This is a genomic window from Psychrobacillus sp. FSL K6-2843, assembly GCF_038626375.1.
Classification (GTDB): domain Bacteria; phylum Bacillota; class Bacilli; order Bacillales_A; family Planococcaceae; genus Psychrobacillus; species Psychrobacillus faecigallinarum.
Window position 1 is genome coordinate 1153433 of record NZ_CP152021.1, and the last position, 57671, is coordinate 1211103.

Genomic DNA, 57671 nt, shown 5'->3' on the forward strand with positions numbered 1-57671 from the left:
GAAAACTTTCAAATTTATTTTTAGGAAGCATCAATAGCTGAGTGGTCTCTAATGTATGGGCAGAAAAACTATGATGCGCATTATCTGCAAAAACACCAGATTCTCCTATACAGTTGTCTGGACCTACAATTCTCAGAGTCAGTAGTTTGCCGCCTTCTGTATCTTTATTTATAGCAATAGATCCGCTAATCACATGATAAATCTCTTCTGCTAGCTCACCTTCAACATAAACGGAGCGATCTTTTTCCAATTTTATAATAGAGCCATATTGTTTAAATAATAAGCCTATATTCGGGGATACTAAACTATTATCCACCCCATCACCGCCTTTACTAATACCTTTAAATAATAGCATAATTTCATAAAAATTAAGCTAATTTCTTTACAAAATATGCTAATAAGCTATATAGTTATATTAGTCAATAAAGGTCAAACTTTTGTGAAACGGAGCTGTTAATATGCAAATGAACCAACAAGATCAAAAAAGTCCTTTAGAAACGTACGGTCGTAATTTAGTAAACGCTGTAAAGGACGGAAAGATGGATCCAGTGATCGGTAGAGATCAGGAAATAAGAAATGTAATACGAATTTTATCAAGAAAAACAAAAAATAATCCTGTTCTCATCGGCGAGCCAGGAGTGGGGAAAACAGCTATAGTCGAAGGACTTGCCCAACGTATTGTAAAAAAAGACGTTCCTGAAGGATTAAAGGATAAAGAGATTTTTGAATTGGATATGAGCTCATTAATTGCAGGTGCAAAATATCGTGGTGAATTTGAGGAACGCCTTCAAGCGGTTTTAAAACAGATTAAAGAAAGTGAAGGTAAAATTATTTTATTTATTGATGAAATTCACACTATTGTTGGAGCGGGCAAAACGGATGGAGCAATGGACGCCGGGAATATGCTGAAGCCAATGCTTGCTCGAGGGGAGCTTCATTGTATTGGAGCTACTACTTTAGATGAATATCGTATGTATATTGAAAAAGATCCAGCATTAGAGCGTCGTTTTCAGCAAGTATTAGTGAGAGAACCTTCTGTGGAGGATACTGTTTCTATTCTGCGTGGATTAAAGGAAAGATTTGAATTACATCATGGTGTTCGCATTCATGACCGGGCAATCGTGGCGGCTTCACAGCTTTCAAACCGCTATATTACGGAACGCTTTCTACCAGACAAAGCGATTGACTTAATAGATGAAGCTTGTGCAATGATTCGAACAGAAATAGATTCTATGCCTCAGGAGCTGGACGAAGTAACGAGAAGAATGATGCAACTACAAATTGAAGAACAAGCTTTGATGAAGGAAAAGGATGCAGCAAGCAAAAAAAGATTAGAACAACTCCGTAATGAATTAGAAGAGTTAGAGAAATCTTCAGCTGATATGCGTCAAAAATGGGAAACAGAAAAGGAATCAATTCAAGTAGTCCAACAAAAAAGAGAAAAGCTAGACCGTTACCGCCGAGAACTTGAGGAAGCTGAAAATAATTACGACTTAAATAAAGCTGCAGAGCTACGTCATGGAAAAATACCACCTTTAGAAAAAGAGTTGCAAGTTTATGAGGATGAAATAAATAGCGATTATGATTCACGCTTACTACGTGAAGAGGTGACCGCCGATGAAATAGCACATATTATTTCTAGGTGGACCGGGATACCTGTTACTAAGCTTGTTGAAGGAGAAAGAGAAAAACTACTTCGATTAAAAGAGACTTTAGGAGAACGTGTAGTTGGCCAGGAGCAAGCAGTTCAATTAGTGACAGAGGCTGTTTGGCGAGCACGAGCAGGCATAAAGGATCCTAACAAACCTATAGGCTCATTTCTATTTTTAGGACCGACAGGAGTAGGTAAAACAGAGCTAGCTAAATCTTTGGCAGCTAACCTGTTTGACTCTGAAGAGCATTTCATTCGAATAGACATGTCTGAATACATGGAAAAGCATAGCGTTTCCCGATTGGTTGGGGCACCTCCAGGATATATCGGATATGAGGAGGGTGGTCAGCTAACAGAGGCTGTTCGAAGAAACCCATACTCTGTAGTATTATTGGACGAAATCGAGAAGGCTCATCCGGACGTAGCGAATATTTTATTGCAGCTAATGGATGACGGTCGAATTACGGATAGCCAAGGTCGCATTGTCAACTTTACAAACACTGTAGTAATTTTGACATCTAATATAGGCTCCCAATACTTATCTAACACTACTGGAGAAGTGTCTGAAACAGACGAGGAACTTGTCATGTCAGTACTTCGTGCACACTTCAAGCCAGAATTGTTAAATCGGATGGATGATATTATTATGTTCCATTCATTAACGACTCATCATTTTGAAATGATTGCAAAAAAGTATGTAAAACAATTGCAAGAACGTTTATTAGAACAGGAAGTTACTTTGAAGGTCGAGGAAAATGTCTATGCATGGATAGTTGAGGAAGGAACGGATGCAGCTTATGGTGCAAGACCATTAAGAAGATTTATACAACGACATCTTGAAACTGCTGTTGCAAAAATGCTAATTGGGGGAAATGTGGTTCCTGGTAGTAACATTGTGGCAGTAGTGGAAGATGGTCAGCTAGTAGTTAAATAAACAGTCACTATATACATTAAAAAAACTCCCTTTATAAAGGGAGTTTTTTTAATGGTGTTCAGCAGCTACAGGCTCGTCCGGAATAACTTTAGTAATTAGGATAATTATGATGGCTGCTGGAATAGTCATATATAAACCATGATAAAAGTTAAAATCAACGCCATTAACAGAGCTTACTACATAATTTAACATGGTAACCAAGATAAATGACCAGATAACTGTCATAATATAATGCATAAAATTTTCACCTCAAAAATGAATTTATCTATAAGTATCATAACACATGGCGGTTCTATACAAAAGAATTATTCTTACAATCGAACAACTATGTTGAAAAATGTTCATATATTCGTTATTATTAATACCAGGTACTAATAATAGATTATAAGAAAAGAGGAATTCCATGAATGCAGGAATTATAGGGTTAGGAACTTATGCACCTGAGAAAGTCTTAACGAATCAAGATCTTGAAAAAAGAATGGATACTTCAGATGAATGGATCAAAACAATGACTGGTATAGAGGAGCGAAGAATAGCTGCTCCAGAAGAAGAAAGTTCACATATGGCTGTAAAGGCTGCTCAAGAAGCAATAGAGGATGCAGGGATTTCTCCAGAACAAATAGGGCTTATTTTGGTAGCGACAGTTACTCCAGATCGTCCTTTTCCTAGTGTAGCTACAATGATTCAGGAGCAATTAGGAGCAACGAATGCTGCTGCAATGGATATATCTGCAGCATGTGCAGGATTTATGTATGGGATAGTTACAGCCAAGCAATTTATAGAGTCCAAAACTTATTCTCATATTTTAGTAGTGGGAGTAGAGAAACTTTCTAAAATTACAAACTGGGAAGACCGCAACACTGCAGTACTTTTTGGAGACGGGGCTGGTGCTGTAGTAATTGGAGAAGTATCTGAAGGCAGAGGTATTTTATCATTTGAGCTTGGAGCGAATGGTAGTGGAGGTAAATATTTATTGCAGGATGGACCTTACATTACAATGAATGGTAGAGAGGTATTTAAATTCGCAGTACGACAAATGGGTGAGTCTGCACTTAATGTTATAGAGAAGGCTGGCCTTCAAAAGGGAGACATAGATTTGTTAATCCCACATCAAGCGAATATTCGTATTATGGAAGCATCGAGAGAAAGACTAGAATTACCAAAAGAGAAAATGGCTAAAACTATTCATAAATATGGTAATACTTCATCGTCCTCTATACCATTGGCTTTAAAAGAAGAAGTAAAAAGTGGAAAAGTAAAAGATGATGATGTTATCGTGATGGTAGGTTTTGGTGGCGGTTTAACTTGGGGAGCAATAGCTCTAAAATGGGGAAAATAAACTAAAATTAGAGGGGACGAAAATATATGAAAAAACGCAGGGTTGTAGTAACAGGACTTGGAGCTGTTACACCGCTAGGTAATGATGTGGAAACTACTTGGGCTGGCATTAAAGCAGGTAAATCAGGGGTTGGAATGCTGACAAGACTTGACGCATCATTGTTTCCAGCAAAGGTTGCTGCAGAAGTAAAAGACTTTGATATAGAAAAGTACATTGAAAAGAAAGATGCACGTAAAATGGATCGCTTTACTCATTACGCTTTAGCTGCTTCGATTATGGCAGTGGAGGATGCGAATTTGACTATTACCGAGGAGCTCGGTCTACGAACAGGAGTATGGATTGGTTCAGGTATCGGTGGAATGGAGACATACGAAAATCAGTTCCGAGTATTTTTAGAAAAAGGAACTAGACGAGTTAGCCCGTTCTTTGTACCAATGATGATTCCAGATATGGCTGCTGGTCAGGTATCTATTCACTTTGGAGCGAAGGCTATTAACTCATGTACAGTAACAGCCTGTGCATCAGGTACTAACTCTATCGGTGATGCTTTTAAAGTAATCGAGCGAGGCGACGCGGATGTCATGATTACTGGGGGAGCAGAGTCCCCTATTACTCATATGTCGGTAGCTGGCTTCTGTTCTAATACTGCACTTTCTTTAAATACAGACCCTCAAACTGCATCTAAACCATTTGATGCTAATAGAGATGGATTTGTCATTGGCGAAGGTGCAGGAATAATAATACTCGAGGAGTATGAACATGCAGTAGCTCGTGGAGCAAAAATATATGCAGAAATTATTGGTTATGGATCTACTGGAGATGCGCATCATATAACTGCTCCAGCCCCAGAAGGAGAAGGAGCAGCTAGAGCAATGAAGCAAGCTTTAGATGACGCGGGAGTTTCTCCTGAACAAATTAATTATATTAATGCACATGGAACAAGCACACCTTACAATGATCAGTTTGAAACAATGGCAGTAAAAACAGTTTTTGGTGAACATGCATATAACTTGGCAATGAGTTCAACAAAGTCCATGACAGGTCACTTGTTAGGAGCTGCAGGAGGAGTAGAAGCTATTTTCAGCGTACTGGCTCTTCACGAAGGCATCTTGCCACCTACAACTAATCTAGAAACACCAGATCCTTTGTGTGATTTGGATTATGTACCAAACGTTGCAAGAAAAGAAGATATTGACTACGCATTGAGCAATTCCTTAGGGTTTGGCGGTCATAATGCTAGTATATTATTTAAAAAAATGAAATAAGTATAGAAATGCATGTTACCTAATCAAGGGTTTCATAGTATAGACAAAAGGATTGGAAATCAATTGGATTTCCAATCCTTTTATTTTGGTTCGTTTTAATCTCTTGGATGGTCCACGCATTAAACGTATGCCGAAGACAAATTGAAAAAATGTTATCGTAATTCCTACAGTACCTTCCATTAACCAACATTATGCGATTGGATTGGAATTCTTGAAGATTCCTGCAGAAATATGTCGAAGACAATTTCCAATTTCTTCAGATGGTTTAATGTCTGAATCCTTGTTTATAAACAAGGATTTTTTTAGTTTAATGGAATAAATAGTAATAAATTGATGATAATGATTTAAAAATGATATTAATTTAAAAAATAAAAATACATATTTTCCAAAAATTATATATATTAAATCCTTATCACTTCTAAATTTTTAATAAAATCTATTTGTTTTTAATATACTAGATTAAATAATTATATAAAAAATATTATTGCACTCGTAATCATACTGTAATAGACTTTACAAATAAAGAATCAAATAAACAGAAAAGTTCAAAAAGTCAATTAAATGAAATGAGAAATAAAATAGTATTGATTGTGAAAGGAGAATTACTTTGAACAATTCAAAACAGCTATTAACCATTAACGATTTACATACAGGATTTAGAATCAAAGATACATATTATGATGCCGTTGATGGAGTTTCAATTTCTTTAAAGAAAAATGAAATCCTTGCGATAGTGGGGGAATCAGGTTGTGGTAAATCTACTTTAGCTACATCCATTGTTGGGCTACATGATCACAACAAAACTAGAGTAGAAGGAGAAATTATATATAACGGTGTCAACTTAGCCAAACTGAATGATGAAAAGTTTAATGCTGTACGAGGGGAAGAAATAGGGATGATCTTTCAAGATCCTTTATCAGCACTCAATCCTTTAATGAGGGTTGGCGAACAAATTGAAGAGAGTCTAGTCTACCACACGAAGCTAAGTAAAGCGCAAAGAAGTGCAAGAGTAATAGAATTACTAAATCAGGTGGGAATAACTAATCCTCAAAGAACAGTAAAACAATTTCCACACCAGCTTTCTGGAGGGATGAGACAAAGGGTAATCATAGCAATAGCAATTGCATGTAAACCTAAGGTAATCATAGCCGATGAGCCAACAACCGCTTTAGATGTAACAATTCAAGCGCAAATTCTCGATTTACTTATGGATCTTCAAAGGGAGACAGGGGCAGGAATAATTCTTATTACTCATGACTTAGGAGTTGTTGCAGAAGTTGCTGATAGAGTGGCCGTTATGTATGCGGGGCAAATAATCGAGGAAGCACCAGTAGCGGAACTATTTTCAAATCCCTTACATCCTTATACTCGTTCATTATTTAATTCAATTCCACAAATAAATAGTGAGACTGAAAAACTGGAAGTGATTAAAGGCATGGTACCTACTCTCATGAACCTTCCTAGAGAAGGATGTAGATTTTCAGGACGCATACCTTGGATCTCAGAAAATGCTCATGAAAAGCAACCAGCCCTTCATGAGGTTTCCCCAGGACACTTGGTAAGATGTACTTGTTGGCAACACTTCCATTTTGAAGGTGAAGAGGGAGGCTATGCTCAATGAGCTTTATGCAAATTAATGACCTTCATGTACATTATCCAATACGAGGAGGATTTTTCAACACAATTATAGATCGAGTACATGCTGTCGATGGGATAAATATGGAGATTGAAAAAGGAAAAACATATGGCCTTGTAGGAGAATCAGGGTGTGGAAAATCCACTACTGGTAAGTCGATAATAGGTCTTGAGAAAATAACTTCAGGAAGTATTATTTATGAGGGGAAAGATGTAACAAATAAACAACGAAATAAATCTTCTTCTTACAACCGTGATATTCAAATGATATTTCAAGATGTTCACTCTAGTTTGAATCCTCGAAAAAGAGTAAGGGATATTATTGCGGAACCAATTCGTAATTTCTTAAATCTAACTCCAGAAGAAGAGAATAGAAGGATCAATGAATTGCTGGCAATTGTAGGAATGAGTGAAGATGCAAAGCTTAAATATCCTCATGAATTCTCAGGAGGACAAAAGCAAAGAATAGGGATTGCTCGAGCAATCGCATGTGATCCAAAGCTAATTATTTGTGATGAGCCTGTTTCAGCTCTTGACCTATCCGTGCAGGCCCAAGTCTTAAATTTTTTAAAGGAAATTCAGCAAGAATATGGCTTAAGTTACCTTTTTATATCGCATGACCTTGGGGTTGTTAAACATATGTGTGACCATATTTCCATCATGTATAAAGGAAGATTTGTTGAATCAGGTACACGAAATGATATTTATACTAATCCACAGCATATATATACTAAACGCTTGTTGTCATCAATTCCTGATATCAATCCTATAGGAAGAGAAGATCGAAAAGTGCAAAGGATGCAGGTGGAATCTGATTATATGACCAACCATAAAATCTATTATGACGAAACTGGAAAAGTGTTTGATTTGATGAAGCTGTCTGATTCCCATTATGTAGCAATGAATGCTAATACGAAGGGAGGCAGTTAATATGTGGAAAACGATTGTTCGCCGAGTATTGATAATGATTCCACAACTAATTGCTTTAAGTTTATTAATTTTCATTATGGCGAAATTTATGCCAGGGGATCCTTTCACTGGAATGATTAGTCCTGAAACTGACCCTAACAGATTAGACGAGTTGAGAGAACTAGCAGGTTTAAATGACCCCTGGTATGAGCAATATGCCCGATGGATGGTTAATGCAGTCCAAGGAGATTTTGGCAAAAGTTATACTTACAAGGTTCAAGTTTCAGCTCTAATAGGTGAGAGAGCAATGAATACCTTTTGGTTATCTTTATTGAGCGTAGTGCTACTTTACCTTTTGGCAATACCGCTAGGAGTTTTAGCAGGACGTTTTCAAGACACTTTCTTAGATAAAACGATTGTCTTATATAGTTTTATTACTTATGCAATTCCTACATTTGTATTGTCTCTATTATTTTTGTTCTTTTTTGGTTATAAATTACATTGGTTTCCAACCATAGGAAGCGTGGATATTAAATATGATGCTGGAACATTTGGGTATCTATGGAGCAAAATCTATCATATGATGCTCCCTGCTCTCACTTATGCCATATTGGCAACTACTACTGTTATTCAGTTTTTACGTTCGGAAATTATTGATTCTAAATCGATGGATTATGTTAGAACCGCAAGAAGTAAAGGAATACCAATAAGAAAAGTGTACTCTAGGCATATTTTTAGAAACTCTTTATTACCAATTGCTGCATTTTTAGGATTCACGATTACGGGACTACTAGGAGGCTCTATCTTTATAGAGACTATTTTTGGATATCCAGGAATGGGACAGTTGTTTATTTCATCTATACTATCTCGTGATTATAGTGTAATTACTGCACTTGTTATGTTATATGGCTTCTTAACATTATTAGGTAGTCTACTGTCCGATATTATCATGAGTATTGTTGACCCAAGAATTAGGATAGAGTAGGAGATTACATGTTAAGGAGAGGTGAATAATATGGGAAAACAATTGAACGTAAAAAAAGAGGCAACCTTGAATGCTCCACCTACCGGATTTCAAGTTATATTAAGGGAATTTAAAAAAGATAAACTTGCAATGTTTTCTCTTATATCATTAGTCATCATTATAGTTGGTGTATTCATATGGGCATATACGATTGATAAGGAAGCTATTATGAGAGTAAGTTTAAGAGATAAATATGCACCACCAGGTGATAAGTTCTTTTTAGGGGCAGATCAAGGTGGGAAAGATATTTTGGGACAACTGATCATAGGAGCAAAAAACTCCATAGGAATTGCAATAGCTATTACATTGATAACGGGATTTGTAGGGATAGTAGTCGGCTTGGTTTGTGGATACTTTGGAGGATGGATAGATAATATCTTTATGAGAATTATAGATTTCTTTATCACTATACCATCTTTAATGTTAATAATTGTGTTTGTAACAATTGTACCAAAATATACAATGACAACGTTTGTAATAATAATGAGTATTTTCATGTGGACCTCCACAGCAAGACTCGTGAGGAGCAAGGCACTAACAGAAAGTAGAAGGGATTATGTAAATGCTTCGAAGACAATGGGTACGCCTGGAATTATCATAATATTCAAAGAAATTATGCCTAATATCAGTTCTATATTAATAGTTGAGTTGACTCTTAACTTTGCAGGTAACGTAGGAATCGAGACTGGGCTGAGTTATCTTGGGTTTGGTTTACCTCCAGCAACTCCTAGTTTGGGTACACTGGTTGCTTACGCAAATAACCCGCTCGTTTTACAGGAGAAATGGTGGGTATGGCTTCCAGCATCACTTTTCATCTTATTAATGATGTTAGGAATAAACTACGTTGGGCAAGCATTACGACGTTCGGCAGATGCAAGACAACGTCTGGGATAACACCATCAGATAACTAATAATTGGTATTAGACGTAACATGTTTAATATAGAAAAAAGAGACTAAAAAGGAGGAATATGAATGACTAAGAAGCTTTGGACATTATTAGTAGTATTGATAGCTTTTATGTTGGTCCTTGGAGCGTGTAATAATAAGGAAGAAACAACTCCAGCTCCAGCTGAAACTTCCGATTCTGGGAAAAAAGATGATGGAGAGAAGGATGAGAAAGAGGAAGCGGAGAAAGAGACAGCCACTGAAGAAAATGATTCTCCATTCCCAATCTCTATGGAAACAGAAGGAAACGCAATTTCTGGAGGTACCTTAAAAGTTGCGTTAGTTAAGGATAGCCCATTCCAAGGGGTATTCGCTTATTCGCTTTATGAAGATGCCTATGATGCAGAAATTTTACAATATGCATCTAATTCTATCTTTGAAATAGATGGAGACTTCTTGATTAGTGATAAAGGAATTGCTAGCCTAGAAGTAGATCAAGAAAACAAAAAAGCAACTATTAAAATCCGTGAGGGTATAAAATGGTCTGACGGAGAACCTCTTAAAGTGGAAGATTTAATTCAACCATATTTAATTATTGGTCATCCAGATTATACTGGTGTACGTTATGATGCAGATTTTCAAAATATAGTTGGCGCAATTGAGTATCATGATGGTAAAGCAGATACTATTTCCGGGTTAAAGAAAATTGATGAAACAACTTTAGAAATTTCACTAATTCAAGTCTCACCGGCAATATTTAGTGGAGGAGATGGACTGTGGACTTATGCAGAGCCAAGCCATATTGTTAAAGATTTACCAGTGGCTACTCTAATTGAATCTGATCCAGTTCGAAAAAATCCAGTCACACTTGGTGCGTTCGTGATAGAAAAAATTGTCCCTGGTGAATCAGTACAATTAGTAGCAAATGAAAATCACTGGAGAGGTAAACCAAAATTAGACGGCGTATTAGTAAAAGTAGTACCACCAACTTCTATTTCAGTTGCTATGCAATCTGGAGAGTATGATATCGCTTCAAATTTCAGTGCAGCAAAAATTGAAGAAATTAAAAACTTTGATAATCTTGAAATTTTAGGACGACAAGAATTGTATTACCAATACCTAGCGTTTAAAGTAGGTAAATGGGATTCTACAAAAGGGGAAGTAGTAACAGACATCGAAAACGCTAAAATGGGAGATCAAAAATTACGTCAAGCAATGGGATATGCTTTAGATGTAGAACAAGTTGCTGAAGTATATTATAATAACCTCCGTGAACGTGCGAACTCTATGTTACCCCCAGTATTTAAATCATTCTATGATAAATCTTTACAAGGTTACACTTATGATCCAGATAAAGCGAATGCATTATTAGATGAAGCTGGTTATAAAGATGTTAACAATGATGGTCTTCGCGAAGATCCAGAAGGTAAACCATTTGAAATTAAGTATGCTACAGCTGCTGGTGATGATATAGCGGAAGATATCACTCAATTCTTCTTGCAAAATTGGAAAGATGTTGGCTTAAATGTTAAGTTAACTACTGGACGCACAATTGAATTTAATGCATTCTATGACATGGTAGAAGCAGATGATCCTGAAATTGACATGTATACGGCAGCATTTGGAACAGGATCTGACCCATCACCATCGGGCTTATATTCAAAGAAAGCAAAGTTTAACTATAGTCGTTACACATCTGACTTCTTAGAGGATACATTAGCTAACATAAACTCACCAAAAGCTTTTGACTCAGCATATCGCGCTGAGCAATTTAGAGCATTCCAAGAGCATATGGAAGAAATGGCAGTTGTAATTCCACTAACTTACAGATTTGAGATCATTCCAGTTAACAAACGACTTAAAAACTATAATATTGATTACTCAGAAGGCACTTACTTACATGAACTTGAACTAACTGCTGAAGAGCCAATTAAATCTGCTAAATAATATTGATAAAAAAACCGCTCCTAGACGAAAGTTTAGGAGCGGTTTTTCATATGTTTTAAGAAGGATGTGATACTAATGAGACTACTAATATTCTTAATAAGCTATGGAATAGCAATTATCAGCTGCTCCCACCTAGTGTTATATTTAAACTTTCTATCTTTAGGCTATTCTTGGAGTTCTGTTTTACTATATATGCTTAACTCTAAGGACTTTATCATCTTTTGTATATCAATATTGGGATTAACGATTAGCGTCTTCTACCGAGACCCATTGCGGCTTCCATCTTAGCAAGTGTATCATTTGCCAATTGGTTAGCCTTTTCTGCTCCGCGATCTAGAATGGAATCTAATTCTGATGAATTTAGTAATTCCTCATATCTTTGTTGAATAGGAGCAAAATGATTAATAATTGCTTCAGCAACAGATGCTTTAAAATCTCCGTAGCCTTTTCCTTCGTAGTTTGCAACGAGCGTAGGAATCGGTGTACCTGTTAAAGCTGATTCTATTGTTAATAAATTTGAAACTCCTGGTTTGTTTTCAGGGTCAAAGGCTACGATACCTTCTGAATCGGTGACAGAGCTTTTAATTTTCTTTTCTATTTGCTTTGGTGTATCTAAAATACGAATGGTTGCTTTTTGGTTGGGATCCGACTTGCTCATTTTCTTCATTGGATCTTGAAGTGATTTGATACGAGCGCCGTATTTAGGTAGCTGAATTTCGGGTATAGTTAAAACATTCCCATATCTTTTATTAAATCGTTCAGCCAAATCCCGAGTTAGTTCAATATGCTGCTTCTGGTCATCCCCAACAGGCACAATATTTGTTTGGTAAAGAAGAATGTCAGCCGCCATTAGCGGTGGGTAAGTTAATAGCCCAGCAGTAACTCCGTCTTTGCCATCCGATTTATCTTTAAATTGAGTCATTCTTTCTAATTCCCCAATATGAGAAATACATTGCATCATCCATCCTGCTTTTGCGTGAGCGGGAACTTCTGATTGTACAAACAGAATAGATTTTTCTGGATCAATTCCTACAGCTAGATATAAGGCGGCTAGGGAACGAATATGTTTTTGTAGCTCCTGTGGATCCTGTGCAACTGTAATCGCATGCTGGTCCACGATACAAAAAATACATTCATTCTCATTTTGTAAATCTATAAACTGTCTAAATGCACCAATATAATTCCCTAATGTAATTGTACCGGTTGGTTGTACGCCTGAAAAAAGTGTTTTCATTCAATTTTCCTCCTTAGAATATAAAAAAACATCATGCATCCCTATAAAAGGGACGAATGATGTAATATCCGTGGTACCACCCAGCTTGCTAAAAAAATAGCCACTCTTCTTCATAACGTGAAGGAAACGGTATAAGCTACTTAAGTTTCACTCATACTGCTCAGAAGCCCATTCCATTTAAGGTATGATCTGCTCGCAGCAACCGCAGACTCTCTAAACATACGATATAAATGTACTTTTCTTCCTCAAAGCTCTTATATATAGTTTTGATTATTATATATAGAAGAAACTCAAAAATCAAGGGATAAAATTATCCATAATAGAAAAATAATGCAATACAAGTACAAGCTAAAATAGATAACCCTAACGCGAGAATTGGCTTAGGGGAGAAGGAGAAAACTTCGGAAGGAAGTCGCATATTTTCTATTTCATCTCTTAAGTGCTTTCGCGTAAAAAATTTTCTGGAGCTAGATACATATAAATCAAAAAATCCGCCTGAAACAACATATGTTACTAATCCTAAAAATGTTATACCTCCTCCTATATAGAAGGAAATATTAGCGTATGTTTCCAAATCGATATGTTTATATATTAAAAGTATTAGCAAAAAGATTATAATCTGTGCACTTAAAAAATATATTATCTTCTTTTTCATATTTCACCTCTATCAAAAATATTATAGAAGATTTGTTTAAAATAATCAAAACTAATAAAAAACAAAGAAAATAATTAACAAAATAGTTACTAAATTTTCACAATCGTTAGGACAATGTAATGATTTTGTTACAAGACTGTAAAAATATTTATAAAAAGCTATGTACAACTCTCTTATAAAATGTATAATAATAAATGTAATGAATTTTTCTGAATATTAGGGAGGTTATTTTTTTGAAGAATAGCAAATTAGTATGGCTATTAAGCCTACTGTTAGTTGTAGGGCTATTCCTAGCTGCATGTGGCGGCGAAAAGGAAGCAGAACCAGCTGACAAACCAGACTCAACAGACAAACCAGAAACAGAAGCTCCAGAAGAAGCAAAAATTGATGAAGAGCAAGTACTAAACTTAATCGCGGGTGCTGAAATTCCAACTCTTGACTCTGCTTTAGTAACTGACTCAGTAGGTTTCGATCTACTAGGCAACATAAATGAAGGTCTTTATCGTTTGAACCAAGAAAACGTAGCTATACCTGCTATTGCTGAAGGTGAGCCAACTATTTCTGAAGATGGATTAGTTTATACGTTCAAATTACGTGATGCTAATTGGTCTGATGGTTCTCCAGTAACTGCAAATGACTTTGAATTTGCTTGGAAACGCGCTATGAACCCAGATACTGCATCTGAATACGGTCCATACATGATGGAAGGCGTTATCAAAAATGCAACTCAAATTGTTGCAGGTGAAGTTGAGTATACTGAATTAGGTGTTAAAGCTCTTGATGAGAAAACATTAGAAGTTACTCTTGAAAAACCAGTTCCTTACTTCTTGTCATTAATGTCATTTGGAACATTCTTACCACAAAAAGAAGAATTCGTTACAACTCAAGGTGCAAATTACTCTAAAAACTCTGAAGCACTTTTATACAACGGTCCATTCGCATTACAAGATTGGGATGGAACAGGGTTAAACTGGAAACTAGTTAAAAACGAACAATATTGGGATAAAGACACTGTTAAACTTACTGAAATTAACTACGATGTAGTAAAAGAGACAGCTACTGCTGTTAACCTTTACAGTAATGGTGAAAAAGACCGTGCTGGTCTATCTGGTGAATACGCAATGCAATATGCTAATGATCCAGAACTAGTGACTGAAATGGATGCATCTGTATTCTACTTCAAGTACAATCAACAACGTAATGGAGAGCCAACTCCACTTGCTAACGTAAATATTCGTGAAGCAGTTTCAAAAGCAATCAATAAGCAAGATTTAGTTGATGTAGTTTTAGCTAATGGTTCTGTTCCAGCTCACTACTTAGTACCAAAAGGATTTACTTTTGATGCTGATGCTAATGACTTCCGCGATGTAAATGGAGATATGTCTGTTTTTAACGTAGAAGAAGCGAAAGCAGCTTGGGATAAAGGATTAAAAGAATTAGGCGTTACTGAGCTTACTCTAGAAATTCTTGGTGGAGACACTGATATTTCTAAAAAAATGGATGAGTATTTCAAAAACCAATTAGAAACAAACCTACCAGGTTTAACTGTTACTCTTAAAGAAGTACCATTTGCTGTGCGCTTAGATCTTGACACAAATCAAGACTATGACATTCAAGTTGCAGGTTGGGGACCAGATTACCAAGATCCTTACACTTTCATGAATTTATGGTTAACTGACGGTGGTAACAACCAAATGTCTTATTCAAACCCTAAATATGATGAGCTAGTAAATTCTGCTAACACTGAATTAGCACTAGACGCAGAAGCTCGTTGGCAAGCACTTGCTGATGCTGAAAAACTTCTAATTGATGAAGATTTCGGTATTGGACCGATTTACCAACGTGGTACTATGCAACTTCTAAAACCATATGTTAAAGGTGTTGTATCTCACCAAATTGGTGGAGACTATAGCTACAAATGGGCATATATCGAAGGTAAAAACTAATTAGTATAAAGCTGTAAAAATCTCATAAAATGAGAGTATATGTATTCCTTTAGGAACATATACTCTCTTTTTAAATGAGTCGAAATATACGAAATATTTTTACTATAAAATATAATTTTGACAAATTACTATTTTTTTTGTTTAATATATAGATTAGTAAAATTATTTATAAAATTTAGGAGGTGCAAAGATGGCAAAATATATTCTGCGTCGTGTTTTTTATATGTTTATCACGCTTTTCCTGATTGCTACAGCTACATTTTTCTTGATGAAGACGCTACCAGGATCCCCTATAAGCTCTGCTTCAAAACTATCCCCAGCTCAACTTGAAATAGTGGAAGCGAAATATGGATTGAATGATCCCATTCCCGTCCAGTATGCAAATTACATGCTTAACTTAGTTCAAGGTGATTTAGGTAACTCGTTTCAGTTTAAAAATGCTGAAGTTACTGATTTAATTCTTAGCCGAATCGGACCGTCTTTCCAAATTGGTGCTCAAGGTCTGATTGCAGGTGTTTTAGTAGGAATTATTCTTGGAATGATTGCTGCTTTAAAACAAAATACAATTTGGGATTATAGCAGTACAATCGTTGCTATTATCGGTATTTCTATACCATCTTTTGTATTTGCAACATTATTACAATATTGGTTAGGTGTGAAATGGCAAATACTTCCTGTGGCTTTATGGAAAGATGGATGGGCTTCAAGTATTATGCCGTCGATTGCATTAGCTATGGGACCGTTAGCTACCGCTGCACGTTTTATTCGAACAGAGATGGTCGAAGTATTGAGCTCTGATTATATTACACTAGCAAAATCTAAAGGAGCAAATGGTACTGAAATTGCATTTAAACATGCTTTGCGTAATGCTTTAATACCATTAGTAACAGTACTTGGTCCAATGGCGGCTGGATTGCTAACCGGGTCATTAGTAATTGAACAAATATTTGCAATCCCAGGAATCGGTGAACAATTCGTTAAATCTATTAATACAAATGATTATTCTATTATTATGGGTACTACTATTTTCTTCTCTGTATTCTTAATTGTTGTAATATTCATTATAGATTTGCTTTATGGAATTATTGATCCGCGTATTCGTTTGTCAGGAGGTAAGAACTAATGAGTCAAGACTTAAAAAAGTTACCTGCTGAATCATTTAACAGAGTTCAAGTAGATAGTAGCCAAGCAGAAAAAATTTCTAAGCCAAGTGTTAGCTTTTGGAAAGATGCCTGGTACCGTATAAGAAAAAATAAAGCTGCTATCGTTAGTGTTTTTATACTATTGATTATTCTTGTTATGTCACTTATTGGTCCACATATTGGCCCGCATGATGCAGAGACACAAACAATTACCCATGCTAACTTACCACCAAAAGTTCCTGGAATTGAAAAACTGGGTATTATGGATGGGTACGGCAACTTGGCAGGTAAAGAAGTAGATTTATATGAATTAAAGAAAGTAGACACATATTATTGGTTCGGAACTGACGGTTTGGGCCGTGACATGTTTGCGCGAGTATGGGAAGGAACCCAGGTATCTCTTTTCATTGCCTTTATGGCTGCGTTAATTGACATGGTAATTGGGGTAGCCTATGGAGGAATTTCTGGTTACTACGGTGGTCGTGTAGACGACGTCATGCAGCGTATAGTAGAAATTCTTATCGGTATTCCAAATTTAGTAATCGTTATTCTCATGATTATGTTTATGGATCCTGGTATCACAGCGATTATTATTGCCATTACGATAACCGGATGGATTGGTATGTCTCGTGTAGTTCGAGCACAGGTTTTGAAATATAAGAACCAAGAGTTCGTTTTGGCTGCCCGTACGCTAGGTGCTTCAAATAATAGAATCATAACAAAACATATTCTTCCGAATGTTTTGAGTATTGTTGTTATAAATACGATGTTTACAATACCTAGTGCAATTTTCTTCGAAGCTTTCTTAAGCTTTATCGGGTTGGGATTACAGCCACCTGCTGCATCTTTAGGTACGTTGATTAATGATGGTGTTAAATTACTTAAATTCCAACCACATATTTTAGTATACCCAGCTGTAATCATAAGCTTACTAATGCTGTCCTTTAACTTGCTAGGTGATGGTTTAAGGGATGCACTAGATCCGAAGATGAAAGACTAAAGGAGGAAAGCAAGGATGGAAAAAATATTAGAAGTTAAAGATCTAGAGCTTTCCTTCCATACTTTTGCAGGAGAGGTTAAAGCCATTCGTGGTGTTAATTTCGATCTTTTAAAAGGTGAAACACTTGCAATTGTAGGGGAGTCTGGTTCTGGTAAGTCAGTTACAACTAAGGCGATTATGCGTTTACTACCTGAGTCTAGCTCAGAATTTAAAAATGGACAAATTCTTTTCAATGGAAAAGATTTAACAAAGCTTACTGATAAAGAAATGCAAAAGATTCGTGGGAAAGACATCTCCATGATTTTTCAGGATCCTATGACATCCTTGAATCCAACGATGACAATAGGTAAGCAAATTATGGAGCCAATTTTAAAGCATCGTAAAGTAAGTAAGGCAGAGGCGAGAAAAATAGCAGTAGATTTATTGCGACTAGTTGGTATGCCAAAACCTGAGGCACGTATTAAACAATACCCTCACCAATTTTCTGGCGGACAGCGCCAACGTATTGTTATAGCTATTGCTCTTGCTTGTAATCCACAAATATTAATTGCAGATGAACCAACAACAGCATTAGATGTAACTATTCAAGCGCAAATATTAGAGTTAATGAAAGATTTACAGAAGAAGATTGATACATCAATCATCTTTATTACACATGATTTAGGTGTAGTAGCTAATGTTGCAGATCGAGTAGCGGTAATGTATGGTGGGAAAATTGTAGAAACAGGAACTGTAGATGAGATTTTCTATAATCCTCAGCATCCATATACATGGGGCTTGTTGAGTTCAATGCCTTCTTTAGACACTGCAGAAGAAAAATTATATGCAATTCCAGGAACACCTCCTGATTTGTTAAATCCGCCTAAAGGGGATGCTTTTGCCCTTCGTAGTGACTATGCACTGAAAATAGATTTAGAGGAATCTCCTCCATTCTTTAAAGTTAGTGATACACATTATGCTGCTACTTGGTTATTGCATCCAGATGCACCAAAAGTAGAACCACCTGCATCAATAGTTGAACGTATGAAAAAGTTCCCTGGAAGTCGTTACTACGAAGGGAGTGTAAACTAATGGCTGAAAAATTACTTGAAATAAAAAATTTAAAACAATATTTTAATGAAGGTAAAGAAAATGAAGTTCGTGCCGTAGATGACATTAGCTTTGACATCTATAAAGGTGAAACGTTAGGTTTAGTAGGAGAATCAGGCTGTGGTAAATCCACAACTGGACGAACTATTATTCGACTATATGACGCTACTGAAGGAAAAGTAATTTATGATGGTGTTAATGTACATGACAAAAAATCTAAAAAAGATTTGAAAATCTTTAATCGTAAAATGCAAATGATTTTCCAAGATCCTTACGCATCATTAAATCCACGTATGAAAGTGTTGGATATAATTGCGGAAGGTTTAGATATTCATGGACTAGTTAAAAATCAAACAGAACGCAAGGCACGGGTTATTCAGTTATTGGAAACAGTTGGACTTAATAAAGAACATGCTGAACGTTATCCACATGAATTCTCTGGAGGTCAACGTCAACGTCTTGGTATTGCTAGAGCTTTAGCAGTTGAACCTGAGTTCATCATAGCGGATGAACCAATCTCAGCTCTTGATGTATCTATCCAAGCTCAAGTAGTTAACTTATTGAAGGAACTGCAAGAAGAAAAAGGATTAACTTACCTTTTCATTGCGCATGACCTTTCAATGGTTAAATATATTTCGGATCGAATTGGAGTTATGTATTTCGGTAAGCTAGTGGAGCTTGCTCCTGCTGAAGAATTGTACTTAAACCCATTACATCCTTATACGCAATCTCTATTGTCTGCTATACCTCTTCCGGATCCTAATTACGAGCGTACACGTGTGCGTAAATCTTATGATCCGTCAGTTCATAATTATGCAGATGGAGAAGAAATTGCAATGCGAGAAGTTACTCCAGGTCACTTTGTATTTTGTTCAGAGAAAGAATTCCAAGAACTAAAAGCTATTTCTCAATCACGTGCTTAATAAAACTTTTAATAATAGTAGGCTGAATCGAAGAAATTCGAATTAGCCTACTTTTTTTTTATTGGTTGGTTTATCTTTACAAAGGTAAAACCTTGTCAATAAACCATAGTAATCTAAATCTATGGAAGAATTTAAAAATTATAAAGTTCTAAACTTCGCAAAAAAAGTTTAGTTAAATGCTATTATGGATAAATAAATATATACCCTAAAAATGTCTAATTAAACTTTAATACGAAGAGAGACAAATAATAAAGTTAAATTTTTGATTAATTAGGAATTTTATATCCATATTAGACTTATTGACTCTTTTCATCGAAGGGTATAGTTGTTAGAATGTTAGACGTAAAGAAAGGAAGACGGTTATCATGCACAGAATAATAAAAGGAATTTTTGCAACGATGTTAGGTGTGTTTATCGTAGCACCTGTAGTAACTGCAGCAGAGACAAAATCTTTCTCAAATGAATTTACTGCAAAAGAATATGGCTACAAAACAATCGAGGAATCATTAGTAACCTCGTCCAAACTATTTGTCTACGATTCAGGTCTGACTTTTAACTACCCAGATGCAGTAAGAGGTGTTTATGTGACAGGTCACTCTGCGGGCGGGGAGAAATTCAATCAATTAGTTGAGTTAATGGATGCAACAGAGTTAAATGCCATGGTAATTGACATTAAAGATGATTTTGGAAATCTTACTTATAAACCTAAAGAGGATTCTCCTTTGGTTAAATATGAAATAGGTAAACCATACATAAAGGATCTTAGAGGAGTACTTGAAACGATGGAGGAAAAAGAAATCTATCCAATTGCCCGAGTCGTAGTATTTAAAGATACTGAACTAGCTGAAAGAAAACCGGAATTATCGTTTGTAGAGAACGGTTCCGTTTGGAAGAATGGAAGAGGTGAAGCATTTGTCAATCCCTTTATGCAAGAAGTATGGGATTATAATGTAGAAATTGCTATCGAAGCTGCAAAAATGGGCTTTAAAGAAATACAGTTTGACTATGTTCGTTTTCCAGAGGGCTTTGAAAAAAGGGATACAACACTTAAATATGGCATAGGTAAATATGGCGAATCGGATTTGGATTCTACGCAAAAAAGAGTATCAGCGGTAACTGACTTTGTTGCTTATGCAAGAGAAAAACTTAAGCCTTATGGAGTCCAAGTATCTGTGGATATATTTGGGTATTCAGCAACACTTCCTGAAGCACCAGGTATTGGGCAAAATTTTTCTAAAATCTCCGAAAACGTAGATGTGATTTCATCTATGATTTATCCAAGTCACTGGACATCCTATTTCGGCATTGCTAAGCCGGATTTAGAGCCTTACCGTCTTGTTCAAGAGTATGCAAAGGTGGAGAATGCTAAACTAGCAGAATTAGAAAGCCCTCCGGTATCAAGACCATGGCTTCAAGACTTTACAGCTTCATACCTAGGTAAAGGCAATTACCTTGTATACGGAAAAGAAGAGGTTGAAGCACAAATTAAGGCGTTAAATGAAGCAGGGATAAATGAATTCTTATTATGGAATGCAGGCAATAAATATTCTTCTGGTGTAGATTACACTCCGATAAATTAATCCATTAAAAAGTAGGCGATTGCCTACTTTTTTTGATTTAGAAAGTAAGAAGAATCATTTTACTCGGAGTTATCTGTGCTCCTCAAGCAATTTTTTTATTCGAAAGGAGGCAACAGAGAGGTTTTACAAATTGTATCTTTGGGAATAACTAATTATATAATAGAAGTGCAATGATTAGATCAATTCATTTTAAGAATTTTGCCATCAGAGAAATGTAGTTTTTTTGTCATAATGAAACTTTTCTTCATGGAAAACGTACTATATAGTGTAACAGCAATTTTCATTAGTAGCTGACTAAATGAGAATGATATTTTTTATAAAATTATGTTTAGGATCTTATGAAAATGGGTATTAATGTATTAAAAGGCACATTATTATTTTAGAAATATATTAAAATGTACACTTTATGAACGTTCTTTCAAATACTAATGCTTTCAGAAAATATTTCAAATAAATGTATTTTAAATACCTATATATTAGTGTATACTAATAAAAGTATTCAACTTAATTAAATTAATTATAATCTACTTTATATAACACAAGTAACAATCGAGAGGAAGTGTTTTTTGAATGATGGTTACATTATTTACTTCACCAAGCTGTACTTCATGTAGAAAAGCAAAAGCATGGTTAGAAGAGCATGAAATTCCTTACACGGAACGTAATATTTTCTCAGAACCTTTGAGTATTAGTGAAATTAAAGAAATACTTCGCATGACAGAAGACGGTACAGATGAAATTATTTCAACCCGATCTAAAATTTTTCAAAAGTTAAATGTAGATGTGGAGAGCTTGCCACTTCAAAGATTGTACGAGTTAATACAAGAATATCCTGGTTTACTACGTAGACCAATTATATTAGATGAAAAACGTTTACAAGTCGGATATAATGAAGACGAAATTCGTAGATTTTTACCTAGAAAGGTCCGTGCTTATCAGTTATTGGAAGCACAACGACTTGTTAATTAGTGCATAATAAAGCTGGTGGTTTTTCAAAGAAAATTTGAAAAACCACCAGCTTTTCTTTATCAGTTTTACTCGCCGCGTGTTATAATTTTTACATACTGTAAAATGTTGTATCAATTTTTTTAAAAGTGAAGCTGGAATCCTTTTCTTTTTTTCTTAAACAACATACAATAGTATTAGACACTACAGTAATGAGGCGGTAAGAAGCGAAAGGAGATGTGTTAAATGGATATCGAGCGCATCAATGACAACACTTTCAAAGTATACATTTCATACATCGACATTGAAGAAAGAGGCTTCAGCCGAGATGAAATTTGGTTTAATAAAGATAAGAGCGAGCAGCTTTTTTGGGAAATGATGGATGAAGTTCATGATGATGATCATTTTGAAGAGTTAGATGGTCCTTTGTGGATACAAGTTCATGCGATGGAAAAAGGTTTAGAAGTGATTGTCACTCGAACAGAAATGGCAAAAGATGAACAATCAGACGATAGCTTAAGATCAGAAGATTTATCAAATAAGATTTTTAAGAATGCTGTCTCCAATATGGGGCCACATGAGTTTGATGATTTTTCGAACTATATGGATGACCTAGATGAAATACCTTCCGAATATACATTTGTATTTGAAAATTTTGAAGATGTAATTGGCTTGTCTAAAAAACTTGAGGATTTAGATTTTGATACTTCCTTATATCATTATAACGAAAAATATTACTTACATGTAGCGTTTGATATGGATTTGGTTGAGTTAGAAGCTATATTAAATACATTAAGTGTTATTTCAGAATTTGGACAAAGCACTAAAACAACCATTCACATAATTCAAGAATACGGCAAAGAAATAATTGCTAATAATGTAATGGAAGAACTTAATAGACATTTTTAATGCCTTCTTTAAAGAAGGTTTCAGATTGTAGGTGAAGTTATTTTTTAACTTTTTCTACAATCTTTTTTTATGAATGATTCAAAAACAAAATATATGAAAAAGTAGTTAACATATAAAAATTACATTATTGTGATTTTTTTGAATACTCTGTATAGTAGGAGTTGGAGGTGATTTTCATATTAACAGCTTTAACTACGGAAGGTAAGGTTTTTATCCCTTCTCACTATTCGAATGACATTTTAAAGTATAGTAAGCGCTCCGTTCATTTTCAATGTGCTGAATGTCATGAAAAGGTAATATTAAGAATAGGGAATATAAAAGTGCCCCATTTTGCACATTACCGCAACTCGTCGTGTGCCCATTCTTTTTCAGAAGGAGAAAGCCAAGATCATTTGAATGGAAAAATCCAGCTTTATGATTTTCTAGAACGCTTAAAAATTCCTTGTGAACTGGAGCCCTATCTCCAAGATATTAAACAAAGGCCAGATATTTTAGTCCAAGCCCACGAAAAAGTAGCATTAGAATATCAGTGCAGTATAATAACTCCCGAGGTTATTCGAAAACGTAATTTGGGATATCAAAACTCAAATATCCAACCCCTTTGGATCTTAAAAACCCCCGACTTAGCCGATTTTTCTTCGAAATCGATAGGTTCGATGAAAATAGCTCCTTTTCAACTTGAATTTATCCTGTCTACCAAAGCGTATGGTAGAATTCTTATCACCTTTTGTCCTCAAACAAAAAACTTTTCCTACTTATCTAATTTTCTCCATGCTTATTCCAATTATTTTGTCGTTAAAGTAAATAAATTACCCATTAGTCTACAAACATGGCCATTAGCAATGGTAAAAAAAATAACAGAGGAAGAATTCCAGGAATATCTCATTATTTACAATAAAAAACGTCTAAATCGGTTAAACAATTTATATCTTTATAATAGAAAGGGGATTCAATCCGAATTTTTGAAGGTTTGCTATAGATGGAGAATTCATCCTCAGCAGATACCTATGTTCATAGGCATACCATCACTTGAGGCAGAAGCCTTTCTTGAACATAGCTGTGAATGGCAGCTACAATTAATCGACTTCTTACAAGTAAATAAGATTGCTTTAAATTCAGTTTCTGTTCATCATTATAGTTCATTCCTAGCAACTAGCCGTTGGAGAAAGTCAGAACAAATAGAAAAACGAATGAAGGCTATACAAGCATATATAGATGTAATTCAGGAATGCTTAGAACAGACGGATAAAAATATCTCAGATAGTACATTTAATTACCCAAAAATGTATAAGATACTTTATCAGCATTTCCTTGCAAAGGGAGCAGAAAATTGAGAAAATAGAACTGATTCGTTGCACGAAACAATGGAAGGAGAGGTAAAAATGTCAGCAGACGTTAAGAATAAAATATTAACAAGAAATGAAGTTGAAGAAAATCTTACTTGGAGATTAGAGGATATTTTTCCTACAGAGGATGAATGGGAAAAAGATTTTAGCGAGGTAGCAGAATTAGCTAAAAAGGCATCTTCTTATCAAGGGACGATAGAAAATGGACCGGAAGCATTATTAAATGTATTAACATATCGTGATGAGTTAACTATGAGATTGCGTAAGCTCTACACTTATGCCCATATGCGCAGTGACCAAGATACTGCAAATAGCAAATATCAAGCGATGGATAGTCGGATAAAATCTTTATTTGTAAAGGTTTCTACAGAGCTTTCATTTTTGGTGCCTGAAATATTATCTTTAGATGAAACGACTCTAAAAAATTATTTACAAGAAAATAAAGGCTTACAAGTTTATCGCCAAATGCTTGAAGAAATAAACAAGGAACGTCCGCATGTACTTCCAAAAGAACAGGAGGCTTTACTCGCGCAGTTTGCTGAAATTGCTGGAGCCTCTGCAGATACCTTTGGAAAATTAAATAATGCTGATTTAGAATTTCCGTTTATAAAGGATGAAGAGGGTAATGAAGTACAAATAACACATGGTCGTTACTCACGCTTTTTAGAAAGTGAAGATAGAAGAGTACGGGAAGATGCATTTAAAGCTATGTATGAAACTTATGGTAAGTTTCGCAATACTTTTGCATCCACTTTAAGTGGAAATATTAAAGGTGATAATGTTAATGCTCAAATTAGAAATTATGCATCTGCAAGAGAAGCGGCACTATCGACAAATCACATTCCTGAATCTGTATATGATAATTTAGTTGGAACAATAAATAAAAACGTTCATTTACTTCATAGGTATGTTAGTCTACGTAAAAAAGTTTTAGGCTTAGAGGAGTTACATATGTGGGATTTATATACGCCACTTGTTAAAGAGCTTAAAATGGAGTATACGTATGAAGAGGCCTGTAAGACGATGCTAGAGAGCTTTGAGCCATTAGGTGAGGAATACGTATCAATAGTAAAAAACGGCCTTGAGAATCGCTGGGTGGACGTTGTAGAAACGAAAGGTAAGCGGTCAGGAGCATATTCATCGGGTACCTATGGAACAAATCCATATATTCTAATGAACTGGCAAGATAATGTGAATAACTTATTTACACTTGCTCATGAGTTTGGACATAGTATTCATAGCTATTATACAAGAGAAAATCAACCATATGTATATGGAGATTATTCTATTTTTGTTGCAGAGGTTGCTTCTACTTGTAACGAAGCATTGTTGAATGACCACTTACTCAAAACAATAGAAGATCCTAAAAAGCGCATTTACTTATTAAATCATTGGCTAGAAGGATTTAGAGGAACAGTATTCAGACAAACAATGTTTGCAGAGTTTGAGCATATTATTCATCAATTAGACCAAGACGGAGAAGCTTTAACAGCAGATAAGTTAACAGAGGTCTACTATGAATTGAATAAAAAGTATTTTGGTGATGATATAGTAATTGATGAGCAAATTGGATTAGAATGGGCGAGAATTCCACACTTCTATTACAACTATTATGTATATCAATATGCTACTGGTCTAAGTGCTGCAACCGCTCTGAGCAATCAGATTTTATCTGAGGGCAAACCAGCAGTTGAACGCTATATCAATGAATTCTTAAAGGCCGGATGCTCGGATTATCCAATTGAAGTATTGAAAAAAGCAGGAGTAGATATGAATACAGCTGCTCCAATAGAAGAGGCTTGCCGTGTATTTGAAGAGAAGTTAAATGAGTTAGAGAAACTATTATCGTAATTGTTTATGACGTCCAATCCATTAAAGGATTGGACGTTTTTTAATTCATACAAACTTAAGGAAACTTAGATGTATTCTTTAATATTGACGAATTTGTGAAAGTGGAGCTTAATCGGTTGTTTTTATCACTGGAGCATGCTAAAGTAAGAGTGTGAAATAAATCACAAGATAACATACACCCCTTTGTTTGAACGTGAACATTTCTCCCATCCCCTTTGTAAAAAGCCCTTTCCTAACTGAGGAAAGGGCTTTTTCTTTTTTTTGATAAAAAAGAAAAAAAGTTCTTTTAAGCAGCTTCAATAAGTAGTTTGTAAATCATACTCGTACATTTATATGTTTTGATAAAAGAAACAAGCCGCGACTCCAGTGGGTTGACTAAGGCAAACAAGCGTGAATGCGGCTATGATGGCTTAACAATCACCTCAGGGCTTCAAATTAGCATCTAATTTAACTATGCTTACTCCAACCTAGTTATTTGTAGCAACAGATGGCTACTCCTCAGCAGAAAGCGTCCGTAAAACGGAAATGCCCCTCTATTTTTCAATGATTCATATATAAAATCCAATGTAATAAAAATAACTGTAAACAATTCATAATAGAATTGTTTACAGTTAGCTTCAGTATATATTTATCTATTTTTTAAACGCCATAATACTAGATTTGGGAGCAAAACTCTTTCGACTTCTTGTCGTAAGAGAAGCTTTTTGAGCTCAAATTCAGCTTGTTGCTCTGTTAAACCATAATAATCGGCGATTTCCTTAGTGGTTAATGAATGAAAACGATTAAATAATTTATCTAGTCCGGGTGGATCTTGTCTTCTTGGAAGATCATCTAACATTTCTTGTAAAATTTGTACATATATATCATAAGAATAAGTGCCAGATATTTTAATGCCTTCATCTTCAATATGTTCATTGAAAAAGACAATCGTAGGAAATGTGTCTACTTCCATTTCACATGTGATGGATAAATCACTTTGGAAGGAACGTAGGCATTCTTTCGACTGAAAGTCACGTGAAAATTCCTCTACATCAATTTTGGCTTCACTAGCTAGCTCCTGTAATACAGAAAAGGAAGTAACATTCTTTGTTTGAAGAAATAAATATTCCTGTATTTTGTTGAAAAAACGAAGTGCTGCTTTTCTACCTTGAAATTCTGCCGCTTTTACTGCAATTGAAGGTAAGACAGAATGCTGGCTATATGGATAGTTTATATTATCGTCTACTGATGTTTCACTTGTGGCGTTGCAAACAGTATTCAAGTTGTTAAGTCGAGTGCTAAGGACTGTACGAATTGTAAAGTACTGACCGTACTCTACTTGCAATTTCCGAATAATCGGTTGCAAATCCCAACAAGCAGAACAAAGTGGATCTAAAAACATATACATTTCAAGTGGCTTGTTTGTAATAGGAGTTGCGATCGGCTCAACCGGAATTTGTATTCTTGTCACATCTTTTCCTCCTCATGACTCATTTGATTGACCATGTGGTTGGCAGTAAGCACAAGTCTTCTATATAAATCATGTCGCACCTTTCCTTCCAGTCCGACTTCGTCCATGGCTTCTGACATGCAGCTTAGCCATGCTTCTGCACGTTCAGGTGTAATCGAGAAAGGGTTATGACGCATCTTTAACATTGGATGGCCATGTTCTTCTGTATATAAGTTAGGTCCCCCAAGATATTGGGTTAAAAATTGTTTTTGTTTACGCGCGGTTTCCGTTAAATCATCTGGAAAAATTGGCTTTAGCTTTGGATGTTTTGCTACTTTGCTATAAAACGTATCAACAAGGAGTGATAATTTTTCTGCACCTATCTCGTCGTATGGTAAAATCGGGCTCTGTGTCATAGTTGTTTACTCCTTTGCTTTAGCGCTAAATACATTTTAGCAATCTAATACGAATATCTCAAACAATTAGACTGTGATAAAAATAAATATAGAAAAAACGACCATTTTTAAAGGTCGTTTATACGTTATGCCAAGAAGTTGTTTAGAACTTTTTTCACATAATTCTCTGTTTCTTTATAAGGAGGAATACCATTATACTTTTTTACTGAACCGGGTCCTGCGTTATAGGCAGCCAAAGCATTTTCTATATTACCATCAAATTGTTCAAGCATTTGCTTCAAATACTTTGTCCCACCCATAATATTTTGTTCCGGGTCAAGAATGTTCTGTACTCCTAAATACTTAGCTGTTCCTGGCATTAGCTGCATCAATCCGGAAGCTCCCGCAGAGCTAACTGCATTTGGATTATAATTGGACTCTTGTTTAATGACAGAAGAAATTAGCTTTGCTGGCACATTATATGCTTCTGAAGCTCTATTTATAAGTTCATCTATTGATGAGGAACCTATAGAAGTAGAGGCTTGTCTTATATTTAAGGAATTATTTATACCATTTTCGGGTATATAAACTGGTAAGTCGCCACTATAAAATAGTGAATCTATATTATCAGATGAACTGCTATTAGTATTACCTTGCAGAACCTGGCCAAGCATTTCTGAAAACAGGGCGGATGTGCTATTGTTTTGGGTGCTTTGGACACTTCCCAGTATTTGCATTGCATTTATATCCATCAATGTTTTTAAAGACTTAATATCTATAAGTCATCAACCTTTCAAAGAATTCATAGCCTTTACAAGGCGTGCAATCTTTTTATCGGTCGAACGAAGGGGAATTTGATGCCTATCCAGTAATTTAAAAAAGAATTTTTGCCCTTCTTCGACATCTTTACATTCAAATTCTATCTCATAATCTTCTACGTTACTATATAAGGAGTGATCCAAGAAAAGTGTTCCTTCTTCTAACTTCAATTGGGCGCGATTAGTTTGTATGCTACCAAAGCAAGTAAGATGTTTAGTAGAAATAATCTCCTCTATAAACGGAATGGAAGGAAAAATAGCTTTCTGTATAATTATATCTCTTTCATCATCAGTAACCAAAACTGTTTGCTCATTCATAATATGCTCTTCAATTGGAGTCTTCAGTGTAAGCTCATTGCGATCATCAAGAACTCTTAAACGAAACCCCATGCGATTATTTTTAAAGAATTGGTCTGCTGTATCGTAATAATAATTAGCCTGAGTTTTAAATTCATTTGGTTTAATGTTAAAGAAATCACTTATTCTCGTGAATTCTTCTTTAGTTAATAAGTTTTTAAATTCAATCTCTTGCTCCGATTGCATAGTCTCACACCTTTCTTATTATTTCATTATAGACGGTTTGCAAGGAGTTTCAATATGTTAAAATAGTTACAGAATAGACAGAAGGGAACGATGTGTTTTGCCTATTACATTTCAAGTACAAAGCGGAGTACAACTGGAAAATGATATTCGCTTTACTTTAGAAGATGTACCTCAAGGATTGACTATAAAAGCAGGTGGTCAGATGATTACAGATTCTGATTCATTAGCCTTCGTATATTTATTGGAGGGAGAGACTGAATATCACTATCTGAAATTCGGTCAGGATGTTTGGCCATTGCTTGTCAGCACACTTAAGGCGGTGCAAGATCCCGTATTACAAATTGGGGATAAAAGAATCGTCTTAGAAAAATTTAAAGAAGAATTAGAAATGCTTATATTTAATATTGAAGGAAATGATAACTATGGAGCAGATTTTGCTCAGTCAGTTGAGAATGCTTTTAATGAAATTTTAAAAGCGGAATAAGTGTTCAAGTGGAGGTTTATTAGTATGGGCCAATGGGAACGTTTTTTAGAACCATATAAACAGGCAGTTGCAGAGTTAAAAGTTAAATTAAAAGGAATGCGTACTCAATTTGATATTGAGAATACAAATTCCCCGATTGAATTTGTAACTGGTAGAGTGAAACCACTCGCAAGTATATACGATAAGTCATTAGAAAAGGGAATTGTGTTTGAACCTTCTGTAACGCTTGCAAAAGAAATACCGGATATTGCGGGACTGCGAATGATGTGTCAATTTGTCGATGATATAGAAACGGTGGTTCAGTTACTTCGAAGTAGAAAAGACATCACTATTGTTGAAGAGAGAGATTATATAAGTCATAAAAAACAAAGTGGTTATCGATCCTTTCATGTGATCATTGAATACCCTGTTCAAACCATTCATGGAGAGGTAAATATATTAGCGGAAATTCAAATCCGCACTTTAGCAATGAATTTTTGGGCCTCCATTGAGCATTCGTTAAATTATAAATATAAAGGTGTATTTCCAGAAGAGATAAAAAATCGTTTGCAATATGCAGCTGAGGCTGCTTTTCGTTTAGATGAAGAGATGTCTCTTATCAGAGGGGAAATACAGGAAGCCCAAAAGTATTTTAGTGAAAACAAGGAGCTATCCACTCCTCGCATCAAAGAAGAAAAAATATAAAGAGAGGCCGTGGTAATAATGAAGTTTTTTATACAGTCTCGAAATGATGAACTCTCCAATCAATTAATGGAAACTGCCAAAATGTATCTTACTGACTTTGGGCTTGTATTAGATGAAGAGACCCCGGATATTGTCCTATCAATAGGTGGAGATGGAACTTTGTTGCATGCCTTTCATAAATACAAACATATGACAGATTCTGTTGCGTTTGTTGGTATCCACACCGGACATCTTGGTTTTTATGCAGATTGGAAGCCATCAGAAATAGAAAAGCTAGTGATTAGTATTGCGAAAAAAGAATTTAAAGTAATAGAGTATCCTTTATTGGAGGTTACTATTAACTATAAGCACGAAGAGGATAACTCCGTTTATCTGGCGTTAAACGAATCTACCGTTAAATCCCCAGATGTAACGCTAGTAATGGATGTTGAGTTAAATGGAAGTTTGTTTGAAAGATTTAGAGGAGACGGCTTGTGTATGTCTACTCCATCGGGAAGTACAGCCTATAATAAAGCACTTGGTGGAGCGATAGTACATCCATCCCTAGAGGCGATGCAGTTAGCTGAAATTGCTTCAATTAACAATCGAGTATTTAGGACAGTTGGCTCTTCTTTAGTTTTACCAAAACACCATACGTGCCTATTGAGACCTGTTAATGGTCCAGATTTTATGGTAACTGTGGATCATCTTCACTTGTTGCACAAAGATGTTGCTTCAATCGAATATAGAGTAGCAGAGGAAAGAGTTCGTTTTGCTAGATTCCGTTCCTTCCCATTTTGGACAAGGGTACATGACAGCTTCATAGATAGTGATTTAAAATAATGACAGAAAATCAGATAAAGCTTTCTTTTTCTATTAACGAATCTGTTTTACTAAGAGATGCTATCAGTCAGTATGGAATATCCAAAAAAGCTCTTACAAGTATTAAATATGATGGCGGTCAAATTTTAGTTAACGGGGAAGAAAAGACAGTAAGACATACTCTTGCTAAGGGTGATATAGTCACTATCGTGTTTCCACGAGAGAAAAAAAGCGAAGGATTAATCGCGGAGGAAATGTTCTTTCCTATATTATTTGAAGATGAGCATTTACTTGTTATATCTAAAAAAGCTGGAATAAGTACAATTCCTTCCCGGGAACATCCTATGGGAACATTAGCGAATGGGATTTGTGGATATTTAGAAAAGAATTCTTCTGCTTCAACTGTACATATTGTTACTAGGCTAGACAAAGATACGTCAGGAATAGTGTGTATTGCAAAGCATCGTCATGCTCATCACTTACTGAGTGAAATGCAAAAGGCAGGTGCAATTTCAAGAACTTATGAAGCGATTGTACATGGTTATGTAGGACAAGATTCCTTCCTCATTGATGCACCCATTGGACGAAAAGACAATAGTATAATCGAGCGAATGATAGACCCAGAAGGAAAACAGGCTAAAACATCGGTAGAAGTGTTGAGTCGATTTACTGTTAAAGGTGAAAAGTTGAGTCATGTCAGATTAAAGCTCTTTACTGGTAGAACCCATCAGATTAGGGTACATATGATGTCTGTTGGACACCCACTATTAGGAGATGATCTATATGGTGGAAGACTTAATTTAATATGCCGTCAGGCTTTGCACGCCAAACAATTAGAATTGGTTCATCCTTTTACTAAACAACCATTATATATAGAAGATAAATATCCTATGGACTTGCAAGCTATTTTTGATATCATTTAAAAGGAAAAGTGAATGAAATATTAAAACAAGGGGAGTGACAATGATCACTACCCTTGATTATTTTTGAATAATTTTCCTAAAACATTTTTGAGGTTCATTATTTCCATATAGTTTCAAAAAAATTTCCCAGGGAATAATATATTGATGTAACTTTTGTTGCCATTTTAAGAAAGCTATTGCTTATTAAAAACAGTGGTCATACAATAGTAAAGGTTATATGCCGGAAGGAGGGAAAGATATGAAAGAGGAAAAAGTGGATCTATTGGAACTTGAGGAATCAAATTTAATTCATTTTTTGCTTACAGATTCTATGGATGATTTTAGAGAGATTTTTATGGAACTTCATCCTTACGATCAGTCAATATTTTTTGAGAAGGTAGAGCCAGAATTACGACAGAAAATCTTTCATTATCTTTCTCCGAAAGAGATGGCAGAGCTTTTTGAGGCAACTAAGTTTGATGAAGAACTGTATGAATTTTACTTAAAAGAAATGGACACAACGTATGCAGCCGATATGCTTTCGTTCATGTATGCTGATAATGCAGTAGACGTACTAAACGAACTAGAGGATGCACAAGTAGCAAGTTATTTAAATATTATGGACAAAGAATCTGCACAGGAAATCAAGGACCTGTTAGATTATGAAGAATATACAGCTGGATCTATAATGACAACTGAATATGTCGCTATTCCAGAAAACTCCACTTGTCGTTCTGCCATGACAATATTAAGAAATGCAGCTCCTGATGCCGAAACGATTTATTATTTATTCGTTGTAGATGAATCACATAGGCTTGCAGGGGTCATATCATTGAGAGACCTTATCGTAGCAGATGAAGATACTTTGATAAAAGATATTATGAATGAGCGTGTTGTAAGTGTTCTAGTAAACGAAGATCAAGAAGAAGTCGCTAAAATGATTAAGGATTATGACTTTTTAGCTGTCCCTGTTCTAGATTTTGAGAACCATTTACTTGGAATTGTAACAGTAGATGATATTATCGACGTATTAGATGAAGAAGCGTCAGATGATTATTCCAAACTTGCCGCAGTATCTGATATGGATACATTTGATAAGGGTCCATTTTCGGCTGCAAGAAAGAGACTTCCATGGCTGATCATTCTTCTATTCTTGGGGATGATGACGGCAAATCTGATGAGTATTTTTGAGCAAACATTAGACAAGGTTGCACTTCTTGCGGTGTTTATCCCTCTAATTGCGGGTATGGCCGGTAATAGTGGGACACAGGCGCTAGCCGTTGCTGTACGCGGGATCGCAACAGGCGATATCGAGGAGCAAAGTAAAACTAAACTATTATTTCGTGAAGCTGGTACAGGCTTAATAACAGGATTAATCTGCGGGCTACTTGTGATAGGAGTTATTTACTTTTGGAAACATGATCTTTTAATCGGGATGCTCGTTGGAGCTGCAATATTTGGATCAATATTTTTTGCTACACTTGGAGGATCATTTATTCCTTTACTCATCCATCGCATGAAAATCGATCCAGCTGTAGCATCTGGACCATTCATAACGACCATCAATGATTTAATTAGTATTTTAATCTATCTGGGCTTAGCGACATTGTTCATCTCTTCTTTATAAATTAACCAAATCAATGTTTTTTGCATAAGGTAAAGGAAAAAGGATGTGTCAATGAGCTCATTAAATGATCCTTTACTTTTTATACAAGGGCCACCGGTTTTTCATCTTCCTCCCGAATTTAAAGAAGTTATAGAATTCGAAAAGCTAGTAGAAGATGGAGAGGAAGAAAGTACTTCGATTTATGAAAAAAACAGTGAAATGTCCGGCACAACTTCAGCTATTTTAGATAAATTATATTTTTTAGCAAAGCCATTTCAACGCCAAGTATACCGCCCATTAAACTTTCATTTAAAAGGTGGGGGAATACTGCAGGGAGAAGTTGAGGAAGTGAACGGAAAAAGCGTTACAATTAAATTGAACTCAGGAGAAAATGCTGTCTATCCAATTGAGCAAGTTATAAAAATTACTTGGCGAGGAAGTATAATGAAATAAATAATGGTTAATATATGATTAGCTTTTTTACGAGAAAAGCAGTAGATAAAAGACACGTCCCTAAGGGTACGTGTCTTTTATCTATTCAATAATTGCTTCGGTTAATTTCAAACAAAGCTATTCATTTACAAAAAAATCCAAATAAGATCAAAAGAAGGTAGTACAAGTACAGCTAATGCTTTAAAAAAACAATGATTAAAAACCGTTCGGTGGTTAGCCCGAACGGAATAGACACTACATTATTGAAACGATTAGTCACATACATCTAAAAATACATCCGCTACGCATTCAATACCACAGAAACAGTTTAAATCTACGGTTACACAGCTACCAGTTAAATCGAAATTACGTACCTTACAAATTTGTTTGAAATCAATTTTAGTACCATCACCGTTTAATAAATTTACTCCGTGTCGTTGAGCGTCAAGTGGTTCTAAAACTCTTAATGTAGCACAACAGTTATCAAAGATATCTTCTACACGGAAAAATACTGATACGCAATCATTATCATGTGGTCTAGGTGTTAAATCACGGAAAAAAGCTTTGAAGGGATCTCCATCTTTTGTCAATAACATGAAAACACGTGTATCTGCATTATTTCTTGATGGACTTACAAGTCCTCCAAGTGGCTCTAAAAAGCAACTAGTTGGACACGGACCGCAATTATTTTCTGCTTGATCTTGTATATCTTTAATAGCTCGAACTACGTCACATACGCAACGTTGATTTTTATCATGGTGACCAGAAACGTGTTCATTATTTCCACAACCCATAAATATTCACCTCCTTTGTCTCTTCTTAAGTAATTTATGTAGGGGTACAGTTTTGGATAGGGGCAAATAGCTCAGATAGAATTGCATAATTCAATTTTGCGCGTACATACTAACTAAAAAAGGAGCAAAGAACCTATGAAAAAAATAGTGTGTGTTCTCCTGTTATTATTCTTAATGGCTGCTTGTTCAGGCCCAGAATATAAGGTGTATTCTGATGGAGATACTTCCAAACTTGAAGAGCTCCTTAAAGAGCAGGATAAAATTGTTGGATATAAAAGTGTAATGGATAACAATGATGTTCTGGTAGCGATTGATATAGCAAGATTAAAACGATTTCAAAAAGTGAAAATCGAAGATGAAGTAAAAAAGGAAATTGAAAAAGAGTTCCCGGATAAAGAGGTTATAGTGACAGGGGATATCAAAATCAAATGGGAAATTGAAAAAATCATGAATAAAGAAAAGAAAAATGAAAAATTGAAAAAAGCTATCGAAGAAATTAAAACCCTATCGAAGGAAGAGACCTAATGGATCAAAAACAATTTCAAAAAGTTGTTGATAAGCAGACTCCCAAAGCCCCGGTGTTTATGAATTGTTTAAAAGCTTTTATAGTAGGTGGAATATTTTGTACAGTAGGTCAATTAATAACATTCTTCTATATGCGCTTTTTTCCTTTTACTGAAAAAACAGCAGGGAATCCTACTGTTGCAACGATGATATTCATAGCTATGATTTTAACAGGGACAGGCTTATATAAAAAAATTTCCCAGTTTGGAGGAGCGGGATCTGCGGTGCCCGTTACCGGATTTGGTAATGCAGTTATCTCCGCTTCCATAGAACATAAAACAGAGGGTTATGTATTAGGGGTCGGTGGTAACATGTTTAAGCTTGCAGGATCAGTTATCGTATTTGGCGTGCTTTCTGCATTTTTTGTGGCTCTAGTTAAAACAATTCTCGTCAAATTGGGAGTGGTCTCATGGTAAATACCGGTGGAACTATTTCATTTACACAAAGGCCGAGCATCGCAAGTGCAGGCGTTGTTGTTGGACCTGTGGAAAAAGTGAGCCCATTTGCGGAGTCTTTTGATGAAATATTAACGACAGAAAAGGAAAAAAACGAAACTTATGAACAGGCCGCTAGTCGATTTATAGAAAAGGCTTGCTCAATTGCTGTTAGTAAGGTTCATGAAAAGATGGATAATATTGATTTGTTTATTGGAGGAGACCTAGTCAATCAAATGTCGCCTTCCAGCTTTGCAGCAAGAAAGCTTGCAATTCCTTACTTTGGCGTATTTTCTGCTTGTGCAAGTTCTATGGAAGCAACTATCATTGGCTGCCTCCTGTTAGAAACGGGAAATTCGAAAAGTATCCTTGCTGGTGCTTCAAGTCATCATCCCACTGTGGAAAGACAGTTCAGATATCCTTTGGAGTATGGGGCGCAAAAGCCTAAGACTGCACAATGGACAGTAACGGCTGCTGCTTTTGCTCTTTTACAGAGCAATGCTAAAAATGCACCCTATATTTCTCATGCGACGATGGGAAGAGTAGTGGATGGAAAGCAATCGAATCCTCTCCATATGGGAGCTGCTATGGCCCCAGCTGCTAGAGATACAATCGAACGTCACTTAAAAAACACAAACAGTAAAATGTCAGATTATGATTTGATAATGACAGGTGACTTAGGAAAGATAGGACTTTCTATATTAAAAGAGATGTTTCAGGATGAAAATAGCGGAGTAATTTTGCAGGATGCTGGAGCTCAATATTATGGAGATGACCAATTCTTTAATGCCGGTGCGAGTGGTCCTGGCTGTTCTGCTTCAGTATTTTTTAGTCATATATACAGTCAACTCAAAAAAGGTACATTTAAACGGGTTTTACTAATAGCTACAGGTGCATTGCTTTCTCCATTAACTTATCAACAGGGAGAAACCATCCCATGCATAGCACATGCTATTGAATGTCGAATGGAGAAGAAGGGATAATATGATTTCATCATTAATTACAGCTTTTATCGTCGGAGGTTTAATTTGTGTAATTGGACAAATTCTAATGGATGTTTGTAAACTAACACCAGCTCATACATTAAGCGGTATGGTGGTAGCAGGGGCAATTTTAGATGGTTTTGGTTTATATGAGCCCCTTATTGATTTTGCAGGAGCGGGGGCAACAATTCCGATCACTTCCTTTGGGAACTCATTAACCCATGGTGCACTCGCAGAAGCTGAAAAACATGGCTTAGTTGGAGTAATAACTGGAATGTTTGAGGTAACGAGTTCCGGTATCAGTGCAGCTATATTATTCGGAATAATTGGTGCTTTTATATTCCAAAAACGAAAAACAACCTATTAAGCAAAATGCCCTATTTCTTGCGCCCCCCTTGCATACTATAAGTTGAAAGGAAGGGGGGAAAGGATATGTACGGTTATTGTGATGGAGGATGTTACGGTTACGGCGGAGGCTACGGATATGAGGGTGGCTACGGTGGAAATAAAGGTGCAGGCTCAACATTTGTATTAATCGTTGTTTTATTCATTTTATTGATCATTGTCGGAGCTAGCTTTCTCCCTTAAACCTGATTATAAATAATGCGAGGGGGAAATTACATGCAAAATTCTTTTTTCAGAGCGATTGAGAATAAAACCGGTGTATCAATGGATGAGCTTTTCACACTAGCTAACGCCATTTCAAATGCTGATTTTACCAATGAACATCAAGTTCGTAAAATCGTAAGAAAAGTAGGCAGGCTTGCCAACAAACCTGTTTCTAAAGAATTAGAAGATCAACTGACGAACTCAATCCTCCAAAAAGGAAGTTCAATCAGTTTAACCGATATTGAAAAAATGCTGTAATATTTAAAAAATAGGTTTAAGGTAAATTAAACAAGGGTAAAGAGCATATAGTTTTATAATGGAGGTGGATAAGAATGGGGTATATTATTCCAGTACAACCTTTGCAGTCGCAAATTTATGCGAATCGTATGCAAATGGAAGAATATAATTTTGCTCAAATCAATAATGTTCAAAATGTTAAAATGAAATCGATTTTCGATGATCACTTAGCTGACCTTCAACAAAAAGAAGGAATAGAACAACAAGAAGAAAAGCAGTTATCGGGTAATAAAGAACTTTCTAGCTTGCCATTATCTAAAGGCTTTATCCAACCAAATCCCGTTAATTTATCACCTATCATTGCAGAAATATCAGGTAAAGGTAACTATGTGAATACCTATATTTAAGCAAAGAGTAAAACCCGCTAACCTATAGTTAGCGGGTTTTACTCTTTATAATTCTTTTTCCATCGCTCTATGAGGGATACCAGCTTCCAAAAATTCAGGAGACGTGATGACATAATCTCTTTTTTCATAAAAGGGTATTGCGTGACTCTGAGCGTTTAACTTTAGTTTTTTAAATTGATGATCCTTTGCGTAATCTTCCATACATTCCATCATCAAATTACCTAGTTTTTTCCCTCTATATTCAGGTAAGATACATACGCGTTCTACTTTACCAATAGTGGGCTCAGCAATGCGAATCCGACCAGCTCCAAAAGGAGTATCTCCGTCATAAGCAACAAAATGTGTTGCTTTCATGTCGTATTCGTCTAACTCTAAATGCAGAGGAACGTCTTGTTCCTCTACAAATACTTTTCTTCTTATAAATATTGCATCATCGTACTCTTTCTCAGTTTCAACAATCTTTGCAAATACCAATGGTTACTCAGCTCCAGACAATCTAAATGTTTCATATACGGTCCAGGAACCGTCTTCTAGCTGATACAACAGATGAATTCGATCTATCTCTTCCTCGAATTCTGCTCCAATCATTTTTAATTGTGGCAATATATCGTCATGCTCACTTGCACTAAGTTTTTGTGCAATAGTAATATGAGGTACAAATGAATAGGTTTCATCATCATGATACTCAATTGAATTCAGATCCTCATGTAATTTTTCAAGCTCTTGTGTAGATTGAATATTGAAGTAGATAGCATTTGTTACAGGAGCAAAAGAACTTACTTTTGTTGTTTTCATTATAAAGGGCTTATGGGTCTTAGCTATTTCATTAATTTGGTTAGCTATTGTTTTAATTTGGGCTTCATCTGCTTCAAAAACTCCCTTTAAAGTCATATGAGGAGTAATAAGAGCATAATGGGGATCATAACGCTTTCTATAAGAGTTCGCAAAATCTTGCACCTTTTTTGATGGAAAAGCAACAATACCGTATTTCATAATCATGACCTCCTTAAAATTATCTTACAATATATTTCTATTATACCAAAAACATCTTAAAGACTGAAATTGTTTTGCAGTGATCTTTTAATGTCTGGTTGCCATAGCTTCCAAGTATGGTCTCCTTCTAATTCGTCATAAAAAGTAGAAAACCCTTTATTTAGGAGTAAATTATGCAATTTTCTGTTTGGTGTAAGGAAATCAGTTTCTAAACCATCTCCCGTTTTAACAGCAGTCTCTTGGTTACCAACCACCTGGTATAGAGAAAATGCATGTACTTCTTTATGATTTTCAACCATTTCTAATATGTCCTCATTGATGAGAGGGGAATGCATTATAACTTTCCCAAAAGTATTTGGATACCTAAGGGCTGTAAGTAAGGAAATTGTGCCAGCTAAGGAATCCCCTATCAAAGCTCTTCCCATTCCAATTTGATAAGTCGGATAATTTTCATCTATATAAGGAACTAGCTCTTGTGCTATAAAACGTGAATACGCTAGCTGTTTTTCTCCATCTGGGTGATACATGCTTCTACGTTCTTTGACACTTTTATAAGGAACACCGACAATTATTAGATTTTCTATTTCTTGATTATCATACAATTCATCTGCTACACGAGAAATTCTTCCTAATTGAAAATAATCTTTACCGTCAGATGCTATAAGGACTGAATATTTATATAATGGAGAGTAATTTGGCGGCAAATAAATTAATAACTGTATTTCTTCATCCAAAGCTTTGCTGTATATAGTTGTATCTTGTAAAGTCCCTTTGTTCATTCTTACACCTCGTTGTCATGTTATATAGAAATTGTAACATATACTGGGAAAGAGGTATAATGAGAGCAGCTTATAGGTATTCTTTTTACAGACTCAAAATAGAAAAAGGAGGTTATTTTTTGGATAATCAAACATCTAGAGTGCATTCCCGCACAGTAGAGCAAGCAACGGTGGATGCGTTAAAGCGTAGAGGAGTTACAATCGAAGAGATTGCTAAAATAGTGTATGAAATGCAATTTCCATATAACAAAGGACTAACAATTGAACACTGTATTGAGTCGATCAATAGTGTCATGAAAAAAAGAGAAATGCAACATGCAATTCTTGTAGGAATTGAATTAGACGAACTTGCAGAGAAAAAAATGTTATCAGCTCCACTACAACAGATTGTAGAAGCAGATGAAGGATTATTTGGCGTAGATGAAACAATTGCGTTAGGCGCTGTATTTACATACGGAAGTATAGCCGTCACCACGTTTGGACATCTAGACAAAAATAAGATTGGTATAATATCTAAGCTTGATACAAAGGCAGGAGGTAGCATTCATACCTTTCTAGATGACTTGGTTGCAAGTATAGCGGCAAGTGCTGCATCTAGACTTGCTCATCGAACAAGAGACTTACAAGAGGCTGACGAAACCTTCGAGGATATAGCTCCAGAAGAAACAGCACCGGAAACTAATATCAAGGGAGCAACTACTTAAAAAGAGAGCAGCCACTCGTGGCTGTTTTTTTTTAGACTAGAAAGTATTAAAAATAAGTTACTAACCATACTCATCTAGCTAATCGTACATATATACACGCGTGATTTGCTTTGAGTAATGCTTACACTATCGCATACTTCATGCCAAAGTCTAAGCCGAATATTGAAATCAGCATGTTCATTCTATGCTACAGTAATAAAAACAGAATAAAATGAATTTTTGAGGTGGAAGAAGTATGGGGATTGATGAGAAAGTAAAACGGCTTTTAGACGCTTACGATAAAAATCGGTATATAAATGGAACAATTCTTGTAGCGTCAAGTGATCGAATTATAGTGAATAAAGGATATGGATTTGCGAACTGGGAACATAAAATTCCTAATTTTTCTCATACTAAATTTCGTATAGGATCCCTGTCCAAAGCTTTCACTTCTTTTGCAATTTATCAGTTACATAAAAATGGTAACTTAAATATAAATGACGCTATAGGAAAATATTTAGTGAATTATCCTAATGGAGGGGAAATCACCATTTATCACTGTTTAACAAATACCTCGGGGATTCCCAATTTTACAGCAGACTCAGATTTTTGGTCTAGGAATATGAGATTGCCTCTAACTCTAGCCCAACTAATTGACGCCTTTAAAGATAAGCCACTACATTTTAAACAAGGTAGCGAATTTGAATACTCTAATTCAGGCTACTCTATCTTAACGGCAATAATTGAGCAGGTCTCAAATATGCCTTATGCAAAATATTTGAGCGATTATATTTTAATCCGTTAGGGATGGTTAATACTGGCTGTGATGATGGCAGGAAAGTAATAGCTGATATGGCGACAGGGTATTCGGTTTGGGAGAAAGTTATCAGAGCAGAATATTCGGATATGTCTTTTCCTCTTGGTGCTTATGGTCTCTATTCAACAGTCGAAGACCTTTTCATTTGGGACAAGGCGTTAAGCTCCTTTACTATATTAGACGAAGTGTTAACGAAAAAAATGTTTGAAGTAAATAGAAGTAATTATGCTTCTGGTTGGGTAATTTCAAATAAATTTAACAAAAAATGTTCGCATCATTATGGAGATATTAGTGGTTTCTGTAGTAATTTTCTTCGATTTTCTGAGGAGAATATAACGGTAATCTATTTAAGTAATTTGAGTATAACACCCGTAATTAAACTAACTGAAGAGATATCTGAAGTAATGTTTGGTGGAAGTGTGTCTCTGCCAGCATCTATAGATGCAATTGGAGTGGACGATTCACATAAAAAACTTTGTATAATCGGGAAATATCAAGTTATAGATCGACCCACTCAATCCATATCAATATCTCAAGAAAATAACAGTATTTTCTTAACTGTTTCAAAAATGTATAATGCGCTATACAAATATAAACTAATACCCGTGAAGCAGGATTTGTTGAGTATTACTTTTAAGACTGAATTTGTGAATGAAGAGCTTACTATTCACTACAGTCCTTCAAATATAGTTGAGTGTGTTCAATACATAGATTGTTATGGAGAAAAGCACACGGCTCACAATATGAAGACATATGAAAAGAGGAGAATCTAAACAGAATCTCCTCTTCGATAAAATATTGATAATGATTTATTTAATTAGAAAAGCGCAATTGCTAAAGTCAAATCCAACAAGCTAATGTAGATTACTCAAGCTAAGTATTCCATAATAGTCAGCCATCCTAGTAAGAGGAAAGATGAATTTATGGATTATAATCTATTCCATTGTAGCAGTTTCCATTAAAGCTGAGTCATCTTGCTGGAAATATAAGAAAGTCTCCTCTTCTAATTCATTTAGTAAACGTTCCTTATTTAATCCGATAGACTTCGGACCTTGAAAAATAGGCTCCCACCAAGTTTGAGTTTCAGTCATTATATTTCCTCTCCTTTTCCAAAAAACTTATTAATTTTATCATTTGACTTTTATATACCCCAATATGATTCATAACCAAACAATTATTTCAAAAACATGACTTTTTTCATAAGGGATGGAGTACATAGAGGGACTTATTGAATGGTTTCAAATCTCCCTTATGAAAGTAGTATGCCATTTTAAAGTTATTTAATGTACAAGGATAAAAATACAAATTCTTTCGTCAACTGAAAAATAATAGTATGCTTTAGAGAGTAGACTATATATGATAACAAAAAGTAGTCAAAGGTTTATTTGTTCACCAAACATAGTGCAATTAAAAGTTGATGAGGAGATGATAATGTGAATTTTACATCACAGCAGCTAGATCAGATGTTAGAGGAACACCAAACGTATTTTTACTCAGGCATAACTAAATCTGCAAAGTTTCGAATCGACCAATTAGACATTTTGAAAAAAACGATTAAAAAATATGAAAATGAAGTAGTTAAAGCACTTTATAAAGATTTAAGGAAGAGTGAGTTTGAAGCATATACAACTGAAATAGGGTTGATATATGAAAGTATTACTCATATGAAGAAAAATTTGGATAAATGGATGGAGCCAAAACAGGTGAAAACACCATTGGCGCTCATGCCATCAAAAAGCCAAATTATTAGCGAGCCTTATGGAACAGTTTTAATTATTGCTCCATTTAACTATCCATTTCAGTTAATAATGGAGCCTTTACTTGGAGCTATAGCAGGCGGAAATTGTGTAGTTATCAAACCTTCTGAAACAACTCCTTTTACTACCAATATAGTAAAAAAGATTATAGCTGAAGCCTTTCATCCTCATTATATTAGAGTCGTTGAGGGAGAAAAAGAAGAAACCTCTTTATTGATACATGCTCCTTTCGATTTTATCTTCTTCACTGGTAGTGTAAACGTTGGGAAGGTAGTGATGGAGGCTGCCTCTAAAAGGTTGACTCCAATTGCATTAGAGTTAGGTGGAAAAAGCCCAGCTATCGTTGATCATACGGCTAATTTAGACCAGGCTGCAAAGCGAATCATTTGGGGCAAATTAGTTAACTCTGGACAAACCTGTATTGCTCCAGATTATTTACTCGTAGAAGAAACTGTCAAAGAAAAGCTTCTTGAAAAATTACGGGAAGCTATTCAACATTTCTACGGTGAAAACGTTCAAAAAAGCCCTGATTATGGGCGAATAGTAAATACCAATCATTTTAGAAGATTACAAAAAATGGTTTTACAAGAGAAAGACCATATTGTTTTTGGAGGTAAAATGGACAAGGAAGATTTATATATAGAACCTACCATTTTAGATGGAGTACATTTCTCTAGTCCTTCTATGCAGGAAGAGATTTTTGGGCCAATCTTGCCAGTGATTAGTTACAAAGATTTACCTACTATTATTCGCCAAATTAGAAAATTTCCAAAGCCCCTAGCAGCCTATATGTTCAGTGAGCATGAAGGAGCACAAAATTATTTTCTAGAAGAGCTTTCCTTTGGTGGTGGATGTATCAATGATACAATTATGCATGCTGGTAGTGCCCACTTACCTTTTGGTGGGGTTGGAAACTCCGGAATGGGAGCTTATCATGGCGCATCAAGCTTTGAAATGTTCACCCATCAAAAATCTATTGTGAAAAAAAGTACAGCTATCCCATTAAACGTAGCGTTCCCTCCGTATAAAAATAAAATTAAGTTAGTAAGAGGCTTATTAAAATAATGATACATCCGAGAGTTGTGGTATTAATTTACCACAACTCTTAGTTCATTAGATTTAATATTAGACCATTAAATTACTTGTTATAATTCTATTCTATCAATAAAATATTGACATGAAATGACTTATTTACTAATATGTAGACAAAGGTTTGTATTTTATTGATTAAATAAAATGGAGGACAAGAAATGGAGTCCATATTTGGCACAGAGTCTGAAGATTTATTGCTAACAGTAAAAAATGCATTGCGTAAAGAATCTATTAAAGAACATGATAAACTTGAAATAATGCTTGAGGATGCTTTTTTTAAGATGAAGCTCATGAGCTATGCAGTAAATGAAACGATGATTCTAGCCCTTACAAACAGAGCTGGACAAATAATATATGTGAATGACAGATTCGTTGAAATTTCTGGTTATTCACCTGAAGAGCTTATAGGTAAAACTCACCGTGTCATCAAATCCTCTCATCATTCCACTCAATTTTTTAAGGAAATGTGGGATACGATTTTACAGGGTCAAACCTGGGAAGGCGAAATATGCAACAAACGTAAAAATGGTGAGTTATATTGGGTTAAAACATATATTCTTCCAATTGGCGAAGAATACAAGGATACTTATTTTTTAAGTATTCGTACGGACATAACAGCTGAAAAAGAAAAGGAACAAAGACTGCAGGCAAGTTTACTAAATTCCTTTGAGACCGTGGTAAGCCACGTAAATAATCTGATTTTTAGAGTAGATAAAGATTATAATAATGAGTATTACTTTTCCTTATTAACTGGTAAAATTGCTACGGAATATTTTAAGGAAAGAGGAATACAGGCAATCCATCCCTCTAGTGAAATGTTTGGAGAACAACCATTTCAAAGCTTAAAGTTAGCAATGAGTTATTTCCCTAAGGAAGTATCCGATAAATTAAATGAAAATATTACAAAGGTTTTCTTAGGAGAAGAAGTTGCCTACAAGGAATGGTTTGGTTCTAAATGTATTCATATTACTATTTCTCCTATTGAGCAAAATGGGAAAGTAACTGGTGCGATTGGTATTGGAAATGATATAACCGAGCTTGAGAACACTCGAACAACTCTATCCGAACTTGCATACAAAGATCACCTGACCAATACATATAACACGGCGGCTTTAAATAGAGATATACAGCTAAAAATATTACTAAAGGAGCCCTTTAGTTTTCTATATATAGACTTAGATCGTTTCAAAAATATTAACGATTCACTAGGCCATGTCACTGGGGATATTTTATTGCAAAAGGTTTCCAGAAGAATGAAATCCTTCTATAAAGAAGGAGCACAAATCTATCGTATGGGTGGAGATGAATTTGTAATCCTTTTGGATGATCAAGAATTCCCTTGTAAAAATTACTTACATAATGCTCAGCAACTGATAAAAGAAATTGAAAAGCCTTTTTATATAGATGAAATGGAATTGTACATTTCGTGTTCAATAGGGCTATCCTGCTTTCCTCTTCATGGCTCTGAATATGCTACTTTACACAGGGCAGCTGACTTAGCTTTGAATGTGTCTAAAGAGCAGGGAAGAGGAACTGCAGTATTATATGAAAAAAATTTAGAAGAAGGTTATATTAATAAGGTTCGTTTAGAGAGTGATATCCGTTTTGGATTAGAGAACAATGAATTCTTCCTAGTCTACCAACCTAAAGTAAATTTAGTTACTAATGAAGTTCATGGTTATGAAGCTCTTATCCGATGGAATAGAAAGGGTAAAAATATCATTCCTCCAAATGATTACATCCCGTTTGCTGAAGAGACTGGGTTAATCATCCCTTTAGGTAGGTACGTTCTCTATGAGGCATGTAGACAAGCTGCTGAATGGCTACATAAAGGCATAGCTTTTGATACAGTGTCTGTGAATATAAGTCCTGCCGAATTAGAGCAAAACGATTTTGTAAACAATGTTAAAGATATTCTCTTGGAAACGGGACTGCCACCTCAATATTTAGAGCTAGAAATAACGGAAAATGTTTTAATGAAAAATTTAAATAAGCTATTGAGCATTCTAACAGAATTAAAAAACTACGGAATTCGCATAGCAATGGATGACTTTGGGGCAGGTTTTTCTAACTTTCGCTATTTAAGTGAACTCCCTATTCATACATTAAAAATAGACAGTATGTTTATGAACCGTATATTTGAAAGGCGAAATGAAGTGATTGTCTCCTCTATCATTCGAATAGGGCTTAGCCTTGGACTAGAGGTAGTAGCTGAAGGTGTAGAGACAGAGGAAGTTATTCAGTTTTTAAAACGACATAAATGTAAGATTGTTCAAGGTTTTTATTACTCAAAGCCTTTAAATGCCAGAGATGTACCCGACTTCAATCTAATGGTCAAATAAAATATGGTAAGATTTAATAAGAAAGTACAGAGATTATGGTTATCCTCTTCTTCAAATAGATGAAGAATAAATAATTAGGCGGGCTCTCGAGAGGGGCGATAAGACATCAATGCGACGTTTGTGATGTCTTATCTGTCTCCTTCATACCGCTATAGTGACCGCCTTATTAAGTATTCAATTACTACAAGGAAATATTTTGTCTAAAATGATGGTTAATAATCTTTGTTTAAATATCACTGTTATACAACGGCTACTCTAGTCAGGAATTATTACTATAAGGTAATTGTATAGTCACAGTTGTTCCGTGATTTTTATCGCTTTCAATCAAAATATTTCCACCGTGTTCAGATATTATCTTTTCAGAAATCATCATTCCAAGCCCTGTTCCATTAACTTTAGTTGAAAAAAACGGATCAAATACCTTTCCAGCAGTATGCGTGTCCATTCCAACTCCATTGTCTCTTATTTTAATTATTACAATTTCTGATGGTTCAATGGAGCAGCTAATATGAATTTCTCCGTTGTCAGTAATTGCCTCAATTGCGTTTTTAACAAGGTTGATGAGTACTTGTTTCATCTGACCTTCTTCTCCATAGAGAATGATAGGTCCTTCTAATAGCTCAGTTGTAAGAAGGATACCATTTAAGTTAATCTCCGGCTGAAACAAAACGAGAATATCATCTAAAGATTTCTTAAGGTCATACTTTTTAGGTAATTTCGCATGAGGCTTTGCTAAAACAAGAAATTCACTAATTATATAATTTATTCTTTCAATCTCATTTTCAATTACTTTTGTGTAGCGATAATAAGGTTGGGATGGATCACCGTTCATAATTTGCATAAACCCAGAAATTACGGTAATTGGATTCCTAATTTCATGAGCTACTCCAGCAGCCATTTCTCCAGCAATTTTCAACTTTTCTGATTGTAATAATAAGGTTTCTGTCTCTTTTTTAAAGCTGACATCTCTACTAATGATAGAGAGAGCAATAAGCTTCTTGTTGTAATCATATATAGGAGAAAAAGTGATTTGAGCATCAAAATAAGTACCATCTTTTTTTCGATCTGTTGTTTCAAGAAAGTGATAGCTAGCACCGTTTAATACTTCCTGTCTTCTAGCCTCGTCTAGTTGATACTGGGGAGAAATAATGGTTACGCTTTGTCCAATAACCTCTTCTCTTTTCCACCCATATAATTCTTCAAAGGCAGGATTTACTTCAATTATTTTATTATTTTTATCGAAAACAGTTATACTATCCTTGGCATTATCGAAAAAGAGCTGTAAGTAACTTTCACGTGAATATCGTTCCTGCCTCATTGAAGAATTTAACTCAGTTATTTTGTTCCAATATTTTCTATCAAAGTATGTATTTAATATAGAAGTAAAGATAAGCATCATGAGGAGCAGTATAAATGCGATAAGGTCACCTAGAGTAAATATGTATGTATAGGTTGAATACTTGAAGTATATTAGCCCGAAAATTTCTGCTAATGTGAGAAAGAACAAGAATATCCTTGGTCCAATAGAATAATAGAGAACCGCTATGTAAATGGGATAAATAAAAAAAGCAATCATTACTACGTTTTCACTGTAAATATTGACGACTAAAAGATACAAGTTTAAGGATATGAACATAACATACTGAATGATTTCATTTTCGGAGTTCCCACAATACAACAGAGCTAATATTAATAAATAAATAATTGAAACGACAAGATAAGTTAAGATGTCCTTGTTTTGTAAAAGGGCTGCAAAGAAAATATGGCATATTGTAAAAACAGAAAAAATAATGAGAAATAGCTTATTTTTGTCTTTTGTAGTATTAAAAAATTCCATTTTTTCCACCTCCTTCAGTTACTTCTTATATTAGCGTATTTATAGGTATCTGAAAATACAAGATTTTGATAAAATTAAGTAAGATTAAAGGAGGAATAACGATGTCATTTACATTTCAACAGCAAGAGACAGTTTCTTTATTAAAGCAATTAGTAGAAATTCCAAGTCCCTCTGGTTACACAAAAGAAATCATGGATTTTATGGAGCAATTTTTAAAGGAAATTAATGTTGACTATAAACGTACAAACAAGGGTGCATTAATCGCCACAATCAAAGGAGATAATGACACAAAACATCGTTTATTGACGGCTCACACAGATACTTTAGGAGCAATGGTTAAGGAAGTTAAGTCTTCTGGACGATTGAAGCTTTCTATGGTGGGTGGCTTTAACTGGAACGCAGTAGAAGGTGAATATTGTACTATTCACACAGCAGAAGGTAAAAAAATACGAGGAACCATTCTTATGCACCAAACAACGGTCCATGTATACAAAAACGCAACTGCATTAGCTAGAGATGAGCAAAATATCGAGGTAAGAATAGATGAAAAAGTTACAAATGCAGACCAAACAAGAAAGCTAGGAATAGAAGTAGGGGATTTTGTATCATTCGATCCTAGATTTGAGCAAACGGACACTTGCTTTATCAAGTCTCGTCATTTAGACGACAAAGCAAGTACAGCCCTTTTACTTCAATTAATGAAAGCTATTAAGGAAAACAGTTGGACTCTTCCTTATACTACCCACTTTTATATTTCTAATAATGAAGAAATTGGTTTTGGGGGAAATTCTAGTATTCCAGAACAGACAGTAGAATACATTGCTGTAGATATGGGAGCTATTGGTGACGGACAGGCTTCTGATGAGTATACAGTCTCAATTTGTGCGAAGGATTCTTCTGGTCCATACCATTATGAACTAACGCGAAATCTTGTAGAGCTAGCTAAAAAAGAGGGAATCGATTACAAATTAGACATCTATCCATATTACGGCTCGGATGCTTCAGCAGCGATAAGAGCTGGTTTTGATGTCAAACATGCACTGTTCGGTCCAGGGATTGAAGCATCCCATGCTTATGAGCGAACTCATGTAGATTCATTAGAAAATACCGCTAAACTTCTATATTCTTATATTAATTCTGAAATATTGTAATGGATACTAGTAGACATTTTTACGAGAAATTTGTAAAATTGTTTGCTAGTTCTTTTTTTACTTGTATTTTTGGCGTTAAATCCATATGATAAAAAAGTGAATAAGAAGGAGATATACAAATATGGACAATAAATTACAAGAAGAAATATTAAAAAGAAGAACCTTTGCAATCATTTCCCACCCCGATGCTGGTAAAACAACTATAACGGAGAAGCTGCTATATTTTGGAGGAGCAATTCGTGATGCAGGTACAGTAAAAGGGAAGAAGACAGGGAAATTTGCAACATCAGACTGGATGGAAATTGAAAAACAACGTGGGATTTCTGTAACATCATCTGTTATGCAATTTGACTTTAATGATTGTCGTATAAATATACTAGATACACCAGGACATCAGGATTTCAGTGAAGACACGTATCGCACGTTAATGGCCGTGGACAGTGCAGTAATGATTGTGGATGCTGCCAAAGGGATAGAGGCGCAAACTTTAAAACTATTTAAGGTTTGTCGTATGCGCGGTATTCCTATCTTCACATTTATAAACAAGCTTGATCGTCAAGGGAAAGAACCTTTAGAATTGATGGAAGAGCTAGAAGAGGTACTTGGAATTCAATCTTATGCGATGAATTGGCCTATTGGTATGGGTAAAGAGTTCTTAGGTATATACGACCGCTTTAATCGTCGTATTGAACAATTCCGCACCGATGAAGCTGAAAGATTCCTTCCGCTAGACGAAGAGGGAGAACTTGCAGTAGACCATTCTATGAAAGAAACATCGTATTATACTCAAGCTATCGAAGATATTATGCTGTTAAATGAGGCTGGAAATGATTTTGATAAGGATAAAGTACTTTCTGGAGATTTAACACCTGTATTTTTTGGTAGTGCATTAACAAATTTTGGTGTGCAAACCTTCTTAGAAACTTATCTTCAGTTTGCCCCAACTCCGCAACCTCGAATGACAGATGTGGAAGAGGAAGTAAATCCTCTTAACGAAGATTTCTCTGGTTTTATATTCAAAATTCAAGCGAATATGAATCCTGCTCACCGGGATAGAATTGCTTTCGTGCGTATCGTTTCCGGAAAATTCGAACGTGGTATGACCGTTACTTTAGCTCGTACTGGTAAAACATTTAAAGTAACTCAATCCACTCAATTTTTAGCGGATGACCGCGAAACTGTTGAAACAGCAGTGGCGGGCGATATTATCGGTCTTTATGATGTAGGAAATTATCAAATTGGAGATACGGTAGTTGGAGGGAAGAAGGCATTCAATTATGAAAAGCTTCCTCAATTCACTCCTGAAATGTTCGTTAAGGTTACTGCAAAAAACGTACTGAAGTCTAAGCATTTCCATAAAGGGATCTTACAGCTTGTACAAGAAGGAGCTATTCAGTACTACAAAACACTTCATACTGAAGAAGTAATTCTTGGAGCGGTTGGACAGTTGCAATTTGAGGTATTCGAGCATCGTATGAAGAACGAGTATAATGTGGATGTACGCATGGAACCAATTGGCTCGAAGGTAGCTCGATGGATTGAAAATGAGGAAGAAGTAAAAGAATCCATGACAGGTCCAAGAAGTATGCTTGTGAAAGATCGCTATGATCATTACGTGTTCCTGTTTGAAAATGAGTTTGCGACTCGTTGGTTCCAGGACAAATATGAGCATATCAAATTGTATAACTTACTATAATAAAATTCCTATATATGCGAGGAAGTGAATGACAAATCGTTCACTTTCTCGCTTTTTTAGAGTTGAAGGTTATAAAGTATATGAATCTATTCTTTAAAAGTATGGAAGTTTGATTGGGAGATGGCTGATTTCCGCTTTCGGCGGTCGCTTTCCGTGGGGTGAGCGATATGCCCTTACCGTCGCTGACGCGCCGTTTGTAAGGTCTTATCTGTCTCCCTCATCTCACTGGAGTCGCCGCCTGTCGCTCCAATTATAAGTTAAGAAAAATGGGAGAGTTGTGTGTGTTTCAACTAACTCAACATCTAAATACTTATTACTTAAATATAGCTTAGAGATGCTGATTTCCGCTTTCGGCGGTCACTTTCCGCGGGGTGAGCGATAAGCCCTTACCGTCGCTGACGCGCCGTTTGTAAGGTCTTATCTGTCTCCCTCATCCCACAGGAGTCGCCGCCTGTCGCTCCAATTATAAGTTAAGAAAAATGGGAGAGTTGTGTGTGTTTCAACTAACTCAACATCAAGTCATATTACTTAAATATAAAATAGATATGGCTGAATATTTCGCTCTGATCGATAAGCCATTATCTCCGTCGTTTAGGCGTCGTTTGTGATTCTTATCTATAAAATACAAAAAAAGTAAGTTAATTAATGCGATAGATAATAATAAAATTTGAACTCTTGCTTTCTAGAGCATATGATAGAAATAGCTAAAAAGAAGGTGGTCCCCTATATATGAAAATAAGTGATTTCTCCATAAAAAGACCCGTATTTACTACTGTTATTATGTTTTTAGTAATTATTTTAGGCGGGGTATCGTTTTTCAAAATACCAATCACATTAATCCCCGAGCTTAACCCTCCTATAGCTGTTGTTGTAACAAATTACCCTGGTGCAAGTCCTGTGGAAGTGGATGAAAAAATAACGAAACCATTGGAAACTTCCCTAAGTACGCTTCAAGGAATTAAGTCCATTAACAGTACCTCCCAAGAGGGGGCCAATTTCATCTTATTAGAATTTGACTGGTCTATGGATATGGACGATGTTCAACTAGATATCATGCAGCGTATTGATATGGTGCCGGTACCCAATGGAGCAGAGAAGCCTAGATTTTTAAAATTTGATCCTGCTCAATTTCCAGTTATTCAGCTATCTCTTAGAGCAACGGGAGAACAAGATATTCGATTAATAGCGGAAGAGCTAGAAAAAGAATTAGTTGGCACGGAAGGGGTAGCAAGTGTAAATATTTCTGGAACTTTAGTGGAAGAGGTTCAAATACTATTAAACCAAGAGAACCTCCAAAGCAAAGGTCTTACACAGAGTGATATTGTGCAGCTTATTCAGGCGAATAATATCTCTTTACCTGGAAACCCCGTAGAGACAGAAGAAAATATGTCGCTGACAACTCGCATCATCAGCACTCTCACATCTGTGGAGGATATTCAAAACCTGGTTGTTACGGTAAATCCGTTAGATGGATCCAAGGTGACGATTGCAGATGTAGCAACCGTTCAGTTAGCGGAGCAGGAAACTAATACCGAAACAAGAGCAAACGAAAATCCTGCTGTACTTTTATCAGTGCTCCAAGAGTCTAGTGCCAATACTGCGAAGGTTTCAACAGCTTTTCAAGAAGCATTGGACAAGCAATTAGAAAAAGATGAGTACAAGGGTGTAACCGCAGATATTCTCTTTGACCAAGGAGATTACGTCAAAATTGCTATAAACAATATTGGTTCCACTTTAATAACTGGCGGATTACTGGCAATGCTAGTGTTATTTGTATTCCTTAGAGGAGTTAGAAGTCCTATTATTATTGGGGTAGCTATTCCCTATTCGGTCATTGTGACATTTGTATTAATGTATTTTGCCGGCTTCTCCTTGAACATTATGACGCTTGGTGCACTGGCATTAGGAATAGGGATGCTAGTAGATAATTCGATTGTAGTTATTGAAAATATAGAAAGACATTTGGGATTAGGAAAGGATCCAAAGGCTGCCGCAATTACTGGAACAAAAGAGGTGCTTGGAGCTATTACCGCTTCGACTCTAACAACGGTAGCTGTTTTCTTGCCAGTCATTTTTCTCTCTGGTCTTATAGGACAAATTTTCACAGAATTTGCTTTAACTATATCCTTTAGTTTGTTTGCTTCCCTTGTGGTTGCAATAACCGTTATTCCTATGATGGCAAGCCGAATGCTTAAGAAGCCAAAAGGTAACATTGAGGCGAGAAGAAGAAGGTCAAAGGCATACAATAATTTAGATAAGTCTATCAAATGGTCATTGCAACATCGGGCAATTGTTCTCTCCCTTACAGTAGTATTGCTAGTTCTTTCTGTACTAGGGGTATTCCGAGTTGGAACAGAATTTTTACCTCCTACAGATGAAGGGTTTGTTTCTATCTCAGTAAAGCTTGAAAATGGCTCATCATTTACTGCGACAGACGAAATAGTAAATAAAATTGAAGATATACTAAAAGAGCAGGAAGAAGTAGATGTGTATGTAAGCTTTGTTGGCGGTAGTCAAGAAGGTATGTCGAGAGGAACATCTCGATCTAATATGGCTGAGATATCCGTGAAGCTTAAGCCATTGAGTGAAAGAGATCAATCCACTTTTGAATTTGTAGATCAAGTACAGCCTACAATCGTAAAAGCTGTTAATGGAAAAGCAGATATTAATTTTAACGTCCAAACTGCTTCGGGCTCTTCGCCAAATGTTGTTTCCTTTAATGTATCTTCCTCCGATAAACAGGAGCTTTATCAGGCAGTGGAGGAACTCCAAAGTGACCTAGAGAAATTAGAAGGAGTTACAAAAGTTAATAATGATTTAATTTCTACTGTAGAAGAAGTACAAATGACGGTTAAACGTGACGCAGCTAACGAATTAGGCTTAGCTCCAGCTCAAATTGCTCAGATGGTTAATAATGTGACAAGAGGAGTTTTAGCTTCCCAGATTATTTCAGAAGAAGATGAAGTATATGGAGTGTATGTAAAGTATAATGAGTCAGATCGGGAGAGTATTGAAAAGCTTAAAAATTTAAAATTACGTACTCCAGCTGGTCAATTTGTAAATTTAGAAGAAGTGGCCAATATAGAAGTGTCAGAAGGTCCAGTGGCGATTCGTAGTTTAAACCAAGCAAATGCTGTGGCATTTTCTATAAAATATGAGTCAGAAAACACACTAGGAGATATGTCCGATCAAATTGACCAAGTAATTGAAAATCAAAATTTTGGAGATAAAATAAATGTCAAATTCGGTGGGGACCGCGAGCTATTAGATAACGCGAAAAGTGATATGATTTTGGCGGTATTATTAGCAGTTGTTCTTGTTTACATTGTAATGGCAGCTCAATTTGAATCCTTTAAATATCCTTTGGTTATTATGTTTACAGTTCCTTTAAGTCTTATCGGAATCGCTATTGCATTATTTTTTACTAGTACACCAATTAGCATTTCAGCAGTTATCGGGATCCTTATACTAGTCGGAATTGTAGTAAATAACGGTATAGTCCTTGTGGATTATATTAACCAACGTAAAGCAGAGGGCTATTCTTCTTATGAGGCAATCACGACCTCTGTTAAAGATAGAGTACGTCCAATATTGATGACTGCTTTAACTACCATTTTGGGATTAATTCCTTTAGCGCTTGGGATTGGTGAAGGGACGGAGATTAATCAGCCTATGGCTTTAACTGTAATTGGGGGATTAATCAGTTCTACCTTCTTAACCTTGTATGTAGTACCAGTAATTTATAGTTTATTTGATAAAGAAACAAGAAAAATAAAATCATCATAACATTCAGAAAAATATAAGGAAGGGTCTTCTGTTGAAGACCCTTTTTCAGTATAATTTTATAAAAGGGGCTGATTACTAGTATGAAAAATGCACTAATGACCGGATTTCCAGGATTTTTATCTAAAAATATCATAATAGAATTAAGGCAACAAAAGGCTTATACAACTATTTATGTGCTAGTTCTACCATCTCAACTAAAAAAAGCAGAGGAAGTAATAGCAGAAATATACGCGGATGGTTTGGACGATCAACGAATTGTGGTTATTGAAGGAGATATTACACTACCTAATGCAGGGTTAGATGGGCATATATTAGAAGAATTAAAGCATAAAATCGATTATGTTTGGCATTTAGCTGCTATTTATGATTTAGCTGTTCCTAAAGATATCGCATGGAAAGTTAATGTTCAAGGGACGAAGCTGTTTAATGAATTGGTCCTTCAGTTACCAAAATTAAAAAGGTATATGTATTTTAGTACTGCATACGTGGCTGGAAGAAGAGAAGGCAAGCTATTAGAGACAGAGCTCGTTAAGCCTAATGATTTTAAAAACCATTACGAGGAAACAAAATACGAGGCAGAAGTATTAGTTGATAAACTAAAAAAACAAATTCCACTTACTATTATTAGACCGGGAATAGTGAGAGGCCATTCTAAAACAGGAGAAACGATTAAATTTGATGGACCTTATTTCTTTATCAACATGATTAATAAGCTAAAAGGTCTTCCATTTTTACCTTATATGGGAAAATCATCATCTTTTATTAATGTAGTTCCATCAGATTACATAACAAAAGCGTCCATATATAGTTGCTTTGATAAAGAAGCAGAAGGATTGACTATACATTTAACAGACCCTAAACCTTACCCGGTGGAAGAGGTATATAGAGCTTTTGTAAAAGAACTTACTGGAAAATATCCAAAGGGGAGATTACCACTAGGACTAGCAAAGGTATCAGTGTCTATTTTACCAATAAGAAAATTTCTTCAAGTAGAAAAAGAAACATTAGACTATCTTACATGGAATTCTTCTTTTGATACAACAAATGCTGAAAAAGTTTTATCAAAGGGTAATATTACTTGTCCAGATTTTATTGAATCGGTTCCCGCTATGATTTGTTTTTATAATAAACATAAAGATGATTCAAATTATCATATCCATATTAAGTAATTTTTCTTTACTAATTTGGAAAATGTGTTATTATAGTTTATATAACTAAATAGACTTTTGACATTTGTCAAAGGGGAGTAGCTATAGGGAAACCTATTTCATAGTCGTCATTACATGGCTTAGCCATCGGTTATGATAGCAATTATTTAAAATTTGCTTAGCAAGACCTTTGCCTTTTTAGGCAGGGGTCTTTTTATTTGCAAAAAAAAAGGAGGATATTTAATGGATTACGGAATTTTATTGGAGTACGGGTGGGTTTTACTAGTTCTAGTAGGACTAGAGGGACTACTAGCAGCTGACAATGCAGTAGTTATGGCGGTAATGGTTAAGCATTTACCGAAAGCACAACAAAAAAAGGCATTGTTTTATGGTTTGCTAGGAGCGTTCGTATTTAGATTTCTCGCTTTATTTATGATCACTTTCTTGGTTAATATTTGGCAGGTACAGGCAATAGGTGCTGCTTATCTATTGTTCATATCTATTAAACATATTTACGATCAACGGAAAAATCCAGGACCGCATATTGAAACGGACAATCTTGAAGAAGGCGCAAAAGGTTCAGGTTTCTGGATGACTGTATTAAAAGTAGAGCTTGCGGATATCGCTTTTGCTATTGACTCTATGCTTGCTGCTGTAGCTATTGCAGTGACCTTACCATATTGGGGAGAATTTGAGATTGGTGGCATCAATGGAGGACAATTTGCAGTTATGTTCATTGGTGGTATCATTGGATTAATTATTATGCGTTTTGCTGCTCATAAATTTGTTCAATTACTCGAAAAATATCCAACACTCGAAACTGCAGCATTTTTAATTGTAGGTTGGGTAGGGGTTAAATTGACCGTACTGACATTGTCTCATCCTAATGTAGGAATTCTAGATGAGCATTTTCCACATTCAACTGGCTGGAAATTGACATTCTGGGTAGTATTACTGGTAATTGCTATAGGTGGTTATTTACTAGGTGTAGCTAAAAATAAAAAGACAGCTTAATATATAATAAAAAGTAGTGTAGATATATTGTATTGAAGCACTTGGATGTTTAAGAAGTTAAAAGCATGAAAAGATAGTTTAGTTAAAGCTATCTTTTTATGCTTTTTTTTTTTACAATGATGAAATAGGCTTCTTGTTGAAAGGAACATCTAAGATGATAAATAATACTTTTAAAGCAAGGTTCAAAATGACACCAGCCCAGATTATTGTGTCGTATTATTTTATAGCAATTGCAGTTTCGGTT

At 35.4% G+C, this 57671-nt stretch carries 54 protein-coding genes, 1 pseudogene and 1 other annotated feature (2 of these 56 running past the window's edge); of the genes and pseudogenes, 41 read left to right on the top strand and 14 right to left on the bottom strand.

What is annotated here, in order from left to right; all coding sequences use genetic code 11:
- Positions 1–355 carry the 5' portion of a Crp/Fnr family transcriptional regulator gene (locus MKY94_RS05625; protein WP_342578208.1) on the bottom strand. 377 nt of this gene lie to the left of the window's left edge, so only the first 355 of its 732 coding nucleotides appear in the window; it begins with the start codon at positions 353–355; its stop codon lies beyond the left edge, outside the window.
- Between the two features lie 103 nt (positions 356–458).
- Here MKY94_RS05625 and MKY94_RS05630 point away from each other — a divergent pair, with 103 nt between their 5' ends.
- Positions 459–2585, top strand: coding sequence for an AAA family ATPase (locus tag MKY94_RS05630; RefSeq protein WP_144537700.1), 2127 nt, complete (start codon positions 459–461; stop codon positions 2583–2585).
- 48 nt (positions 2586–2633) lie between these two features.
- Here MKY94_RS05630 and MKY94_RS05635 read toward each other — a convergent pair whose 3' ends face one another.
- Positions 2634–2822: a DUF2929 family protein gene (locus MKY94_RS05635; RefSeq protein WP_144537701.1), complete on the bottom strand. Its 189-nt coding sequence runs from the start codon at positions 2820–2822 to the stop codon at positions 2634–2636.
- Between the two features lie 166 nt (positions 2823–2988).
- Between MKY94_RS05635 and MKY94_RS05640 the strand changes: the two genes are divergently transcribed.
- The 7 genes from MKY94_RS05640 (at position 2989) to MKY94_RS05670 (ending at position 11590) form a co-directional block, all read left to right on the top strand.
- On the top strand, positions 2989–3924 hold the full coding sequence (locus MKY94_RS05640) for a beta-ketoacyl-ACP synthase III (protein WP_154311259.1): 936 nt from the start codon (positions 2989–2991) through the stop codon (positions 3922–3924).
- A gap of 26 nt (positions 3925–3950) precedes the next feature.
- Positions 3951–5189 (top strand): beta-ketoacyl-ACP synthase II, encoded by a 1239-nt coding sequence (gene fabF, locus MKY94_RS05645; protein ID WP_144537704.1) that lies wholly within the window; start codon positions 3951–3953, stop codon positions 5187–5189.
- A gap of 607 nt (positions 5190–5796) precedes the next feature.
- Complete coding sequence (locus MKY94_RS05650) at positions 5797–6810, top strand: ABC transporter ATP-binding protein (protein ID WP_144537705.1); 1014 nt, start codon at positions 5797–5799, stop codon at positions 6808–6810.
- Positions 6807–7754, top strand: a complete 948-nt coding sequence (locus MKY94_RS05655; protein ID WP_144537707.1) for an ATP-binding cassette domain-containing protein — start codon at positions 6807–6809, stop codon at positions 7752–7754. Before MKY94_RS05650 ends, MKY94_RS05655 begins: the two co-directional genes overlap by 4 nt.
- Position 7755: 1 nt before the next feature.
- Positions 7756–8718, top strand: a complete 963-nt coding sequence (gene opp4B / locus MKY94_RS05660) for an oligopeptide ABC transporter permease (protein ID WP_144537709.1) — start codon at positions 7756–7758, stop codon at positions 8716–8718.
- Between the two features lie 30 nt (positions 8719–8748).
- Positions 8749–9651, top strand: coding sequence for an ABC transporter permease (locus MKY94_RS05665; protein WP_144537710.1), 903 nt, complete (start codon positions 8749–8751; stop codon positions 9649–9651).
- A 79-nt stretch (positions 9652–9730) separates the two neighbouring features.
- Positions 9731–11590, top strand: coding sequence for an oligopeptide ABC transporter substrate-binding protein (locus tag MKY94_RS05670; protein WP_144537712.1), 1860 nt, complete (start codon positions 9731–9733; stop codon positions 11588–11590).
- Between the two features lie 247 nt (positions 11591–11837).
- On the opposite strand, the gene trpS is transcribed toward MKY94_RS05670, so the two are convergent.
- Positions 11838–12824: a tryptophan--tRNA ligase gene (gene trpS, locus MKY94_RS05675; RefSeq protein WP_144537714.1), complete on the bottom strand. Its 987-nt coding sequence runs from the start codon at positions 12822–12824 to the stop codon at positions 11838–11840.
- Between the two features lie 45 nt (positions 12825–12869).
- Positions 12870–13082: a binding site (T-box leader), on the bottom strand.
- Positions 13083–13134: 52 nt separating this feature from the next.
- Positions 13135–13479, bottom strand: coding sequence for a DUF3899 domain-containing protein (locus MKY94_RS05680; protein WP_144537716.1), 345 nt, complete (start codon positions 13477–13479; stop codon positions 13135–13137).
- A 233-nt stretch (positions 13480–13712) separates the two neighbouring features.
- On the opposite strand from MKY94_RS05680, the gene MKY94_RS05685 reads away from it, so the two are divergent.
- From MKY94_RS05685 to pepF, 10 genes are all read left to right on the top strand, one after another.
- On the top strand, positions 13713–15425 hold the full coding sequence (locus MKY94_RS05685; protein ID WP_342578212.1) for a peptide ABC transporter substrate-binding protein: 1713 nt from the start codon (positions 13713–13715) through the stop codon (positions 15423–15425).
- A 190-nt stretch (positions 15426–15615) separates the two neighbouring features.
- Positions 15616–16548 (top strand): oligopeptide ABC transporter permease, encoded by a 933-nt coding sequence (gene opp3b, locus MKY94_RS05690; RefSeq protein ID WP_144537720.1) that lies wholly within the window; start codon positions 15616–15618, stop codon positions 16546–16548.
- Complete coding sequence (opp3C, locus tag MKY94_RS05695) at positions 16548–17567, top strand: oligopeptide ABC transporter permease (protein ID WP_151110791.1); 1020 nt, start codon at positions 16548–16550, stop codon at positions 17565–17567. Before opp3b ends, opp3C begins: the two co-directional genes overlap by 1 nt.
- A gap of 15 nt (positions 17568–17582) precedes the next feature.
- A complete protein-coding gene (locus MKY94_RS05700; protein ID WP_144537724.1) occupies positions 17583–18638 on the top strand; it encodes an ABC transporter ATP-binding protein in 1056 nt (351 codons plus the stop codon).
- The gene (locus MKY94_RS05705) at positions 18638–19579 is read left to right on the top strand and encodes an ATP-binding cassette domain-containing protein (protein WP_144537726.1); all 942 of its coding nucleotides are present in this window, start codon (positions 18638–18640) and stop codon (positions 19577–19579) included. Before MKY94_RS05700 ends, MKY94_RS05705 begins: the two co-directional genes overlap by 1 nt.
- A gap of 365 nt (positions 19580–19944) precedes the next feature.
- Positions 19945–21159, top strand: coding sequence for a putative glycoside hydrolase (locus tag MKY94_RS05710; RefSeq protein ID WP_144537727.1), 1215 nt, complete (start codon positions 19945–19947; stop codon positions 21157–21159).
- A gap of 573 nt (positions 21160–21732) precedes the next feature.
- A complete protein-coding gene (gene spxA / locus MKY94_RS05715) occupies positions 21733–22128 on the top strand; it encodes a transcriptional regulator SpxA (RefSeq protein ID WP_186318146.1) in 396 nt (131 codons plus the stop codon).
- Positions 22129–22350: 222 nt separating this feature from the next.
- Positions 22351–23013 carry an adaptor protein MecA gene (gene mecA / locus MKY94_RS05720; protein ID WP_144537730.1) on the top strand — a complete coding sequence of 221 codons (663 nt, stop codon included), beginning with the start codon at positions 22351–22353 and terminating at the stop codon, positions 23011–23013.
- 167 nt (positions 23014–23180) lie between these two features.
- Positions 23181–24347 (top strand): competence protein CoiA family protein, encoded by a 1167-nt coding sequence (locus MKY94_RS05725; protein WP_195761935.1) that lies wholly within the window; start codon positions 23181–23183, stop codon positions 24345–24347.
- A 48-nt stretch (positions 24348–24395) separates the two neighbouring features.
- Entirely contained in the window at positions 24396–26210 is a 1815-nt protein-coding gene (pepF, locus tag MKY94_RS05730; protein ID WP_342578214.1) for an oligoendopeptidase F, read from the top strand.
- Positions 26211–26838: 628 nt separating this feature from the next.
- On the opposite strand, the gene MKY94_RS05735 is transcribed toward pepF, so the two are convergent.
- The 4 genes from MKY94_RS05735 to MKY94_RS05750 form a co-directional block, all read right to left on the bottom strand.
- Positions 26839–27660 carry a ClpXP adapter SpxH family protein gene (locus MKY94_RS05735; protein WP_186318115.1) on the bottom strand — a complete coding sequence of 274 codons (822 nt, stop codon included), beginning with the start codon at positions 27658–27660 and terminating at the stop codon, positions 26839–26841.
- Complete coding sequence (locus MKY94_RS05740) at positions 27657–28055, bottom strand: globin (protein WP_151110781.1); 399 nt, start codon at positions 28053–28055, stop codon at positions 27657–27659. The genes MKY94_RS05735 and MKY94_RS05740 overlap by 4 nt, the downstream gene beginning before the upstream one ends.
- Before the next feature lie 125 nt (positions 28056–28180).
- A complete protein-coding gene (locus MKY94_RS05745) occupies positions 28181–28786 on the bottom strand; it encodes a lytic transglycosylase domain-containing protein (RefSeq protein ID WP_154312334.1) in 606 nt (201 codons plus the stop codon).
- 33 nt (positions 28787–28819) lie between these two features.
- On the bottom strand, positions 28820–29395 hold the full coding sequence (locus MKY94_RS05750) for a CYTH domain-containing protein (RefSeq protein WP_342578215.1): 576 nt from the start codon (positions 29393–29395) through the stop codon (positions 28820–28822).
- 97 nt (positions 29396–29492) lie between these two features.
- Here MKY94_RS05750 and MKY94_RS05755 point away from each other — a divergent pair, with 97 nt between their 5' ends.
- From MKY94_RS05755 to MKY94_RS05780, 6 genes are all read left to right on the top strand, one after another.
- Positions 29493–29879 carry a hypothetical protein gene (locus tag MKY94_RS05755; protein ID WP_144537740.1) on the top strand — a complete coding sequence of 129 codons (387 nt, stop codon included), beginning with the start codon at positions 29493–29495 and terminating at the stop codon, positions 29877–29879.
- A gap of 24 nt (positions 29880–29903) precedes the next feature.
- Positions 29904–30563, top strand: coding sequence for a GTP pyrophosphokinase family protein (locus MKY94_RS05760; protein ID WP_144537742.1), 660 nt, complete (start codon positions 29904–29906; stop codon positions 30561–30563).
- 18 nt (positions 30564–30581) lie between these two features.
- Complete coding sequence (locus MKY94_RS05765; RefSeq protein ID WP_144537744.1) at positions 30582–31385, top strand: NAD kinase; 804 nt, start codon at positions 30582–30584, stop codon at positions 31383–31385.
- Positions 31385–32287, top strand: a complete 903-nt coding sequence (locus tag MKY94_RS05770; protein WP_154311248.1) for an RluA family pseudouridine synthase — start codon at positions 31385–31387, stop codon at positions 32285–32287. The genes MKY94_RS05765 and MKY94_RS05770 overlap by 1 nt, the downstream gene beginning before the upstream one ends.
- A 238-nt stretch (positions 32288–32525) precedes the next feature.
- A complete protein-coding gene (gene mgtE, locus MKY94_RS05775) occupies positions 32526–33893 on the top strand; it encodes a magnesium transporter (protein ID WP_144537748.1) in 1368 nt (455 codons plus the stop codon).
- A 51-nt stretch (positions 33894–33944) separates the two neighbouring features.
- Positions 33945–34325, top strand: coding sequence for a hypothetical protein (locus MKY94_RS05780; RefSeq protein WP_342578217.1), 381 nt, complete (start codon positions 33945–33947; stop codon positions 34323–34325).
- Between the two features lie 251 nt (positions 34326–34576).
- Here the strand turns inward: MKY94_RS05780 and MKY94_RS05785 are convergent, their stop codons facing one another.
- Positions 34577–35098: a CotY/CotZ family spore coat protein gene (locus MKY94_RS05785; protein WP_144537751.1), complete on the bottom strand. Its 522-nt coding sequence runs from the start codon at positions 35096–35098 to the stop codon at positions 34577–34579.
- A gap of 135 nt (positions 35099–35233) precedes the next feature.
- On the opposite strand from MKY94_RS05785, the gene MKY94_RS05790 reads away from it, so the two are divergent.
- From MKY94_RS05790 to MKY94_RS05820, 7 genes are all read left to right on the top strand, one after another.
- The gene (locus MKY94_RS05790; RefSeq protein ID WP_144537753.1) at positions 35234–35623 is read left to right on the top strand and encodes a YhcN/YlaJ family sporulation lipoprotein; all 390 of its coding nucleotides are present in this window, start codon (positions 35234–35236) and stop codon (positions 35621–35623) included.
- The gene (gene spoVAC / locus MKY94_RS05795) at positions 35623–36078 is read left to right on the top strand and encodes a stage V sporulation protein AC (protein ID WP_144537755.1); all 456 of its coding nucleotides are present in this window, start codon (positions 35623–35625) and stop codon (positions 36076–36078) included. The genes MKY94_RS05790 and spoVAC overlap by 1 nt, the downstream gene beginning before the upstream one ends.
- Positions 36072–37079 (top strand): stage V sporulation protein AD, encoded by a 1008-nt coding sequence (locus MKY94_RS05800; RefSeq protein WP_154311246.1) that lies wholly within the window; start codon positions 36072–36074, stop codon positions 37077–37079. Before spoVAC ends, MKY94_RS05800 begins: the two co-directional genes overlap by 7 nt.
- A gap of 1 nt (position 37080) precedes the next feature.
- Positions 37081–37446 carry a stage V sporulation protein AE gene (gene spoVAE / locus MKY94_RS05805; protein ID WP_144537758.1) on the top strand — a complete coding sequence of 122 codons (366 nt, stop codon included), beginning with the start codon at positions 37081–37083 and terminating at the stop codon, positions 37444–37446.
- 65 nt (positions 37447–37511) lie between these two features.
- Positions 37512–37667, top strand: a complete 156-nt coding sequence (locus tag MKY94_RS05810) for a YjcZ family sporulation protein (RefSeq protein ID WP_144537761.1) — start codon at positions 37512–37514, stop codon at positions 37665–37667.
- A gap of 33 nt (positions 37668–37700) precedes the next feature.
- Positions 37701–37946 (top strand): stage VI sporulation protein F, encoded by a 246-nt coding sequence (locus MKY94_RS05815; RefSeq protein ID WP_144537763.1) that lies wholly within the window; start codon positions 37701–37703, stop codon positions 37944–37946.
- 74 nt (positions 37947–38020) lie between these two features.
- Positions 38021–38332: a hypothetical protein gene (locus MKY94_RS05820; protein WP_144537764.1), complete on the top strand. Its 312-nt coding sequence runs from the start codon at positions 38021–38023 to the stop codon at positions 38330–38332.
- 45 nt (positions 38333–38377) lie between these two features.
- On the opposite strand, the gene MKY94_RS05825 is transcribed toward MKY94_RS05820, so the two are convergent.
- From MKY94_RS05825 to MKY94_RS05835, 3 genes are read right to left on the bottom strand one after another with little or no spacing between them, the layout of a single operon-like run.
- Positions 38378–38806 (bottom strand): GNAT family N-acetyltransferase, encoded by a 429-nt coding sequence (locus MKY94_RS05825; protein ID WP_154311245.1) that lies wholly within the window; start codon positions 38804–38806, stop codon positions 38378–38380.
- Positions 38807–38809: 3 nt separating this feature from the next.
- Positions 38810–39325, bottom strand: coding sequence for a YjcG family protein (locus tag MKY94_RS05830; protein WP_144537768.1), 516 nt, complete (start codon positions 39323–39325; stop codon positions 38810–38812).
- A 56-nt stretch (positions 39326–39381) separates the two neighbouring features.
- Positions 39382–40104, bottom strand: coding sequence for an alpha/beta hydrolase-fold protein (locus tag MKY94_RS05835; RefSeq protein ID WP_144537770.1), 723 nt, complete (start codon positions 40102–40104; stop codon positions 39382–39384).
- A 119-nt stretch (positions 40105–40223) separates the two neighbouring features.
- Between MKY94_RS05835 and MKY94_RS05840 the strand changes: the two genes are divergently transcribed.
- Positions 40224–40808, top strand: coding sequence for a phosphatidylglycerophosphatase A (locus tag MKY94_RS05840; protein WP_342578218.1), 585 nt, complete (start codon positions 40224–40226; stop codon positions 40806–40808).
- 235 nt (positions 40809–41043) lie between these two features.
- Positions 41044–42377, top strand: a pseudogene (locus tag MKY94_RS05845) (serine hydrolase domain-containing protein).
- Positions 42378–42539: 162 nt separating this feature from the next.
- On the opposite strand, the gene MKY94_RS05850 reads toward MKY94_RS05845, so the two are convergent.
- Positions 42540–42695, bottom strand: a complete 156-nt coding sequence (locus MKY94_RS05850; RefSeq protein WP_186318116.1) for a hypothetical protein — start codon at positions 42693–42695, stop codon at positions 42540–42542.
- A 342-nt stretch (positions 42696–43037) separates the two neighbouring features.
- Here MKY94_RS05850 and MKY94_RS05855 point away from each other — a divergent pair, with 342 nt between their 5' ends.
- Together MKY94_RS05855 and MKY94_RS05860 are read left to right on the top strand one after the other, a co-directional pair.
- Positions 43038–44426, top strand: coding sequence for an aldehyde dehydrogenase (locus MKY94_RS05855; RefSeq protein WP_154311242.1), 1389 nt, complete (start codon positions 43038–43040; stop codon positions 44424–44426).
- Between the two features lie 185 nt (positions 44427–44611).
- A complete protein-coding gene (locus tag MKY94_RS05860) occupies positions 44612–46795 on the top strand; it encodes a GGDEF domain-containing phosphodiesterase (RefSeq protein ID WP_144537778.1) in 2184 nt (727 codons plus the stop codon).
- 259 nt (positions 46796–47054) lie between these two features.
- Here the strand turns inward: MKY94_RS05860 and MKY94_RS05865 are convergent, their stop codons facing one another.
- Entirely contained in the window at positions 47055–48632 is a 1578-nt protein-coding gene (locus tag MKY94_RS05865) for an ATP-binding protein (protein ID WP_144537780.1), read from the bottom strand.
- A 101-nt stretch (positions 48633–48733) separates the two neighbouring features.
- Between MKY94_RS05865 and MKY94_RS05870 the strand changes: the two genes are divergently transcribed.
- The 6 genes from MKY94_RS05870 to MKY94_RS05895 form a co-directional block, all read left to right on the top strand.
- A complete protein-coding gene (locus MKY94_RS05870; RefSeq protein WP_342578219.1) occupies positions 48734–49783 on the top strand; it encodes a M42 family metallopeptidase in 1050 nt (349 codons plus the stop codon).
- Between the two features lie 121 nt (positions 49784–49904).
- Positions 49905–51479: a peptide chain release factor 3 gene (locus tag MKY94_RS05875; protein WP_144537784.1), complete on the top strand. Its 1575-nt coding sequence runs from the start codon at positions 49905–49907 to the stop codon at positions 51477–51479.
- A 729-nt stretch (positions 51480–52208) separates the two neighbouring features.
- On the top strand, positions 52209–55265 hold the full coding sequence (locus MKY94_RS05880; protein WP_342578220.1) for an efflux RND transporter permease subunit: 3057 nt from the start codon (positions 52209–52211) through the stop codon (positions 55263–55265).
- 80 nt (positions 55266–55345) lie between these two features.
- A complete protein-coding gene (locus MKY94_RS05885) occupies positions 55346–56434 on the top strand; it encodes an SDR family oxidoreductase (RefSeq protein WP_154311237.1) in 1089 nt (362 codons plus the stop codon).
- A gap of 222 nt (positions 56435–56656) precedes the next feature.
- Entirely contained in the window at positions 56657–57427 is a 771-nt protein-coding gene (locus tag MKY94_RS05890; protein ID WP_144537790.1) for a TerC family protein, read from the top strand.
- Positions 57428–57581: 154 nt separating this feature from the next.
- A protein-coding gene (locus MKY94_RS05895; protein ID WP_151110747.1) for a TrkH family potassium uptake protein crosses the window boundary here: on the top strand, positions 57582–57671 show its start. The gene runs 1263 nt beyond the window's last position; the window shows 90 of its 1353 coding nt (coding positions 1–90); the start codon lies at positions 57582–57584; its stop codon lies off the right edge, out of view.

Bases quoted from the DNA above. Each gene is read 5' to 3' on its own strand.
- MKY94_RS05630 (WP_144537700.1), top strand. From the start codon at position 459: ATGCAAATGAACCAACAAGATCAAAAAAGTCCTTTAGAAACGTACGGT.
- MKY94_RS05635 (WP_144537701.1), bottom strand. From the start codon at position 2,822: ATGCATTATATTATGACAGTTATCTGGTCATTTATCTTGGTTACCATG.
- MKY94_RS05640 (WP_154311259.1), top strand. From the start codon at position 2,989: ATGAATGCAGGAATTATAGGGTTAGGAACTTATGCACCTGAGAAAGTC.
- fabF (WP_144537704.1), top strand. From the start codon at position 3,951: ATGAAAAAACGCAGGGTTGTAGTAACAGGACTTGGAGCTGTTACACCG.
- MKY94_RS05655 (WP_144537707.1), top strand. From the start codon at position 6,807: ATGAGCTTTATGCAAATTAATGACCTTCATGTACATTATCCAATACGA.
- opp4B (WP_144537709.1), top strand. From the start codon at position 7,756: ATGTGGAAAACGATTGTTCGCCGAGTATTGATAATGATTCCACAACTA.
- MKY94_RS05665 (WP_144537710.1), top strand. From the start codon at position 8,749: ATGGGAAAACAATTGAACGTAAAAAAAGAGGCAACCTTGAATGCTCCA.
- MKY94_RS05670 (WP_144537712.1), top strand. From the start codon at position 9,731: ATGACTAAGAAGCTTTGGACATTATTAGTAGTATTGATAGCTTTTATG.
- trpS (WP_144537714.1), bottom strand. From the start codon at position 12,824: ATGAAAACACTTTTTTCAGGCGTACAACCAACCGGTACAATTACATTA.
- MKY94_RS05680 (WP_144537716.1), bottom strand. From the start codon at position 13,479: ATGAAAAAGAAGATAATATATTTTTTAAGTGCACAGATTATAATCTTT.
- opp3b (WP_144537720.1), top strand. From the start codon at position 15,616: ATGGCAAAATATATTCTGCGTCGTGTTTTTTATATGTTTATCACGCTT.
- opp3C (WP_151110791.1), top strand. From the start codon at position 16,548: ATGAGTCAAGACTTAAAAAAGTTACCTGCTGAATCATTTAACAGAGTT.
- MKY94_RS05700 (WP_144537724.1), top strand. From the start codon at position 17,583: ATGGAAAAAATATTAGAAGTTAAAGATCTAGAGCTTTCCTTCCATACT.
- MKY94_RS05705 (WP_144537726.1), top strand. From the start codon at position 18,638: ATGGCTGAAAAATTACTTGAAATAAAAAATTTAAAACAATATTTTAAT.
- MKY94_RS05710 (WP_144537727.1), top strand. From the start codon at position 19,945: ATGCACAGAATAATAAAAGGAATTTTTGCAACGATGTTAGGTGTGTTT.
- spxA (WP_186318146.1), top strand. From the start codon at position 21,733: ATGGTTACATTATTTACTTCACCAAGCTGTACTTCATGTAGAAAAGCA.
- mecA (WP_144537730.1), top strand. From the start codon at position 22,351: ATGGATATCGAGCGCATCAATGACAACACTTTCAAAGTATACATTTCA.
- pepF (WP_342578214.1), top strand. From the start codon at position 24,396: ATGTCAGCAGACGTTAAGAATAAAATATTAACAAGAAATGAAGTTGAA.
- MKY94_RS05740 (WP_151110781.1), bottom strand. From the start codon at position 28,055: ATGACACAGAGCCCGATTTTACCATACGACGAGATAGGTGCAGAAAAA.
- MKY94_RS05745 (WP_154312334.1), bottom strand. From the start codon at position 28,786: ATGGATATAAATGCAATGCAAATACTGGGAAGTGTCCAAAGCACCCAA.
- MKY94_RS05750 (WP_342578215.1), bottom strand. From the start codon at position 29,395: ATGCAATCGGAGCAAGAGATTGAATTTAAAAACTTATTAACTAAAGAA.
- MKY94_RS05760 (WP_144537742.1), top strand. From the start codon at position 29,904: ATGGGCCAATGGGAACGTTTTTTAGAACCATATAAACAGGCAGTTGCA.
- MKY94_RS05765 (WP_144537744.1), top strand. From the start codon at position 30,582: ATGAAGTTTTTTATACAGTCTCGAAATGATGAACTCTCCAATCAATTA.
- MKY94_RS05770 (WP_154311248.1), top strand. From the start codon at position 31,385: ATGACAGAAAATCAGATAAAGCTTTCTTTTTCTATTAACGAATCTGTT.
- mgtE (WP_144537748.1), top strand. From the start codon at position 32,526: ATGAAAGAGGAAAAAGTGGATCTATTGGAACTTGAGGAATCAAATTTA.
- MKY94_RS05780 (WP_342578217.1), top strand. From the start codon at position 33,945: ATGAGCTCATTAAATGATCCTTTACTTTTTATACAAGGGCCACCGGTT.
- MKY94_RS05785 (WP_144537751.1), bottom strand. From the start codon at position 35,098: ATGGGTTGTGGAAATAATGAACACGTTTCTGGTCACCATGATAAAAAT.
- MKY94_RS05790 (WP_144537753.1), top strand. From the start codon at position 35,234: ATGAAAAAAATAGTGTGTGTTCTCCTGTTATTATTCTTAATGGCTGCT.
- spoVAC (WP_144537755.1), top strand. From the start codon at position 35,623: ATGGATCAAAAACAATTTCAAAAAGTTGTTGATAAGCAGACTCCCAAA.
- MKY94_RS05800 (WP_154311246.1), top strand. From the start codon at position 36,072: ATGGTAAATACCGGTGGAACTATTTCATTTACACAAAGGCCGAGCATC.
- spoVAE (WP_144537758.1), top strand. From the start codon at position 37,081: ATGATTTCATCATTAATTACAGCTTTTATCGTCGGAGGTTTAATTTGT.
- MKY94_RS05810 (WP_144537761.1), top strand. From the start codon at position 37,512: ATGTACGGTTATTGTGATGGAGGATGTTACGGTTACGGCGGAGGCTAC.
- MKY94_RS05815 (WP_144537763.1), top strand. From the start codon at position 37,701: ATGCAAAATTCTTTTTTCAGAGCGATTGAGAATAAAACCGGTGTATCA.
- MKY94_RS05820 (WP_144537764.1), top strand. From the start codon at position 38,021: ATGGGGTATATTATTCCAGTACAACCTTTGCAGTCGCAAATTTATGCG.
- MKY94_RS05830 (WP_144537768.1), bottom strand. From the start codon at position 39,325: ATGAAATACGGTATTGTTGCTTTTCCATCAAAAAAGGTGCAAGATTTT.
- MKY94_RS05835 (WP_144537770.1), bottom strand. From the start codon at position 40,104: ATGAACAAAGGGACTTTACAAGATACAACTATATACAGCAAAGCTTTG.
- MKY94_RS05850 (WP_186318116.1), bottom strand. From the start codon at position 42,695: ATGACTGAAACTCAAACTTGGTGGGAGCCTATTTTTCAAGGTCCGAAG.
- MKY94_RS05860 (WP_144537778.1), top strand. From the start codon at position 44,612: ATGGAGTCCATATTTGGCACAGAGTCTGAAGATTTATTGCTAACAGTA.
- MKY94_RS05865 (WP_144537780.1), bottom strand. From the start codon at position 48,632: ATGGAATTTTTTAATACTACAAAAGACAAAAATAAGCTATTTCTCATT.
- MKY94_RS05870 (WP_342578219.1), top strand. From the start codon at position 48,734: ATGTCATTTACATTTCAACAGCAAGAGACAGTTTCTTTATTAAAGCAA.
- MKY94_RS05875 (WP_144537784.1), top strand. From the start codon at position 49,905: ATGGACAATAAATTACAAGAAGAAATATTAAAAAGAAGAACCTTTGCA.
- MKY94_RS05880 (WP_342578220.1), top strand. From the start codon at position 52,209: ATGAAAATAAGTGATTTCTCCATAAAAAGACCCGTATTTACTACTGTT.
- MKY94_RS05885 (WP_154311237.1), top strand. From the start codon at position 55,346: ATGAAAAATGCACTAATGACCGGATTTCCAGGATTTTTATCTAAAAAT.
- MKY94_RS05890 (WP_144537790.1), top strand. From the start codon at position 56,657: ATGGATTACGGAATTTTATTGGAGTACGGGTGGGTTTTACTAGTTCTA.